The 50962-nt window shown below is 31.3% G+C and carries 50 protein-coding genes, 1 tRNA gene and 1 pseudogene (1 of these 52 running past the window's edge); 26 read left to right on the top strand and 26 right to left on the bottom strand.

Annotated elements, in window-relative coordinates:
• Positions 1 to 32: 32 nt before the first annotated feature.
• Positions 33 to 941, top strand: a pseudogene (locus tag B3J26_RS11280) (outer membrane beta-barrel family protein).
• 64 nt (positions 942 to 1005) lie between these two features.
• On the opposite strand, the gene B3J26_RS11275 reads toward B3J26_RS11280, so the two are convergent.
• A complete protein-coding gene (locus tag B3J26_RS11275; protein ID WP_291063355.1) occupies positions 1006 to 1887 on the bottom strand; it encodes a NifU family protein in 882 nt (293 codons plus the stop codon).
• Positions 1888 to 1946: 59 nt separating this feature from the next.
• On the opposite strand from B3J26_RS11275, the gene B3J26_RS11270 reads away from it, so the two are divergent.
• Positions 1947 to 2459, top strand: coding sequence for a gamma carbonic anhydrase family protein (locus B3J26_RS11270; RefSeq protein WP_291074605.1), 513 nt, complete (start codon positions 1947 to 1949; stop codon positions 2457 to 2459).
• 42 nt (positions 2460 to 2501) lie between these two features.
• On the opposite strand, the gene B3J26_RS11265 is transcribed toward B3J26_RS11270, so the two are convergent.
• Positions 2502 to 2957 (bottom strand): hypothetical protein, encoded by a 456-nt coding sequence (locus B3J26_RS11265; protein ID WP_291074603.1) that lies wholly within the window; start codon positions 2955 to 2957, stop codon positions 2502 to 2504.
• Between the two features lie 54 nt (positions 2958 to 3011).
• A complete protein-coding gene (locus tag B3J26_RS11260) occupies positions 3012 to 3638 on the bottom strand; it encodes an NADPH-dependent FMN reductase (protein WP_291074601.1) in 627 nt (208 codons plus the stop codon).
• A gap of 63 nt (positions 3639 to 3701) precedes the next feature.
• Between B3J26_RS11260 and B3J26_RS11255 the strand changes: the two genes are divergently transcribed.
• Positions 3702 to 4238 carry a GNAT family N-acetyltransferase gene (locus tag B3J26_RS11255; RefSeq protein ID WP_349679518.1) on the top strand — a complete coding sequence of 179 codons (537 nt, stop codon included), beginning with the start codon at positions 3702 to 3704 and terminating at the stop codon, positions 4236 to 4238.
• Positions 4239 to 4362: 124 nt separating this feature from the next.
• The gene (locus tag B3J26_RS11250) at positions 4363 to 5010 is read left to right on the top strand and encodes a 2OG-Fe(II) oxygenase (protein ID WP_291074600.1); all 648 of its coding nucleotides are present in this window, start codon (positions 4363 to 4365) and stop codon (positions 5008 to 5010) included.
• 139 nt (positions 5011 to 5149) lie between these two features.
• Here the strand turns inward: B3J26_RS11250 and trxB are convergent, their stop codons facing one another.
• Together trxB and holA are read right to left on the bottom strand one after the other, a co-directional pair.
• Entirely contained in the window at positions 5150 to 6097 is a 948-nt protein-coding gene (gene trxB, locus B3J26_RS11245; RefSeq protein WP_291074598.1) for a thioredoxin-disulfide reductase, read from the bottom strand.
• Between the two features lie 71 nt (positions 6098 to 6168).
• Entirely contained in the window at positions 6169 to 7179 is a 1011-nt protein-coding gene (holA, locus tag B3J26_RS11240; protein WP_291074596.1) for a DNA polymerase III subunit delta, read from the bottom strand.
• Positions 7180 to 7182: 3 nt separating this feature from the next.
• Between holA and B3J26_RS11235 the strand changes: the two genes are divergently transcribed.
• The 3 genes from B3J26_RS11235 (at position 7183) to B3J26_RS11225 (ending at position 8843) form a co-directional block, all read left to right on the top strand.
• On the top strand, positions 7183 to 7635 hold the full coding sequence (locus B3J26_RS11235) for a type I restriction enzyme HsdR N-terminal domain-containing protein (protein WP_291074595.1): 453 nt from the start codon (positions 7183 to 7185) through the stop codon (positions 7633 to 7635).
• Positions 7636 to 8121: 486 nt separating this feature from the next.
• A complete protein-coding gene (locus tag B3J26_RS11230; protein ID WP_280051757.1) occupies positions 8122 to 8382 on the top strand; it encodes a DUF3761 domain-containing protein in 261 nt (86 codons plus the stop codon).
• A gap of 17 nt (positions 8383 to 8399) precedes the next feature.
• Positions 8400 to 8843 (top strand): hypothetical protein, encoded by a 444-nt coding sequence (locus B3J26_RS11225; protein ID WP_280051756.1) that lies wholly within the window; start codon positions 8400 to 8402, stop codon positions 8841 to 8843.
• A 44-nt stretch (positions 8844 to 8887) separates the two neighbouring features.
• Here B3J26_RS11225 and B3J26_RS11220 read toward each other — a convergent pair whose 3' ends face one another.
• The 3 genes from B3J26_RS11220 to B3J26_RS11210 form a co-directional block, all read right to left on the bottom strand.
• A complete protein-coding gene (locus B3J26_RS11220) occupies positions 8888 to 9523 on the bottom strand; it encodes a carbonic anhydrase (RefSeq protein WP_286496275.1) in 636 nt (211 codons plus the stop codon).
• Positions 9524 to 9573: 50 nt separating this feature from the next.
• Positions 9574 to 11118, bottom strand: coding sequence for a SulP family inorganic anion transporter (locus B3J26_RS11215; RefSeq protein ID WP_038333625.1), 1545 nt, complete (start codon positions 11116 to 11118; stop codon positions 9574 to 9576).
• A 103-nt stretch (positions 11119 to 11221) separates the two neighbouring features.
• Positions 11222 to 11581 carry a hypothetical protein gene (locus tag B3J26_RS11210; RefSeq protein WP_180906316.1) on the bottom strand — a complete coding sequence of 120 codons (360 nt, stop codon included), beginning with the start codon at positions 11579 to 11581 and terminating at the stop codon, positions 11222 to 11224.
• Between the two features lie 189 nt (positions 11582 to 11770).
• On the opposite strand from B3J26_RS11210, the gene B3J26_RS11205 reads away from it, so the two are divergent.
• The 6 genes from B3J26_RS11205 (at position 11771) to B3J26_RS11180 (ending at position 19723) form a co-directional block, all read left to right on the top strand.
• Entirely contained in the window at positions 11771 to 12610 is an 840-nt protein-coding gene (locus B3J26_RS11205) for a hypothetical protein (RefSeq protein ID WP_236688191.1), read from the top strand.
• Positions 12611 to 12795: 185 nt separating this feature from the next.
• Positions 12796 to 14682 carry a S9 family peptidase gene (locus tag B3J26_RS11200; protein WP_221856838.1) on the top strand — a complete coding sequence of 629 codons (1887 nt, stop codon included), beginning with the start codon at positions 12796 to 12798 and terminating at the stop codon, positions 14680 to 14682.
• A gap of 177 nt (positions 14683 to 14859) precedes the next feature.
• Positions 14860 to 15561 carry a hypothetical protein gene (locus B3J26_RS11195; protein WP_291074592.1) on the top strand — a complete coding sequence of 234 codons (702 nt, stop codon included), beginning with the start codon at positions 14860 to 14862 and terminating at the stop codon, positions 15559 to 15561.
• A 47-nt stretch (positions 15562 to 15608) separates the two neighbouring features.
• Complete coding sequence (locus B3J26_RS11190) at positions 15609 to 17789, top strand: ATP-binding protein (RefSeq protein ID WP_291074591.1); 2181 nt, start codon at positions 15609 to 15611, stop codon at positions 17787 to 17789.
• A gap of 3 nt (positions 17790 to 17792) precedes the next feature.
• The gene (locus tag B3J26_RS11185; RefSeq protein WP_291074589.1) at positions 17793 to 18347 is read left to right on the top strand and encodes a biliverdin-producing heme oxygenase; all 555 of its coding nucleotides are present in this window, start codon (positions 17793 to 17795) and stop codon (positions 18345 to 18347) included.
• A 107-nt stretch (positions 18348 to 18454) separates the two neighbouring features.
• The gene (locus tag B3J26_RS11180; protein WP_291074587.1) at positions 18455 to 19723 is read left to right on the top strand and encodes an ectonucleotide pyrophosphatase/phosphodiesterase; all 1269 of its coding nucleotides are present in this window, start codon (positions 18455 to 18457) and stop codon (positions 19721 to 19723) included.
• Positions 19724 to 19821: 98 nt separating this feature from the next.
• On the opposite strand, the gene B3J26_RS11175 is transcribed toward B3J26_RS11180, so the two are convergent.
• The 13 genes from B3J26_RS11175 to B3J26_RS11115 form a co-directional block, all read right to left on the bottom strand.
• A complete protein-coding gene (locus tag B3J26_RS11175; RefSeq protein ID WP_291074585.1) occupies positions 19822 to 20775 on the bottom strand; it encodes an EamA family transporter in 954 nt (317 codons plus the stop codon).
• Positions 20776 to 20846: 71 nt separating this feature from the next.
• Positions 20847 to 21461 carry a deoxynucleoside kinase gene (locus B3J26_RS11170; protein ID WP_038333632.1) on the bottom strand — a complete coding sequence of 205 codons (615 nt, stop codon included), beginning with the start codon at positions 21459 to 21461 and terminating at the stop codon, positions 20847 to 20849.
• Positions 21462 to 21651: 190 nt separating this feature from the next.
• Entirely contained in the window at positions 21652 to 22443 is a 792-nt protein-coding gene (locus tag B3J26_RS11165) for a hypothetical protein (RefSeq protein WP_291074583.1), read from the bottom strand.
• Positions 22444 to 23211, bottom strand: a complete 768-nt coding sequence (locus B3J26_RS11160) for a sulfite exporter TauE/SafE family protein (RefSeq protein ID WP_291074582.1) — start codon at positions 23209 to 23211, stop codon at positions 22444 to 22446. It lies immediately after the preceding gene.
• 82 nt (positions 23212 to 23293) lie between these two features.
• Positions 23294 to 24610: a YCF48-related protein gene (locus B3J26_RS11155; RefSeq protein ID WP_180906324.1), complete on the bottom strand. Its 1317-nt coding sequence runs from the start codon at positions 24608 to 24610 to the stop codon at positions 23294 to 23296.
• Positions 24611 to 24681: 71 nt separating this feature from the next.
• A tRNA-Arg gene (locus B3J26_RS11150) sits at positions 24682 to 24753 on the bottom strand.
• Positions 24754 to 24781: 28 nt separating this feature from the next.
• Positions 24782 to 25807: a hypothetical protein gene (locus B3J26_RS11145; protein ID WP_291074580.1), complete on the bottom strand. Its 1026-nt coding sequence runs from the start codon at positions 25805 to 25807 to the stop codon at positions 24782 to 24784.
• Entirely contained in the window at positions 25791 to 26378 is a 588-nt protein-coding gene (pnuC, locus tag B3J26_RS11140; RefSeq protein ID WP_291074610.1) for a nicotinamide riboside transporter PnuC, read from the bottom strand. The genes B3J26_RS11145 and pnuC overlap by 17 nt, the downstream gene beginning before the upstream one ends.
• Positions 26379 to 26560: 182 nt before the next feature.
• The gene (locus tag B3J26_RS11135) at positions 26561 to 26914 is read right to left on the bottom strand and encodes an MmcQ/YjbR family DNA-binding protein (RefSeq protein ID WP_291074578.1); all 354 of its coding nucleotides are present in this window, start codon (positions 26912 to 26914) and stop codon (positions 26561 to 26563) included.
• 85 nt (positions 26915 to 26999) lie between these two features.
• Positions 27000 to 28451, bottom strand: a complete 1452-nt coding sequence (locus tag B3J26_RS11130; protein ID WP_286495618.1) for a SusD/RagB family nutrient-binding outer membrane lipoprotein — start codon at positions 28449 to 28451, stop codon at positions 27000 to 27002.
• Between the two features lie 23 nt (positions 28452 to 28474).
• Positions 28475 to 29491: a TonB-dependent receptor domain-containing protein gene (locus B3J26_RS11125; RefSeq protein WP_349679519.1), complete on the bottom strand. Its 1017-nt coding sequence runs from the start codon at positions 29489 to 29491 to the stop codon at positions 28475 to 28477.
• A gap of 510 nt (positions 29492 to 30001) precedes the next feature.
• Positions 30002 to 30874, bottom strand: coding sequence for a TonB-dependent receptor plug domain-containing protein (locus B3J26_RS11120; RefSeq protein ID WP_291074576.1), 873 nt, complete (start codon positions 30872 to 30874; stop codon positions 30002 to 30004).
• 244 nt (positions 30875 to 31118) lie between these two features.
• A complete protein-coding gene (locus tag B3J26_RS11115) occupies positions 31119 to 32672 on the bottom strand; it encodes a calcineurin-like phosphoesterase C-terminal domain-containing protein (RefSeq protein WP_221854778.1) in 1554 nt (517 codons plus the stop codon).
• 202 nt (positions 32673 to 32874) lie between these two features.
• Here B3J26_RS11115 and B3J26_RS11110 point away from each other — a divergent pair, with 202 nt between their 5' ends.
• Positions 32875 to 34065 (top strand): MFS transporter, encoded by a 1191-nt coding sequence (locus B3J26_RS11110; protein WP_291052708.1) that lies wholly within the window; start codon positions 32875 to 32877, stop codon positions 34063 to 34065.
• On the opposite strand, the gene B3J26_RS11105 is transcribed toward B3J26_RS11110, so the two are convergent.
• Together B3J26_RS11105 and B3J26_RS11100 are read right to left on the bottom strand one after the other, a co-directional pair.
• Positions 34046 to 34627, bottom strand: a complete 582-nt coding sequence (locus B3J26_RS11105) for a DUF5715 family protein (protein WP_291074574.1) — start codon at positions 34625 to 34627, stop codon at positions 34046 to 34048. The two genes, B3J26_RS11110 and B3J26_RS11105, sit on opposite strands and share 20 nt — an antisense overlap.
• A 43-nt stretch (positions 34628 to 34670) precedes the next feature.
• A complete protein-coding gene (locus B3J26_RS11100) occupies positions 34671 to 35315 on the bottom strand; it encodes a DUF5715 family protein (RefSeq protein ID WP_114999918.1) in 645 nt (214 codons plus the stop codon).
• A gap of 262 nt (positions 35316 to 35577) precedes the next feature.
• Here B3J26_RS11100 and B3J26_RS11095 point away from each other — a divergent pair, with 262 nt between their 5' ends.
• From B3J26_RS11095 to B3J26_RS11085, 3 genes are read left to right on the top strand one after another with little or no spacing between them, the layout of a single operon-like run.
• A complete protein-coding gene (locus tag B3J26_RS11095) occupies positions 35578 to 36453 on the top strand; it encodes a carbon-nitrogen hydrolase (protein WP_114999920.1) in 876 nt (291 codons plus the stop codon).
• A complete protein-coding gene (blaEBR, locus tag B3J26_RS11090; protein WP_291063394.1) occupies positions 36453 to 37160 on the top strand; it encodes an EBR family subclass B1 metallo-beta-lactamase in 708 nt (235 codons plus the stop codon). The genes B3J26_RS11095 and blaEBR overlap by 1 nt, the downstream gene beginning before the upstream one ends.
• A gap of 2 nt (positions 37161 to 37162) precedes the next feature.
• On the top strand, positions 37163 to 38224 hold the full coding sequence (locus B3J26_RS11085; RefSeq protein WP_291063396.1) for an agmatine deiminase family protein: 1062 nt from the start codon (positions 37163 to 37165) through the stop codon (positions 38222 to 38224).
• 57 nt (positions 38225 to 38281) lie between these two features.
• Here B3J26_RS11085 and B3J26_RS11080 read toward each other — a convergent pair whose 3' ends face one another.
• Together B3J26_RS11080 and B3J26_RS11075 are read right to left on the bottom strand one after the other, a co-directional pair.
• Positions 38282 to 39640, bottom strand: coding sequence for an acyl-CoA dehydrogenase family protein (locus tag B3J26_RS11080; protein WP_291074572.1), 1359 nt, complete (start codon positions 39638 to 39640; stop codon positions 38282 to 38284).
• Positions 39641 to 39706: 66 nt separating this feature from the next.
• Positions 39707 to 40663: an NAD-dependent epimerase/dehydratase family protein gene (locus tag B3J26_RS11075; protein ID WP_291071546.1), complete on the bottom strand. Its 957-nt coding sequence runs from the start codon at positions 40661 to 40663 to the stop codon at positions 39707 to 39709.
• Between the two features lie 338 nt (positions 40664 to 41001).
• Between B3J26_RS11075 and B3J26_RS11070 the strand changes: the two genes are divergently transcribed.
• The 8 genes from B3J26_RS11070 to B3J26_RS11035 all read left to right on the top strand — a co-directional run bounded on the left by B3J26_RS11070 (position 41002) and on the right by B3J26_RS11035 (position 48980).
• The gene (locus B3J26_RS11070; RefSeq protein ID WP_114999931.1) at positions 41002 to 43023 is read left to right on the top strand and encodes a M13 family metallopeptidase; all 2022 of its coding nucleotides are present in this window, start codon (positions 41002 to 41004) and stop codon (positions 43021 to 43023) included.
• A 1-nt stretch (position 43024) separates the two neighbouring features.
• Positions 43025 to 43360, top strand: a complete 336-nt coding sequence (locus tag B3J26_RS11065) for a rhodanese-like domain-containing protein (protein ID WP_244958029.1) — start codon at positions 43025 to 43027, stop codon at positions 43358 to 43360.
• A gap of 185 nt (positions 43361 to 43545) precedes the next feature.
• A complete protein-coding gene (locus B3J26_RS11060) occupies positions 43546 to 44112 on the top strand; it encodes an RNA polymerase sigma factor (RefSeq protein ID WP_038333651.1) in 567 nt (188 codons plus the stop codon).
• A gap of 1 nt (position 44113) precedes the next feature.
• The gene (locus B3J26_RS11055; protein ID WP_291074570.1) at positions 44114 to 44320 is read left to right on the top strand and encodes a hypothetical protein; all 207 of its coding nucleotides are present in this window, start codon (positions 44114 to 44116) and stop codon (positions 44318 to 44320) included.
• Positions 44321 to 44479: 159 nt separating this feature from the next.
• Positions 44480 to 45154 carry a mechanosensitive ion channel family protein gene (locus B3J26_RS11050; RefSeq protein ID WP_260392428.1) on the top strand — a complete coding sequence of 225 codons (675 nt, stop codon included), beginning with the start codon at positions 44480 to 44482 and terminating at the stop codon, positions 45152 to 45154.
• Positions 45155 to 45461: 307 nt separating this feature from the next.
• Entirely contained in the window at positions 45462 to 45731 is a 270-nt protein-coding gene (rpsO, locus tag B3J26_RS11045) for a 30S ribosomal protein S15 (RefSeq protein WP_038333654.1), read from the top strand.
• A 140-nt stretch (positions 45732 to 45871) separates the two neighbouring features.
• Complete coding sequence (locus B3J26_RS11040) at positions 45872 to 48058, top strand: polyribonucleotide nucleotidyltransferase (protein WP_280050083.1); 2187 nt, start codon at positions 45872 to 45874, stop codon at positions 48056 to 48058.
• A gap of 82 nt (positions 48059 to 48140) precedes the next feature.
• The gene (locus B3J26_RS11035; RefSeq protein WP_114999939.1) at positions 48141 to 48980 is read left to right on the top strand and encodes a tetratricopeptide repeat protein; all 840 of its coding nucleotides are present in this window, start codon (positions 48141 to 48143) and stop codon (positions 48978 to 48980) included.
• A gap of 62 nt (positions 48981 to 49042) precedes the next feature.
• Here the strand turns inward: B3J26_RS11035 and B3J26_RS11030 are convergent, their stop codons facing one another.
• Positions 49043 to 49573 (bottom strand): hypothetical protein, encoded by a 531-nt coding sequence (locus B3J26_RS11030; protein ID WP_291074566.1) that lies wholly within the window; start codon positions 49571 to 49573, stop codon positions 49043 to 49045.
• Between the two features lie 144 nt (positions 49574 to 49717).
• On the opposite strand from B3J26_RS11030, the gene B3J26_RS11025 reads away from it, so the two are divergent.
• Positions 49718 to 50962, top strand: the 5' portion of a protein-coding gene (locus B3J26_RS11025; RefSeq protein WP_038333656.1) for a S46 family peptidase. 918 nt of this gene lie beyond the right edge of the window; 1245 of the gene's 2163 nt are visible here — the first part of the coding sequence; it begins with the start codon at positions 49718 to 49720; its stop codon lies off the right edge, out of view.

The following is a 50962-nucleotide window of genomic DNA, read 5'->3' as shown; positions in this document are numbered from 1 at the left end:
TCACTTTTGAGACAGCTTCTTTTTTTCGTTTTATATCGATTGATAATTCTCTAAAAATTGTACAATTTTTTCTGCTAATTGATTTTTATGATAAGCACTTTTCAAAGTTTTATATTCAATATCAGCCAACAGAAGATTATTCGTTCAATTTTAATTTTGGTCGAAGAATTCAACGACCAGCTTTTTGGGAATTAAATCCAGATAAATGGTACAGTAATCCTATTTCTTACACAGAAGGAAATCCTTTTATGCAACCAGCTTTTGTGTATAATTTCGAGTTAAGTTATGGATTCAAAGATTATTTACAAGCAAAATTTTATTATCAAAATATACAAGATGGTTTTGGTCAAAATGTCTTTCATCAAGAATAAGAATTGGATGGAGAATTGATGCAAACACAAATATTTAAGCGATTAAATTATTATAAAATGTCTAATTACTGAATTAGTTTATCATCAACTCTAAAACCTTATAAATGGTGGGAATCTAATCTTGAATTTAATTTTGTATTTAATAAATCAATCAATGAAATTGATGTGTTAGATAAAGAATATACAGGAAATGGAGCTAATTTTTCGGTTTATAATAACCTGAATTTGAATACTAAAAAAACGTTCACGGCCCAAGCTAATTATACGTTTACACCAAAAGGAAAAAACAGAGAATTTAATTATAGTTCAAGTTCTTCGTTAGATATAGGTTTTAAATATTTGGCGATGGATAAGAAATTAACGTTGTCGTTGATGGCTTATGATATTTTCAAAACAGATCTTTCAACATTGTCGACAAATGTGCAAAATATTTCGCAATCGTTTAGACAATATTATGATTCGCAATCGATACGTTTTTCGGTTTCTTATAAATTTGGTAATTCAAAAATCAATGTGAGTAAACGTCAAACTTCTAATGCAGAAGAAGCAAATAGGAGTGGAGGAAAATAGAAAAAAAATAAAAAATCTCAGAGCATTTTGCTCTGAGATTTTTTAAATAAAAATATTTTTAATCTTATCCATTTACAGCTTCAACGTTGTCTACAACATCAGGCATCATTTGTTTTAAAATACCTTCGATACCATTTTTAAGCGTTGCTGTAGAAGACGGACAACCAGAACAAGCACCTTGTAATAACATTTTTGCTGTTCTCGTTTCTTCATCAAATTCAATTAATTCTATGTTTCCACCATCATTTGCAACTGCTGGTTGAACATATTCGTCTAAAATAGCTTTGATTTGTTGCTCAACAGAAGAAAACTCTTCAGCAGGTTTTACCACAACATGTTCAGGAGCTTCTGTTGTGAATTCATAAAATTCATCAAAAACAGGACCTCCAGCTTGTAAATAATTCGTAATAAACGAACGAACATCCATCGCCCAAAGTGACCAATCTTCTGTTTCGTTTTTCGTTAAAGAAACATAATTATCAACAATAAAAACTTCTTCAACAAAAGGATATTCTTTGTAAATCGCAACAGCTAATGGAACTCCAGCAGCTTTTTCTTTCGATTTTATTTCGATGATTTCTGGCGCTAACATAGAATTTGAAACGAATTTCATCGCAGCAGGATTAGGCGTCATTTCTGCATAAATAGAAATAGGAGCCTTTTTCATTGGTGCTAAAATTGCGTTTTCTTCTAAATGTTCATTGATAATTTCTTTCAAATCTTCTGTAACATCAGCCCAATCAACAGCATCTATTTTTTCTATCGCAACAAAATTCGCTGTGATAAATATTTTTTGAATAAATGGTATAGTCAATAAAACTTGCGCTAAAGGAGATTCGGTAGCTGTAGATTCTTTATCGAATTCCACGCCACCTTGTGTTAAAGTCTCGTCACAAACGAACTTCATCACATTATTATTAGGTGTAATTTCTTCGTATACTCTCATAGTTCTACAAAAATACGCTATAAAAATGTATCTTTATCATTAGAATTATAGATTTTGTTATGGCAATAGTTAAAGAATTAAATGGACACACACCAAAGTTCGGTGAAAACGGCTTTTTAGCGGATAATGCTGTGGTTGTAGGAGAGGTAGAAATGGGAGATAATTGCTCAATTTGGTTTTCAGCAGTTGTGCGTGGAGATGTACATTATATCAAAATGGGAAACAAAGTAAATATTCAGGATAACGCAACGATACATGCAACGTATCAAAAATCGCCAACAACAATTGGAAATAATGTTTCGATAGGGCATAATGCAATTGTACATGGTTGTACAATACACAATAATGTATTGGTTGGAATGGGCGCAATTGTGATGGATGACTGCATTATTGAATCTAATTCTTTGATTGCCGCTGGTGCGATTTTAACCAAAGGAACGCATGTAAAAGAAGGAGAATTATGGGCTGGAATTCCAGCGAAAAAAATTAAAGATGTTCCAAAAGAATTGAAAGAAGGTGAAATAGAAAGAATCGCCAATAATTATTTGATGTATAGTAGTTGGTATAAATAAAATAAAAGCTCAGTTTATAACTGAGCTTTTATTTTATCTGAATTACATCAAACCAAACTGTTTGAAATGATGTGTAAAATGTTTTTTATGAAATGTTTTCCAATCTTCGTATCCAATCTCATTTAAAACTGGATTGACAATTTTTGCATCAGGATTTTCTGTAAAATAATAATGGAATTTATCAATTTCTTGTTCCAACTTCTCGATTGAAGCTTCTAAAGAAGAGTATCGTAAATCCAGTAAACCTTCCATTCCGTTTGCTTTTATCCCTTTTTGCATTTCATAATCAGATTCTAATAAAAATGATTTGTATTGAGGAATTTGCTCTGCAGGAATTCGACAAGGTACTGTTAAACCTCCATTTGAAATTTTAGTGGTTACAATCAAATGTTCAACCATATGTTGAGGTGTCATAATTCCCCATTCTGGCTGTTGATCTACTTTTAAACTTTTTAGTTTAGAAATAAGATTAGCTTTATCTTCAAAATTTAAAAACATATTTTTTCTGTGAAGTTAGTTAGTCGTACAGTAATAATCAATAAAATTCTAGATTTATTTTGTTAGTTGTTGAAACCATTTTACATATGCATCTACAAAATTCTGAATGAAACTTGTTGTTTTTTCGTTATTAAAATATCCATTTTCATCAAACACATCTGGTTTTAGTTTTCCTAAATAAATTTCGGGTTGTTGCATAGTCGGAATATTCAAAAAAGTTAAGGATTGTCTTAAATGATGATTCGCTCCAAAACCACCTATAGTACCAGTAGAACTACTAATAATCGCACCTGGTTTATTATCCCAAACATTTTTTCCGAAAGGACGAGAAGCAACATCTAAAGCATTTTTTAGAACCGCTGGCATAGATCGATTATATTCTGGTGTGATAAAAATTAGGCCATCCAATTCAGAAACTTCTTTACGAAAAGTAGTGTAAGAATCAGGAACTTGATTACGGTCATCAAAATCTTGGTCATAAAATTCTAATTGTCCAATTTCAATTATCTTAAAGGTAAATCCCTCGGGCGTCATTTTTATTAAATTTTTAGCAATTTTTCTGGAATTAGCTTCCTTTCGTAAACTTCCTATAAAAAGTCCAATCGTTTTTTGAGTCATAATTTTATTGGTTTTTGTTTTTACTAAAGTTAATGATTTGATTTTATTTTGAGAAAATTTCATTCAATTAATGATTATTTTTTAATGGATATCGTACAAGAATAATGTAAATTAGTGTTGTATTAAATGAAACAAATGATAAATATTCAGCCCAATTTAGAGAATGATTTGGTAGAACTTCAACCACTCAACTATAATGATTTTGAAGTCTTATATTTAGCTGCTTCCGATCCGAAAGTTTGGGAACAACATCCAAATAAAAATCGTTGGAAAAGAGATGTTTTTATGAATTTTTTCGAAGGTGCAATTCAAAGTAAAGGCGCTTTCAAGATTATTGATAAACAGACAAATCAATTTGTTGGTAGTTCTCGTTTTTACGATTATAATGAGCAAGATTCGTCTATTTTGGTTGGATATACGTTTTATTCGACGAATTGTTGGGGAAAAGGCTTTAATCCGTCCGTTAAGAAGTTAATGTTTGATTATATTTTTCAGTTTGTTGACAAAATTTATTTACATGTTGGCGCTGATAATGTACGTTCGCAAATTGCAGTGGAGCGATTGGGTTGTAAAAAAGTGAAAGAAGAACAAATTGAATATTTTGGAGAAGAGCCAAAGTTAAATTTTATTTATCAGTTGAATAAAGTTGACTGGTTTAAGTAATTGATAATTAAAACTATTTTTTGAGGACAGATTTTTTTATGTCCTTTTTTTGAAAAAAAACTTAAAAATATGATTATGTTTTTCGTAATAAAATATACTTTTACTGAAGTTTTCATAATAATGAATGAGTAATATTACATTAAACCCAATTTATGAAAAGATTATTGATGACTTATCAAATCAAAAATACTCTATTTCAGACTTTTTTTTCTCAACAGAGGAAACAAAGCAACTTCGCGAAGCAATAATTCGAAAAGAAAATAAAAAAGATTTTCATCAAGCAGCCGTAGGAAGTTCGGTTAACGAACAAATTGTAAAATCAATCAGAGGAGATAAAATCAGATGGATTGATGAAGAAAATAAAACAGAAACGGAAGAAATTTTTTTCTCAAAAATCAATGATTTTATTGAGTATCTCAATCTAACATGTTACATGGGCATTGAAGAAAGTGAATTTCATTATGCCATTTATCCCGAAGGGACATTTTACCAAAAACATGTTGATGCTTTCAAGAATGATGATAGACGCACACTTTCTATTGTGTTGTATTTGAATGATGAAGAATGGAAAGATGAATTTGGCGGACAATTGACCTTGTATTTGGCAGATGAGAATAAGTCTGAAAAAGAATTAGATATTTTACCTCTTGCTGGTCGTTTGGCTGTTTTTGATAGTAAAAGTATTCCACACGAAGTAAAAACCGTTAATCGACCAAGATATAGTATTACAGGTTGGTTGAAAACCAGAGGGAATATTTTGACGTATCTGTAACAAAATCTGTAGTGCTTCGAGATTTCAATCTCTATTTACAATAGATAAATATTGGTATCAATTTGAAGGATTTAAACAATAAGAAGAAAGCTCAACCATTGGTTGAGCTTTTGTTTTTTCTTATATATGCTAAACGATATTATATTTCGTCAAAGAATTCTGCAACATAACGTTCTGCGTCTAATGCAGCAGCACAACCAGAACCAGCAGCAGTTATTGCTTGTCTGTAAACAGAATCTTGTACATCGCCAGCAGCAAAAACACCAGGTACATTTGTTTTGTACGAACGATCTTGAGTGATTAAGTATCCTGTTTCGTCCATATCCAATTTTCCTTGGAATAATTCTGTATTTGGTTTATGTCCAATCGCGATAAAAACTCCATCAACGATTAATTCTTTTTCTTCGTTTGTAACATTGTTGATGATTTTAGCTTTTTCAACAACATTGTTTCCTTCCAAACCAATTAATTCGTGGTTATATAAAACCTCTAAATTATGCGTATTTGCAACACGATCTTGCATCGCTTTAGACGCGCGCATTTCTTCTTTACGAACCAATAAATAAACCTTGTTACAAAGTTTAGATAAGTAAGTTGCTTCTTCAGCAGCTGTATCACCACCACCAACTACTGCAACATCTTTACCGCGGTAAAAGAAACCATCGCAAGTTGCACAAGCTGAAACTCCACTACCAGCGTATTTAGTTTCATCGTCTAATCCTAAATATTTCGCTGTTGCACCTGTCGAAATAATGATAGAACGCGCTTGGTAAGTTCCATTGTTTGATTTTACAATATGTACATCACCTTCTTTTTCTCCAAAAGTTACTTCCGTTACATATTCGTATTTTATTTCAGTTCCAAAGCGCTCAGCTTGTTTTTGTAAATCAGCCATCAATTCTGGTCCAGTAACTGCTTCTGGATAGCCTGGAAAATTCTCAACATCTGTAGTTGTTGTTAATTGTCCACCTGGCTCCATACCAGTTAAAATCAAAGGATTCATGTTCGCGCGTGCTGCATAAATTCCCGCTGTATAACCTGCAGGTCCAGATCCTATTATGATAACATCTCTTACGTTATTTTCCATTGTGTTGTTTTATTTTTTTACAAATTTAGTATTTCTTATTTAGTTTTCTCGATTCTATAAATAGATGAAAATTATAGATTCATAATTTTATACACTAATTCAATTAATAATTGGCTTGGCGTCACATTTCCAGTAGTTCCAACACCTTTTCCTTTCAAATCATATTCGCGTATGAATGAGATAATTCTCGTAGCTTTTTTTAGCGGATAATTACTCGCAGCTGTCATCATTCCTTGTACAAAGTAGGGATTAATTCCTAAGACTTTTGCCAAATTTTGTTTTGATTTATCTGGCGTAACATGTATTTGAATGATGTTTGTAAACAGATTAAAAATTGTTGTGATCGAAACGACGTACGGATTATCCTTCGGATTTTTTTCGAAATATTTAATGATTTTGAATGCTTTTTCGATGTTCTTCGTTTCGATTGCATTACGAAGTTCAAAAACATTATAATCTTTACTAATCCCAATATGTTCTTCAATATGATTTGGTGTGATGGTTTTATCCGCACCAACAATTGTAAAGAGTTTTTCTAATTCATTATTCAATCGAGATAAATCAGCTCCCACATATTCTGTCAACAAAAACTTTGCTTTTGGTTCAATCTTAAATTGATTAGCTGCAACTTTCTGTTCTATCCAAGCAGGTAACTCGTTTTCATAAATCTTTTTGAATTCGTGGTAATACCCTTTTTCATTCAGAATTTTATAGATTTTCTTGCGTTTATCAAGAGAATTTCCTTTGTAATTGATGATTAAAACCGTTGAATCTTGTACTTGATTCGCATACATTTCCAACTGATCTATCGAACGGCTAAGATGTTGTGCTTCTTTTACAATCACTACAGATTTTTCTGTACCCATCGGATATTGACGCGCCATTCCTATTAATTGTCCAACTTCTACATCTTGTCCATAAACTATTGTTTGGTTAAAACCTTTTTCTTCTTCTGGTAAAATATTCGCCTCCAATAAATCAGTTACCTGATCGATGAAAAAAGGCTCGTCGCCCGCCAAGAAGTAAATCGGTTTATAGTTTTTGTTTTTTATATCTTTGATCAAAGATTCTACAGGACTCATACAATGACTGAATTAGTACAATTAAATTTTTCCGAAAAATACCAAATAAGATTGAAACAAGCCAAAGATAAATTGTATATCTTTTGTTTGATTCGAAAAAAATGGTTGGTCTATACGCCCGAAGAATGGGTTAGGCAACACGTTCTGAATTATTTAATCAACGATTTGGGTTATTCAACTTCGGCGATTGCGTTGGAAGTTGCAATTGATATTACAGGAATGCGAAAACGTGCAGATATTGTCGTTTATCAGCAAGAAAAACCATTTATTATGGTGGAATGTAAAGCGCCGCATATTACAATTTCGCAAGCAACTTTTGATCAAATAGCGCGTTACAATATTGTGTTAGGTTCTCAGTTGTTGATGGTAACAAACGGGTTGAATCATTATTATTGTATGATGGATTTTGTCCAAAAAAGATATAACTTCATGAAAGAGTTGCCGAAGAAGGGATAATTTGAAAATGGGCTAATGTGTTGATGTGAAAATTTGTCAATTCGAGCGATTTTAATGGATCTTGATAACTGACCACGTCCCGAACGTAGTCGACGTGGTTCATAACCAAGCTGACTAGGTTCCGAAATAAGCTAGCTTAGTATTTTAGTAAGCTGACGGGGTTTTATACCTAGTTGATTACGTCCAGAACTTAGCTGACCATGTCAGGAACGTCAAATTTGGGGTTAGATAACCTCGTTTTCTTGGTTCACAACCAAGCCAGCTTGGTAAAAGACACTGTCAGCTTAGTTAATTTGGAGGCTAACGGGGTTTAGAAAGTCGTCAGCTTGGTTGTGGACGTTGTTGAGTAGGTTGTATATTTTAATTTGTTAGATAAATAAATTACTTACTTAAAAAGTTTATTGAATTTGTTTATATTTGAAAAATATGAAAGGTTGTTTTAATTTTTTAATTACTTGTATAATTTTATTGGCCTTTTGCGGCTTGATGTCAGGAATTACATCAATCTTTTTTAAATCAGATGTTAAGAAAGATAAAATAATCAAAAATGATTATTATGATTTACAAAAAAATAATTATAATAATGTAAGTGTTTGTGATACAGTAATTAATTATAAAAATTATAACCAAAATTATAATTATACACCTTCAAGATCTGGAGCGATTTGTAACGATGGTTCTTTTTCACAAGCAACAGGAAGTGGTGCATGTTCACATCATGGAGGGGTGAGTTATTGGGTGAATTAAATTTTAAAAAACTATATATGTCTATACTTGCTTATCAAATAATAATATTCTTCATTATTCAGCTATCATCATTTTTTGGAAAAAAAATAAGAAATATTGTTATTTTTTTGTCAATCATATATACAATTATTGAGGTGTTTACAACTTGGTTAACTTTATTACAATTTGTTACAATTTTTGTGTCGTATCAAGTCTCAAAAATATGGTTTAATGATAAAGTACATATTAAAAAAGAAGAAGATTTAGTAAGATTTGATGATTATGATGAAAAAGGAAGAAGATTTTATAGAGAAGTTGACTTGAATGACAGTAATATAGATGATGAATTAAGAGAGAAAGCTGTAAAAAGCAAAAGAATTGAAGAATTAGCTAGAGAAGGTTTAAAAAATAATCCGAAGCTAAATAAAATGATGAAAAATCATATGGATAATATGATTAATAGAAATAAGCCACTCAAATAGAGTGGCTTTTACATTACTAAAAAATATCTAAAGAATTAATTGTTTTATAACCAAGTTACAACGCCTGAATCTACACAGTAGTTTGCACCTATTATCTTGATTTTCCCTTCTTTTTCTAAGGTGTTCAAGGTTGTACTTTGGTTACGAATATCTTCTATGGTTTGTATAACGTTTTGGTGATTTAATCTTTCTAATAAATCTGCATTTTTAGAAGAACGTTCTTCACCGTCTTTTATAATTTCGTCGATAATTGGATTGAAATGATCAACCAAATGACACAAATTATTCATTCCGGTTTTGTGAATTGCTTCAGCGTCTAATCCGCCTTTCAAAGCGCCACATTTAGAGTGTCCTAAGACAACAATCAATTTAGAGCCAGCCACATTTGTTCCAAATTCCATCGAACCTAAAATATCTTGATTAACGAAATTACCAGCAATTCGTACACTGAAAATATCTCCTAAACCTTGATCGAAAATTAGTTCCGCAGAAGTACGGCTATCAATACAGCTCAAAACAACCGCAAACGGCCATTGTCCCTCTCTTGTATCATTCACTTGCGAAAGTAAATCTCTGTTTGCTTTTAAGTTTTGAACAAATCTTGCATTTCCTTCTTTTAAAAATTCTAACGCTTTCTCTGGAGTTGTTGTCGCTTGAGTTTCTGATGTATGTGCTTTCATTATATTTAATTTTATTGTGGGTGTTTTAATTTTTATATGTTTTTTACAGATTAATGAGCTCCAGCAACTAAGACGTAACCAAAAAACTCTCTGAATGATGGGGGATTATCGACTGTTCCACGTTCGGAAATTAGTCGAATATTAATGTTATTATTTTTTGCTTTGACTTTAAATTCATCTAAATATTCAATAATATCATAATCTAAAATTCGTGTTTTACGAACATCTAATTCAAGATTAGAACCAGGTTTCAAACCATCTAATTCTTTTACAATTGCACCGCGGTTTACAAACGTTACCTCCTCAGCAAAATTCATATGGAAAACATTTCCTTCTTTCACCAACATTACGTGCGAGTTGTTGTAAGATTTGATTAACGAAACCACTACACCAACAATAAGACCAATGATGATACCTTTTAATAAATCTGTTGCCAAAATTGCAATAACTGTTACTGCGAACGGAATTAACTGATCTTTTCCTAATTTTTTCATATCCAAGAATTGTTTCGGATTACCTAATTTGTATCCAATAACCAATAGAATAGAAGCTAAAACCGCATTTGGAATTAAATTTAAAAACATTGGAATAGAGATCACACTCACTAATAATAAAACACCGTGCGTAATTGTAGAAAGTTTTGTAAGCCCGCCACTCATTGCATTTGCAGATGAACGTACAATAACTTGCGTAACAGGTAAACCTCCAATTAAACCAGCTAAAGAGTTTCCGACACCTTGTGCAATCAATTCTCGATTTGTAGGTGTTTGACGCTTTAAAGGATCTAATTTATCAGTTGCTTCTACAGATAATAAAGTCTCTAATGACGCTACAATTGCGATGGTAAATGCAACTTGCCAAACCATAGGATTTGTTAATCCAGAGGCGAAATCGGGCATAGTAAATTGTCCTAAGAAATCTGAAACACTTTCAGGAACAGGAACTTTTACTAATAAATTGTGGTCGATAGAAAATACTTCGTGGTTGGTATCACCAATTGTAACTTGGTACAAAATACCTACTAATACAGCTACTAATGATCCTGGTAATAATTTGAAAAAGTTTGATTTTTTTCCTAAAATATTGTCCCAAACAATCAAGATAAATAAAGAGATTGCTGTAATAATAATGGCTCCTGGCGTGATAAAATCTAAACTAAAATTACTAAAACTAAATGTTTCTGTATATCCTAACGCTAACGGAATTTGTTTCAAGAAAATTGAAATACCAATCGCACACAACATTCCTTTAATCACCGAAGATGGAAAGTAATAACCAATAACTCCGGCTTTTAGAATACCTAGTAATATTTGAAAAATTCCGGCGATAACAACCGCGACTAAAAATAGTTCGTAAGCACCCAAATCTGTAATAGCAGTTAATACAATAACGACCAAACCAGCCGCAGGACCAGAAACACCAATTTGGGATTTAGAAATAAGACCAACAACAATTCCTCCTACAATTCCCGCAATAATTCCGGCAAATAAAGGCGCACCACTGGCCAACGCAACACCTAAACATAAAGGTAATGCAACGAAAAAGACAACAATACTCGCAGGTATGTCCTTTTTCCAATTTTGAAAAAGATTCATAATAATTTTAAAATGAATTATTTAATAATTTAAAATGATAAAAATAAATTTGCTATCCATTCAATAGATTTGAATAGGATGATGCAAAAAATCAATTAAAAAATTAAACTAATTCTGGAGGTGGAGTTGTCACACCATTGTCTAAAGACGCATATGCATTAGAATGATGAAAATCCGAATGTGTAGTTTGTTTCACATTAAAAAATGTAAACAATTTTATTTCGTGGAAATAATGTATTTTTTCTGTGATTTCGCTCGAAGAATTTTTCTGATTATTTTCTTCTTCAGTTGAAGTTTGAGAAAACAAAGCTTTTTGATCATTGTCAGAAGAATCTTTTTTGTCTTGTTGCTCCATTCTCATCTGATAATCTACATAACCCGCCAACCCTTGCATGTTCGTACTGAACACCAAAAGAAGCGTGAAAAAAATTCCGATGCTATGTTTTATCAGGTAGTCTTTCATTATGTCACAAAAATATATTTTAATTTTTAATTACAAAATAGAGGATATCATTTTTAATAAATATTTATCATTTTATTTTATGACGCTTAACAATGTTTATTGATTTTAAATATTGTCTAGATATAAAATTGATATCATAAATCATTTTTACACAATTTTTTTAAGAATAAATTTGCAAAAAGTTAAATTTTGAGAAAGTATATAAGTGTAATGTTTTTAGTTGCTTTAGTTGCAACTACTTTCGGGCAAGGGAAAAATAATAAAGGTAAATTTTATGTTTATTGGGGTTGGAATCACGCGCAGTATACAAAATCAGATATTCAGTTCAAAGGAGATGGATACGATTTTACGTTAGATAATGTAGCAGCTCATGACCGTCAAACTTCTTTTGGAATCAAGTATTTCAATCCAAGTTCTATGACGATTCCGCAATATAACTTCCGTTTAGGTTACTTTGTTTCGGATAATTGGAATATCTCTTTCGGGATTGACCACATGAAATATGTGATGGATCAAGACCAAGTTGTAAAAATGAATGGTCACATCAACACAGGTTCAGATTACGATGGAACATATAATAATGTTGATCAAAAATTAACAGAAGATTTCTTAACGTTTGAACATACAGATGGTTTGAACTATGCTAATTTAGAGGTTCGTCGTTTTGATAATATTCAACATTTCCCAATTACAAAAAATGGAAAAGGAATCGATGTTAACGTAACAGCTGGTTTGGGAGCAGGGATTTTATATCCACGTTCTAACGTAAAATTGATGGGTAATGAACGTTATGATGAGTTTCACTTAGCAGGTTTTGCTACAGCTGCAATGGTTGGGATCAACTTTACTTTTTGGGATTATTTCTTTGTACAGGCCGAATTAAAGGGTGGATATGCTAACTTGAGTGATATTCGTACAACTGCAAACAAAGCTGATAAAGCAAAACAGGATATTGTGTTCTCCCAACAAAACTTAGTTTTTGGAGCAATTATTCCAGTTTTTACTCATAAAAATAAGTTAAACTTTTAATTAAGTAGTTTAATATAAAATATATAGCCTAATTTTAAGAATCGATTAGACGATTTGAAAAAAATTATTAGCGGAGACATCATTTAAGTACAATTTGTACTGGATGATGTCTTTTTTTAATTATAAATTTTACCTTTCTCCATAAAGAATTGTTACTTTTACAATTATTTAGATTTGAAATTAACATGAATAGATTTTCTGTATTAGTCGCAAGTATCTTGATATCGACAACAGCAATGGGACAAAAAGTAATGACGCCAGAACTTCTTTGGCAAGTAAAAAAAGTAGCTCCAGTTGGAGTAACAAAAGATCAAAAAAATCTGATTTATAAAGTAACTTCTACTAACGTAAAAACACAAGAAGACACATCGAAAACATATATGATTTCGTTGGCAGGAGGAAAAGCTTCGGAAATCGAAGATTATAAAACGCTTTTGGCTGATGAATCGTTGAATAAATCTCAACAATATAAAGCAGAAACTGATAAAGTTAAATTACAAAAGGTTTTTGGTTCTGATTATTATCCAGAAATGGACAAATCGAATGTGCAGATTTATAATGAATTAAATTACAGACATTGGGATACTTGGAATGATGGAAATTACGATCATTTATTTGTGTCAGAAAATAAAGAAGGTTCAACTAAAATTGATGTTTTAAAAGACGAACCATATTCTGTTTCAGAATTTGTTTGGACGCCAGATGGAACAAAAGTTTTGTATGTTTCTAAGAAGAAATTCGGAACAGATTACGCATTAAGCACAAATACAGATATTTATCAATACGATTTAGCAACGAAAACGACGAAAAATATCACGGAAGGAAAAATGGGTTATGACAATACACCAAGTTTTTCTTCTCAAGGAGATTTTGCGTTTTTGAGCATGGAGCGCGATGGTTACGAGGCAGATAAAAATGACTTAATCGTTCGTCGTGGTGATATCGAAATGAATATTACAAAACATTGGGACGGAACCGTACAAGGTTATAAATGGAGCAATGATGGTAACAAAATTTATTTCAATGCACCAGTAGGAGGAACAATTCAATTATTTGAGGTTGATGTAAACTTCAAAATGAGAAAAATGCCTTTTATCAAACAAATTACAAAAGGTGATTTTGACATTGCAGACATCAAAGAAATTGTTGGTAATAAAGCAATTGTTACAAAAACAGATATCAATCACGCTGCAGAAATTTATGTAGTTGATTTGAAATCTGGAGCATTAACTCAATTAACAAACGAAAACAAAGATATCTTCGATAATATTGCGTTGAGTGATGTAAAAGCACGTAAAATTAAAACAACAGACGGAAAAGAAATGTTTGCATGGGTAATTTATCCGCCAAATTTCGATCCGAATAAAAAATACCCAACTTTATTGTATTGTCAAGGTGGACCACAATCTGCTTTAACTCAATTTTATTCTCCTCGTTGGAATTTCCAATTAATGGCAGCACAAGGGTATATTGTAATTGCGCCAAACCGTCGTGGAATGCCAGGTCATGGAGTAGAGTGGAATGAGCAAATTTCTAAAGATTGGGGAGGACAAGTAATGCAAGATTATTTGGCTGCGATTGATGATATCTCGAAGGAATCTTATGTAGATAAAGATCGTCGTGGTGCTGTTGGTGCATCTTACGGAGGATATTCTGTTTATTATTTAGCAGGTATTCACGAAGGTCGTTTCAAATCTTTTATTGCACATAATGGTGTTTTCGATTTGAAATCGATGTACGGAACTACAGAAGAAATTTTCTTTACAAACTGGGACGCTGGTGGCGCTTGGTGGGAAACAAATAACAAAGCTGCGCAAAAAACGTACTCTAAATTTGATCCAAGTAGTACAGAATTAGTAAATAAATGGAATACGCCAATGTTAATTTATGTTGGAGGTCATGATTATCGTGTGCCAATGGGACAAGGGCAAGAGGCTTATCAAATTTTACAATTGAAAGGAATCAAATCTCGTTTTATTTATTTCCCTGAAGAAAATCACTGGGTATTAAAACCACAAAATTCTGTGATTTGGCATACAGAATTTTTCAAATGGTTAAAAGAAACCTTGTAATTCAATTGATTTATAAATCATAACTATAATTTAAAAGTGCAATTTCTATAGAAATTGCACTTTTTTTATTTCTTTGAAAATCAATGACAATATCTAATAAACGAACCAATTATTTTTTAAAATTTTGTAGAGTAGAATAATCGTTGTAAATTCAAAACATAAGTCAAAACCCAATTTATGAGTAAGGATAATAACAAAATATATTTTTCGAATAGCCCATTTACAAACGGACACAAAGTAATAGATTTTGTTTGGAGTGCTCGCCTTGATGAAAATTTTGACCTTTGGATGGATCTTCATTTAGAGTCAGATAATTATGACGAAGAAGAAGAATATAAAGATGATTTGGATGAAATAGATGACATTTCTGAAGAGAATGCCGAAAAACAGCTTTGGATTAATTATGATCATGCTATCATCTCGAGTACATATTGGAACAACAAAGGGATAAAGATAGACAATGATGCGCAATTAGATTTTAATCAACTCAATAAAAAAACATTCGAAATTGATCCTCTTCCAGTAAATCTTGACGAGTCAGAAAACCTTGCTTTTGGTATTTCGATGTTAGGAAATGACACAGTTGCTCAGCACGAAATTACGTTTTTAGATACAGAAGAATTTGGTGTTTTTGACATTAAATGGAAAGGAAAAATTGCCAATACATATTTAGGAGAAACCGATTTTGATTACGATTTTTATGTCTATATGAAGAACATAAAATTTAACGGAATTAAAGTTCATCCATCGTTAGAAAAAGAAAAAGTTACAGCATTTTTTGAGAAAATTTTAACTCATTTTAATGATTTTGAATTAGTGGATACTGACGAATTAGAGTTAGAAAACTATATTCTGAAAATTAAAAGACAAGAAGATTAAAAATTAAATTTACCTTAGATTTATAATTACACTCCTAAACCATTTATATGATCAACCAAATCATCAAAAATTGTGAAGACGAAGAAATTCAGTTTTTCAATGAAATTCAACCTTTTGGATATTTGATAGGAATTCATAAAAATTCGCATCAAATTGAATTTTTTTCTCAAAATATTGATGAATTATTTGAAATTTCTACCGAAAAGATATTAAGCCAACATATTAATCAACTTCATGATTTTGAGCTTGATTTTGATGAGGTTTTGAATTTAGAACAAGGTGAATTTTACCGAACTAATACAAAAGTTAATTCAAAAACCTACCATTTAACAGTTTATCATTTTGATGAATTGATTTATTTGGAGTTAGAAGAATTAATTATTTTAGAAAACAGATTAGCTTATTATAATTTTTCTGAACAAATCCTGTACTCTAAGTCTATAAGCTCAACTTGGGATAGGTTGATTTCATCTATCAAGAGTTTGATTCATTACGAGAGAGTAATGTTGTATAAATTTTTGGAAGATGGTAGTGGCGTTGTTATAGCGGAAGAAAGTGATAAGGGATTAGATTCTTATATGGGGTTGCGTTTTCCAGAATTTGATATTCCTAAACAAGCACGTCAACTGTATTTAAAGAAAAAAAGCCGTTTGGTTGCAGATGTTGATAGTAAAAGAATCATTTTAATTAGTAATGAGAATTATCAAAAAATAAACTTGATGTACTCTTCTGTTAGAGCACTTTCTCCGATACATCTACAGTATTTACGCAATGCTAATTGTGAAGCAAGTTTCTCTATTTCTATTGTAATTAACGAAAAATTGTGGGGAATTGTAGCATGTCAGAATTCCAAGCCAAAATTTATTCCAAATCAAGTTCGTTTGCAAACTGAATTATTGACGCGTCAAGCAAGGTTGACTTATGTGAATTTTAAATCAACTGAACGATTAAAGTTCCAAAATCATTTTAACGAAACAGCGATTAAACTGAAAGAAAATCTTTTAACGGAAGAAAATCTTCAGCAATCAATGAACAATAATCTAAAAGAGGTTCTTAACCTTACAAAGGCAGATGGGATTGCGTTGGTTAATTTTGACGATGTTTTTGTAGAAGGCGAAACGCCAGATAAAGAAGAAATTTTGAGAATAAAAGAATGGGCATTTAAAAGAAACTCAGCACGTTTATTTACCTCGAATACTTTTTATCTAGATTATGGACAAGAGATTAGGCTTAGTCCAAGTTCGGCTGGTGTAATGTTTTGTTTTCTAAATCAAACTTACGAACATTTTATTATTTGGTTCAAAAAAGAACAAGTTCAAACCTTAGATTGGGCTGGAGAACCAAGTAAAATTAAAAATGTAGATGTTATAAATGGCGATGAAATACATAGTTTTTCTCCTCGAACTTCTTTCAAAATTTGGCAAGAGAATATTAAGAATAAATCGTTTATTTGGTTAGATAAGGAGAAATATGTTGCCAAAGAAGTAATAAAGTTAATTATAGAAACACTTCATTTACAATCATTCAAAATTCATAGTTTATATGAGCAATTAAAGGAAATAAATGACGAATTAGACTCGTTTACCTATACAGTTTCTCACGATTTACGTACACCTTTATCGGTGATGAAATTGAATTGTCAGATGCTTCAAAGAAGTTTGATAGATGATGAAATTAAAAATGATCGATTAAAAAGTGTTATTGAAGAAATTGATCGAATGACACAAATGATGCAGGATCTTTTGGCGTTGAGTAAAGCTAAAAAATCAGAAATTGTATTGTCTACAATCGAAACAAAACCAATCATAGAAAAGATTATACACGATGTTTTATTGTATTATAAAACTAATGATACACAAGTTGTTGTGGAAGAAATACATAATGTTTTGGGGGATAAAACGATGTTTTATGAGGTTTTTCTGAATATTATTGGTAATGCAATAAAATATTCTTCCCAAGCACAACATCCAATCATAAAAATATGGTCAGAATTGAATGAAGAGGAGGTTATTTTTAAAGTAAAAGATAACGGAATCGGAATAAAACAGGAAGATTACAACAAGATGTTTAAGCTATTTAGCAGAATGTCTAACACAGGAAATATCTCTGGAAATGGTGTAGGGCTTTCTATTGCGCACAGAATGATGGATAGAATGAATGGTGGTATATCTTTTGAAAGTAAAGTGGGAGAAGAAACAACTTTTATATTAACATTTAAAAAAATCTAACAAATGCTATCTGATTATTTAAAAGAAAAAACAGCGGTTTATCACAAAGAAATTGAAGATAAATTAGAATCGAATAAATTGTTTAACAGCACATTTACAGATAAAAATTATTATAAAATGTTGCAGGTTAATCATATTTTTCTAAAATCGTATGAAGATTCTATTAAAGAATTTTTGAATGAAAAAGACTTAGAAAATTTAGCCTTAACAAAACTCAATAAATTGTCTTTGATTCAACAAGATATTAACGAGTTGGGCTTAGAAGAATTGAATGTGCCAAAACAATTTGAATTACAAAATAGAGCCGAAGCAATTGGAGCTTTGTATGTGATAGAAGGTTCTATGCTTGGCGGAAATGTAATTGCAAAAACACTGAAAAAATATCCTTTTTTAGAGAATAAAGGTTTCAATTACTTTGGACATTATGGCGAAAACCTTGGTCAAATCTGGAAAACTTTTATTGGTTATATCAATCAAGAATTTACAACTGAAGAAGAACAACAACAAGTTTTTGAAGGTGCTAAAAAAGCCTACGAAGATTTGATAAGTTTTGCTTAACATATTATGAAACTGGTTTATTTATAAATAAGTTTTTTTATGGTTTTTCATGAAGATTTGACATTTTTTTAATTCATTCTAAGTATAAAACTTTTTAAATTTGAGGCATGAAAAAATCAATACTTAGTATATTTTCTGCAATTGTTTTAACGTTCTCAATTACAGCAAATGCACAAGAAATCGAAGAACAAATCGTAATTGAAAATCGTGTGAATGATGCTAAACAACAAGATAAACCTTATGTTATCTTGATTTCGGCAGATGGTTTTCGTTATGATTATGCTCAAAAACATGAAGCTAAAAATCTATTAGCTTTGACTAAAAAAGGAGTGAAAGCCGATGCTATGTATCCCTCTTTTCCATCGGTTACGTTTCCAAATCACTACACAATCGTAACAGGTTTAACACCTATTCATCATGGTTTGGTAGGTAATAATATGTTAGATATAGAAGTTGGTGATCGTTATTCATTGGGAAATAGGAATGCAGTTATCAATCCGAAATGGTACGGAGGAACGCCAATTTGGAATCTTGCAGAGCAGAACAAAATGTTAGCTGCTTGTTACTATTGGCCAGGTTCGGAAGCGCCTATTAATGGTATGTTTCCAACGTATTCGTACAAGTATTCGGAGAAATCACCAATTGATTATCGTATTCAGCAAGTGGTTAATTGGTTAGAATTACCAGCTGAAAAACGTCCACATTTGATTACGTTTTATTTTCCGGAAGTAGACCACGCAGGACATTCTTTTGGACCTGATGCGCCTGAAACAAAGGAAGCTGTACAGTTTGTAGATCAATCAATCAAGAAATTGAATGATGAGGTTGCAAAAACAGGTTTGAAAGTGAATTTTGTTTTTGTTTCTGATCACGGAATGACAAGAATTGATGATGAAAATCCGTTGAAATTGCCAATTAAAATTGATGAATCAAAAGTACAAGTTGCTTCAAATGGTTCTTATGTAAGTCTTTTTGTAAAAGATAAAAATGATATCGAATCAATTTACAAAGAAATAAAAGCAGTTCAGAATAATACGTTCGAAGTGTATAAAACAACAAATGTCTCATCTAAATATCATTTTGATAAAAAGAATGATCGATACAATCGTATTGGAGATATTATTTTGATTGCACATGCTCCAAACTATTTCTCAAACAAAAATGCACCGAAAGGTTCGCATGGTTTTTATGTAAAAGAAACGCCAGAAATGAAAGCGACTTTTATGGCTTGGGGACCAAATATTAAGTCTGGTAAAGAGATTAAAGTTTTTCCAAATACAGAAATCTATCCAATGCTTGCGAAGTTATTAGGTTTACCAATTCAAGAAAAAATTGATGGAACAAATCAATTAGCGAATAAAATTTTGGTGAAATAATTTAGATTTTACTCAAAATACAAAGCCAACTTATTACGAGTTGGCTTTTTTTGTGATTGAATTTTCATTGACTTATAAGAATATTCGTCATTTTGAATTTATTTTTTCTTGAAATTCAGATTTGATATAATAATAGCAAAAATAATAACGGCGATTCCTGTCCATTGTATTGCGAGAACTTGCTCGTGTAAAAGGACAAAAGCCATAGTTACGGAAACGGGTAATTCTAACGAAGAAACAATACTTCCCAAACCTAATCCTGTGTGCGGAAAACCTTTGTTTAAAAGAATAGGAGGTAACACAGTCCCGAAAATTGCCAATGGTAATCCCCAAGTATAAAAAATGCTAAAATTGAATGCATGAATTCCATTTACATCACTCGAAAAGTTGTTGTAAAAGCTCATTAAACCATCAAAATAATAAGGTCCGATTTGGCTAAAAAACAAAAATAACGACACAATAATAGCACCTCCAAAAAGCATCCACAAACTTTTTTTGTAAGCTGGTAAGTAATTGGCTAAACTATTAGATGTGAACATGGTAGCTGTAAAAGAACAAGCTGCTAAAAATCCCCAAAACAATCCTTTAGGATTTAATTCGACTTCTTGGTTGATTAAATTTGTAGCCAAAACAGTTCCAAATAATACCAAAACCATTGCAATTAATTTTTTGGCAGAAGGAAATTGTTTACCCAAAATACTCTCAACCAAAATACTAATCCAAACCGTTTGCATCAACAATACAATTGCGATTGACACGTTGATATATTGTACTGCTAGATAGTAAAATAAACTTGTGAAACCTAAGGAAGTTCCAGCAAGAACCAACCTTTTTTTATCTCTTTGTTCAATCTTTGGTAAATCTTTTTTACTCATCATAAATAAGTTGATAATTCCCAAAATCAAAATTCCTAATACAAACTGAGAAGTCGTTACCTCGGCAGTCGTATAGCCTTGATCGTATGCAATTTTTACAAATGTTGCTAACATTCCGTAGAAGCTAGCGCCCATTGCAACGAACAAAACTCCTTTCAAAATACTTTTATTTTCCATAATTTTTTACGCAAAAAAACGGCCTGATTAAATTTAAAATCAAGCCGTGCAAGTTACTTTATTTTTTCTGACTAAAAAAGTCCGTTAATTTCTCCTTCTATTTTATTGAAAATGAATCCTAAATCTTCTTTATTTTCAACAAAATCTAAATTATCCACGTCGATTACCAACACTTTTCCTTCTTTATAATTCGAAATCCACTTGTCGTATTTCTCGTTTAGACGATTTAAATAATCAATACTAATCGAGTTTTCGTAATCGCGACCACGTTTCTGAATTTGCGAAACCAATGTAGGAATTGAAGCTTTAAGATAAATCAATAAATCTGGTGCTTCTACAAAACTTGTCATCAAATTAAAAACACGCAAATAGTTGTTGTAATCTCTTGTAGACAATAATCCCATATCGTTTAAGTTACTCGCAAAAATATGCGCATCTTCGTAAATTGTACGATCCTGAATAATGTCTTTTCCGCTTTCTCTAATCTCTTTTACTTGATTAAAACGGCTTCCTAAGAAATAAATCTGAAGATTGAACGCCCATTTTTCCATGTCGTTGTAAAAATCATCCAAATACGGATTCATTTCTACATCTTCAAACTGAGCTGTCCAGTTGTATTGTTTTGCTAAAAGGTTTGTTAGAGTAGTTTTACCTGCTCCAATATTTCCGGCTATGGCGATATGCATTTTCCAATTATTTTAACGTTTGCAAATATACTAAAGCTTAATTTTCAAAACAAAATCTAAGCAAGTGACTCATAGAAAAATCTTTTTTTAGAAAAAAATTATTCCGATTGATTTATGAATTTTTATTCAATTATAAATTAAAAATAAATAAGGATTAGTAATTAGTTTTAATTGATTAAATAGCTTATTATTAATCGTTTGTACTTAAAATAGTATAAGTGTAAATTTTATTTTCGACCAAAGTATAAAGATTTTTTTCGCTAAGTGCAAAACTTTTTACATTTTCTAAATCAATAAAAGTCGTCAAATTTTGATTGATAATGTTTTTTGATATTAGCTTATTGTCATTTATATATAAAATAACATCTTTATAAAAATAAAAAGGTTGCTGATTAGTGTCAAATTCAAAATTAGATTTGAAATTTCCATAATCATCGTAAACATAAATCGTTTTATGACCTTTTAAATACACCAAATTTTTGTACACATGTATTTTATCGATTGATTGATCATTATGTTTTAAATAGATTTGTTTTGATGTCAGAATTGGTTTTTGCAATTGATAATTATAGTAAACAATTTTATTCCCGATTAAATCATAAAACCAACAAAATTGTGTGTCAACAACTTTTAATGCAGCAGGCATAAAATCGTTTGATTTAATCTTTACAATATCCTGAATAGGATTCAAATCTTCGTCTAAAATAGTGAGTTGATTAAAATTTGAATACACATAAGCTCGAAGTGGATTATTGACATCAACTGAAGTAATAATATTTTTGAGATCAATCCTTTTGTTCTTTTTTGACTGAAATATTTTTTCAATTCTAGTATTTGAAATCAAATAAATCGAATTATTTAGATCAGTATCAATTGATTTGATTGTTTTATTTTCAATCAAAACTGAATCTTTTAACTCAAACTTTTGAGAAAAAACAGTGATAAATGCAGAAACAAAAATAATTGAAAAAATGGTTTTCATTTACTTGAAAATTACTTCATAACCAAATCTACAAATTGAGAGTAGGATTACCAAAATAAATATGTATCGAATAAATTTATTCCCTTTGTTGATGGCTAATTTTGCTCCAATAAAACCTCCTAAAGCGTTGCAAATAGCCATTGGTAAAGCTATTTTCCAGATAATTTGCCCTTTGATTAAAAACAAACAAATCGAACCAAAATTAGTCGCTAAATTGATCAGTTTTGCATTAGTATTAGCTTTCAAAAAATCCATACCAAGAAGTGTTACGAATCCCAAAATAAAGAAAGTTCCAGTTGCAGGACCAATAAAGCCATCGTAAAAACCAACTGCAATACTCACAATACAACCATTGATAATCGCAATGTGGTAAGGAATTTTACGCTCGGTTGCTTGTCCAAAATCTTTCTTGAAAATAGTGTAAATGGCTAAAACAATCAAAATGATTAACAAAACAGGCTTCATAAAATCATTATTGATAACCGTTAACAATTGCGAACCTAAAAAAGCGGATACAAATGCACATATAGCCATAATAGCAAAAAGTTTCCAATCTATTTTTACCTTTTTTAGATATTGTGAAGTTGCTAAAGCTGTTCCACTAATTGCTGGAATTTTTAGCGTTCCGATTATTGTTGAAACAGGTAAATTAGGTAAAAAAGCAAGTGATAATGGCGTTTGTATTAATCCACCACCACCAACAATAGAGTCGATGAAGCCAGCGCAATAAGCTGCCATGCATAAATAGAATAAAATCTCGATTTCCAAAACTGAAAAATTTTGGCAAATGTAGAAATAGAAAAGGACAAAACCTTGGTTTTGCCCTTTCTAAAATTTTATAGGATGTAAATTATTTTACAATAAACTTCACTGTTCCATAAGCACCATCAGCATAAGCTACGCGAGCATAGTATACACCAGCTTTTAATGCAGAAATATTAACATCTTTAGATTGTACTTCTGAAAGTTTTCTTCCTGTTAAGTCTCCAACCAATACGCTTTTTATTTCTTTGTTTGAAATAACATTAAGTGTACCACCATTTACAACAGCTTTTAATTCAACTTTTGTTGCTGTTTGTTCTGTCGTCGCTAATGTACAGCCTGGAATATCATTCAATTTTAAAACTCCACCTGTTCCTTTTGTATCTGAAGTGTAATGACCAACCCAAACAGATTTACAATCGTAAGCTCCGATAAATAATCTTTGTTGACCATCATCAATCTTAGTCCAAGTTTTACCATTATCCTTAGAATAAGCAGATCCTACACCTAATTCTGAAGCTGAGCTAAATCCTGTTGAAAGGAAGATTCCATTAGATCCAGGGATATATGAAATATCTCCATCATAATAACTATTTGATGACATAACATCCCAGTTAGCTCCACTATCTTCAGTGAACCATAATACAGCTGTATTATCTACTAACAATCCATATTTAGATGAAGAAAAGGACATGCTAGCACTTGAGTCTTCACCTGAAAAATCATCGACTGGAGAAAAGTAAGATTTCCAAGTAGCTCCTCTATCATTTGTATGTAAAATTCTACCAGTATTTGAAGTTAACCATAAATCTTCTCCTAAAAATACTCTACCAGCTACGTATCCATATTCAGTACTAACTAAAGTTGAAGGAGCTGTGCCTAATGTACTCCAAGTATTACCTCCATCTGTCGTTTTGTACATTTCGTATTTACCATTAATAGGATCTCCAATAACCAAACCATTATTTGCATCAAAGAAATGAATGATATTTCCGAAAGAACTAGTTCCAAATACTCCTGAAACTTTAGCCCATGATGTTCCGCTATTTGTTGTTTTCCATAAACCATTTGCAGCTCCAGAACCTGAAGCAGGTGCTGTTACAATAAACGCTGTTGTACCATTTACAGCTCCGATATCTGATATTAATGCATTCGAAGGTAAACTAGATACTAAATTAGCTTTCCAAGTTGATCCTCCATTAGTTGTTACCCCTACATATTTAGGATATGTTTGAGTACCAGCTCCATCAAAATAAGTAATCCATGCTGTATTAGGATCTACAATAGAGTATTCTCTTGCTCCAAAGGATTGTAATGGAATACCACTATTTTGTGTTGTATAAGTTTGACCAAAAGATACAGCTACTGCTGCTATCGATAAAAGAGATAGTAATTTTTTTCTCATAATAACGTGTTAATTAATAATTAGTGATATGCTAAACTATGAAAAAAAAATTGCAAAAAAAAATAAAATAGTGACCACGAAGGGATTCGAACCCTTACTGTCAGAACCGGAATCTGATATTCTATCCATTAAATTACGCAGTCAAAAGTTTTGCAAATATAGATAAATAGACTATTTGAGTTGAATATTTTGTCTAAAATTTCGGTGTTGAGTTGCGGTAAAATAATCTCTGAAAATTTGATTGATTTCTTCATTGATTTTTGAAGCTTTAATTCCAAGTTGTGGATAAATTTCAATGATAAATTGAGTGATTTTTTCAACAGTTTCTATTCCAAATGAATGAATTTCAGTTTCGATTTCTTCTGAAATAGGAGAATTATTTACTAATAAGTTTTCTATTGTTTTAGCAAACTCAATAGTTTTCGAAGTTGATTTAATAACGAAATGTTCGAAATCTGTTTGTTTTTGGTAATGAATAATTTCTAAACTTTTTTCGATAAAATGTTCAGCCATTCCAAGATAATTTACCAATAAAGTTAAATCAGCAAAAATTCGGAAAGGTATTTTTTCGACCAAATCATCACTATAAAATTGATTATAAATAAAACTATAACCTTGATGAACGATTTCATTTTTTACTTCGAAACTATGAGAAGATGTTGCAACCATTCCCATTGATTTCCAAGTTGAAATTAATTTAACTTGAGATTTATTTAAAATAAATGACAAAAACTTTGGTTCACCATTTTCATCCAATATCTCTTTTCCATTTTCGATTATTTTCGCATTTAATGTAAAATGAGTGAGGTAAGGAGCGCCAGTTGCATAATGCCACAAACCGTTTATGATATATTTATTTCCAACTTTTTCAGCAGTTCCTCCAAGCATTCCGCTTCCTCCAAAACACGTTTTTTGTGAAGAAAATAAATTAGAAGCAACATCAGATTTTAGATTTCGAGAAAAATAATTTGCACCACTACAAAGCGTTACAAACCAACCTAAACTTCCGTCAATTTTAGCAACAGATTGTAAAACTTTTAATCCTTTAGAAAAATGTAAACCAAGTCCATTGTATTGCTTAGGAACCCAAATATTCAACCAATTTTGAGTATAAATATGATCGAGAACTACTTGATTAAACGATTCTTTATTCAATAATTCTTGTCGAAGTTTGGGAATATCAAGCATTATTTTCATTCAAAATTTTTCTCCAATTAAAATATCCAGAAATTGCTACGCAAAATAAAATCAACGATAAAATAGCGTATAAATACAAATCTTTGTGAATCATTAATGGAATTGAAATAATGTTACTAATATTCAATAAAATCCAATTTTCGAGTTTACGTTTTGCCATTAACCACATACCTGCCCATGCAAATGCGCTTACAACTGAATCCCAAATAGGAACGTCAGAATCGGTGAAATGTGTGAGTGCTAAATAAAAAATGGTAAAACTGCTTAAGACAATTCCTGTGACAATTCCCCATTCTTTTTTGTTGGCTGTTGAAATTTCAATTTCGTGTTTTTGTTGTCCAAATTTCCAATACAACCAGCCATAAATGCTCATTACTAAATAATAAATATTAAGTGTGAATTCGGCATATAGCTTAGAATTGAACATGACGAAAAGCGATAATGTAATTCCTGCAATTCCAAATAAATAATTTTTTGGATTGTTGAATCTCGCCAATACGACTTGAAAAATAGAAAAAGTGACACCCAGCCATTCGAGCCAAGTTGTTTGTAAAATAATTTCCTTCATCATAATTTGTTTTGATGAGGAGATAGAAGTTATTGCTAACATCAATTCCTCCGCCAGCATTATCTGGATCAGGTATAGAACAAAATTGTTCTTGGGTATATTCTCAGCTTTTTAGCACCCCATTGAAAGACAAAGATGATAATATCTATATAAATAACCTAAAAATATTAAGAATTAAGTTTAAATTATTCTTTAAGTAACTCAGGACGTTTAGATTTTGGTAAAGTTAAGATGACTAAATTATAAGAATCTTTTATCCATTCTTTGATTTGAATGTTTTTCACGTCTTGATGAATTTTAACAGTATTCCAATGTTTTTTGTTCATGTGATAACCAGGAATTACAGCTTCGAAAGTTGCGCGTAATTCGATTGCATTATCTGGATCACATTTGATATTTACAGAATCAAAATCGTCAATATTACAAAGGCAAAACATTTTTCCAGCGATATAAAAGACCAAAGTAGATTGATCAAAAGGAAATTTTTCTTCGACCAATGGAAGTCCTAAACTAAACTCTCTTAACTCTTCTATATGCATAAAAATATTTTTAGTGAAGATACAAATAAAACGAAAACGACCTTAATTACAAGGTCGTTTTCTATTAAATGTGGAATGTATGCAATTAATTTACATCCCACCAAACACGCGTATTGATGTTATCTGGTCCCATTTGTTGAAGTGCGTTCTGATAGCCTTCTGGGTTATAATTTCTAACACTTGTTGGATAAAGCATACGACGAGGCATTTTTTTATCATTCAACATGGTAGAAGTTGTCGGTAATTTTGGAAAACCAGTTCTTTTATATTCAAACCATTGTTGGTAATCTGTAAAGAATAAAGCAAAATATTTTTGATCGATGATACGTTCTAACGTATTGTTGTATTTAATTTTTTCTTGTGCCATAAATTCAGCAGTAGGCTCGATATTCGTCCATAATTGTACAGCAGCTTTTACAGCTTTATCATAATGAGTTTTTGCATCACCACCTAAACCTTTTTGAGCCATTTCAGCTTTTATAAACTCAACTTCAGCATAAGTCATTAATGGAATTTTCATCGGAGCGATAACAATTGCATTGTTAGGAGATGACGGATTGAATTTGTAATCAGAACTATTTCCTTCGTAAGCTGCAGGAACTCCTTTGTAACCTAATGAAGAACCATCCAAATTAGAAGCTTTATTGACTAAAATTGGTAAACGAGGATCATTAGTTTCATTCATTTTATCAATAAAAAATGTTGTGAATGTTCGGCTATCTCTATAATCTTGTGCTCTTGGCCAAGGAGATAAACTTGGTGCTAAACCAGAAATTTGTAAAATAGCAGATTCTGATTCACTTTCGAAAATAGGATAAGTTGTCGGATTATCAATTATTTTTTTAAGTTCTGTTAAGGCAGATGCATCACGATTCGAAATTCTTAATAATAATCTCATTTTAAGAGAATTTGTGAATTTTTTCCAACGTGTTATATTGATGTTTTTTTCACTACTTGGGAATAAAATATCGGTACCATATTTTAGACCTAAATTAGTTACATATAATTGATTTGCTTTCTCTAAATCATTTAATAATTGCTTATAAATATCTTGTTGTGTATCAAATTTTGGTTTTGTAATTCCTTCTTCTGCTTTGGCTGCTTGAGAAAAAGGAACATCGCCAAACATATCGGTTAAATTAGAAATAACTAAAGAACGAAGCGTTAATGCAATTGCTTGATAATTGACATCTCCAGCTTTTTGCGAAACTTTTAGCATTTCCTCCAAATTAACAAGATTTGTGTAGGCATTATTCCAAGTCGAATTTCCCGTTCCTGTTGTTACATCATAACGATGAAGTCCCATTGCATTGCTTGGATAAGGAATATGAACTTGCATCAATTGAGCTGTAATATCGTAGTTTTTTAAAACATTATTTTCAGCCAAATCATAAAGAACAGGATTTAAAACAGAACCTGAATTAATTTCTGTGATTAAGTTTGGATCTTCATTTGCTTTCTCAAAATCGTTTGTACAAGAGAAAACAGTTGAAATTATAGTGAAGGCAAAAAATAGTTGAATTGAAATCTTTTTCATTTTAATAAATTGAATGTTGTAAATTATAATGAAGCTTTTAAGGTTACTCCATACGTTGCTGTTGACGGCATTTGTCCCATTTCAACTCCAGGTACATAAGTATTTCCATTTAATGATGCTGTTTCTGGATCGTATAAAGGAAAATCACTAATCGTGAATAAATCGCGTCCGTAAACTGTTAATGACAATGCTTGTAAACCTGTTTTTGATAATAATCTTTTAGGAAAATCAAATGTTAAACTCACATCTCTTAATTTTAAATATGAAGCTTCGAATGAATTAGATTCTACATTTGCACGACGATTATATTCAGCATAATAAGTTGCCACATCAGCTTTTGTTGTATTTGGAGAATAAGTTCCGTCAGCATTCAATACAACACCATTTCCAATGATGTAACCATCTTCTCGACCAGGTAAAGAATCTGCCAATTTTCCTTGCTCCATCATTTTGTGATAAGTTTGTGAATAGACAATTCCACCATATTGTCCGTCTAATGTAAAACTGAAACGCAATGTTTTGAATTTGATTTCATTTGTGAAACCTGCTCTCCATTTAGGTGTTGCGTCTCCAACATATTCTATTAATCCATTTCTAATTGGAACACCTGTTTTTGCGTCATAAATGATTTGTCCAGCTTCGTTTCTTACAAATTTTTCACCATATAGAGCTGTAGAAGAACCTCCAACTTTTGCAATTTGATAAACTGTTCCAGATTGACCAAGAATCATTTGATTATCTTCTATTCCTTCGACTAAAGATTTTACTTTGTTTTCATTTTTAGACCAAGTTCCTGTCATTTTCCAATTGAAATCTTTGTTCTTAATTGGAGAATAAGAAGCTACAATTTCAATTCCACGGTTTTCAATTTCTCCTCCATTTACCACTCTTCTTGAATAGCCAGTTGTGATATCATTTGGTAATTCGAAGATTTGATTTTTTGTACTTTGTTGATAAACTGTAAAATCTAAGCTTAATCTTTTCTTGAATAATAAAGCTTCGAAACCAGTTTCCCATGATGTTGTAGATTCAGGTTTAATATCAGGATTAAATAATCTTCCAGGTACTACTGCAGATGCTGTAAAATCGCTTTGATCGTAATATCTATTTGTCCAACCTGTTGTACCTCCGTTACCAACTTTAGCAAATGATAAACGGTATTTTAAGTAATTAATTGGTCCTTTTATTTTGAATAAATCTGACAGAATAAAACTTGAAGAGACTGAAGGATAAAAGAATGAGCTATATTTTACTGCAACAGAAGAATTCCAGTCGTTACGACCTGTAAATGCATTACTGAAAGTAAAACCAGTTTGCCAAAATCCTTTTCTATTATCTTTATAAGCACGCCATAAAGTTCTTTCAGCCCCTTGTTTTTCTAAAGTTGGATCATATTGAAAAAATGATTGTCCGTCAAATTTTGGACCGAATGCAGAAGAAGTACTTCCTGTATTTGGTCCATCTGCTGAGGTTTGATATGAGTAATAAGGATTGCCGTTTTTATCGAAACTTTTTCCAGTTCCTTGACCATATTCATATTGAAAATCTGGCTAATTGTTAATAACGTCAATAGCTACAGTTGATTTATATTCTAAACCTAATTGTTTACCTTTTTTACCTGATTTTGTTGTTATAATTAAAGCTCCATTTGCAGCTTTATTTCCATAAAGCGCTGCTGCGGCAGGACCTTTTAAAACGGTTACACTTTCGATATCTGCTTGATTGATGTCAGAAATACCGTTACCAAAATCGATAGGTGAATCATCGCCCATGTAAGCAGTATTGTTTCCAGAAGAAGTCATTTCTGTACTCATTGGAACACCATCGATGACAATTAAAGCGTAATTTTTTGATTGGTCGATTGAATTTGCTCCGCGCAAAATAATTTGCTGAGAATTGATTGGTCCATTTCCTCCAGAAATAATATTAAGACCAGCTACTTTTCCTTTCAATCCCGAAGACCAGTTATTCGCTTCTGCTGTTGCAAGTTCTTCCGAACCTATATTTTGTTGAGCAAATCCTAATTTTTTCTGCTCTCGCTTTATCCCCAAAGCAGTTACAATTACCTCATTCAGTTGGTTAGATTCTTCTTGTAAAGTAATTTTTACTTGAGAAATATCTTTCGGTGTGTATTCAATAAATTTGTGTTGAGATGAATTTACCAATAATGTAGGATGAGCAACATTTACTGAAACAAATTCGAAAAAACCATCTCCGTCTGTAAATGTTTTAAAAGATGTTCCCTTGATGATGATTTCTACATCTGCAATTCCTAATCCGTTTTGATCAACGATTTGACCTTTGATTGGATTTTGATCTTGAGAAATCGATTGATGATAATCTGTTCCGGTGTAAGTTTTAGCATTGGCGTGTAAACTTAAAAATCCACCTAGTAGAAGTAGTGGTAATTTTAATTGTTTCATAGCTGTAAATGTGAAATGTTTATGTGTTAAAAATTTTAACAAAACTAAATCTTCCGTTTGTGAAGTTGTTTAACTTAGGATTAAGAGATTTTTAAGTAAACATTACTAAAATAAAGGTCTTGATATTAATTTTACATTTGAGTAAAGGTTTATTGACTTTTATTTAACATGGATAAATTGTAAAATATTTTATTAAAAAAAGCCACTTCTTTTGAAGTGGCTCATTGACGTGAATAAAATGCTTTTATTTGATAACTTCGAAAGAAGATTTTTCTGTAAAAGTGTTTCCGTACAAATCGGTTGCGCGAACTTCAATTGGATAAGTTCCAACTTTTAGTTTATTCGGTAAACGAACTGACCAAATATGTTTCGAAATTTCTGGAGCAGAAGGTCTGTTACCAATATTTGTAATTTCTGCATTATCAATTTTCATGATGGTTTCCATATAATTGTAATCAACTGTTGGATCCCAATTCATCTCTTTCCATTCACCATTATTTACACGATATTCAACTTTATTTGATTCATGTCCCATAAAGAAATTAGCATATAAAAAAGCACGATTGCGTTTACCTTCTTTTACTTTTTTTGTGTGGTACAGGTCGATTTGTTTTTCTTTTGGTGAATTTGCAACTTTATAATCAAATTTATATTGATTACCATCTACATGTAAAAAAGCATAACCTTTTGGTGTACCATCACGCATCGTAGAGGCCGGAACTCCTTTTGCATCTTTCGGTCCCGAATACCAATCACCAGAAGTTGTTCCAACATTGTACTCGTGATGAGGTTTTTGTTGTTGCCAACCATCTTGATTTGCATAAAAAATCTGTTCTTGGAAATGTGTATGAGCAGACATTGAAATTGTATTTGGGTAATCTTTTAACAATTCGAATAATTGATTTCTATCTTCTGGACGTGTGTCACGCAACGGAATATGAAATGCTAAAACAATTAAATGATCTTTTGGAACAAATTTTAAATCATTTTTAATGAATTCTAATTGATCAGGACGGAAACCTCCCCAATATCCTTTTCCATCACGAGGATCTGGATATAAAATATCATCTAAAACAATAAAATGTGCTTTACCGATATTATATGAATAATTATTTGGACCGAAATTTTTCTCGAACGTTTCATCCGAATATTGATCTTCTTTTGCATCATAATTCATATCGTGATTTCCCATAACATTGTACCAAGGTAAACCAACTTTCGAAACAGCTTTTATATAAGATGGATGCAAATTCAAATCATCACCAACCAAATCTCCTAAAGAAAGTCCGAATTCCATTCCTTTAATTCCTTTAACATCATCAATTACACCTTTAGAGAAATACTCGATTTCTTCTTCTGTATAAGCTTGAGGATCACCAAAAATTAAAGCCGAAAATTTTTCGTTTTCTTTTGTAGGAATTAAAGCAAAATCAATACTCTTTGGAGTATTTCCAGTCGGAGCAGAACCTGCATATTCTAATTTTGGAGAGCCATTAGGTTTGTTGATGTAGTAGAATTGTGGCTGATTGAATTCGTTTGTAGGAACTTTGTAATTTGTTGGTTTAATGACAAACAAAATAGTTTCGTTATCAATCTCGATTTGATATTCTCCTTTATCATTTGTCGAAACAACTTGTTTTCCGTTACTAATTTGCACGTTTGCCAAACGTTTTTCTGATTTATCGAATTTATTGTTTTGATTTTTATCTTCAAAAACAATTCCTTTAGCAAGTTGTTGAGCGTTGACAGAAGTATAAAAACTTCCAAATAATACCAGCGATAATACGATTTTTTTCATTGTGTGAATTTCTTGTTTTGTAGATGTTAAAATTCTATATTTTATGCGGTATTCGGATTAACACAACAATAAGTAAAGATTAAATTTAAGTAAATAAGAATAATATATTTTCAAATTTAATAATGGATGAATAATTGTCTTTGATTATTAAATATTCTAAATTTGCAACCGATTGCATTATGTTATGGAAGAGAAATTAAGCATGAGTTCACGACAAATTTTCATGCAAATTATAGGTTATGTAAGTTTTTCATTTATAGGTTATTTACTTATAGGTTTACCGTTGGCTATTTTACCTATTTTTATTACAAAAACATTAGGTTTTACTGAGCTTGTAGCGGGTATTGTAATTAGTTTGCAATATGTGATAACTTTTATATTGAGAGGTTATGCGGGAAAAATTGTAGATACAAAAGGTCCTAAACCAGCCGTTTTATTGAGTATGAGTTTGTTTATTTTAGCAGGAGTTTTATTATACTTTTGTTACTTCACAAGAAACAATCATTTTTTGTCAATAGCTATTCTTGTACTTGCGAGATTGGTTACTGGTGCAGCAGAAGGAATGGTAGGTGGAAGTCCAATAAACTGGGCAATTTTAAAAATTGGACAACAACATACAGCGAAAGCAATTTCTTATAATGGTGTTGCTAGTTATGGTGCATTGGCAATTGGAGCACCATTGGGAGTTATCTTAAATCAATATTTTGGACTTGGTTTTATTGGTTTGTTTAGTATTGTTTGTGCGATTATAGGTTATTTTTTAGCTAGAAATAAAGAGAATATATTAACTGCAGTTTCAAAAGTTCCGCAACCATTTATAAGTGTATTGAAAACAGTGGCTCCTTTTGGAATTTGTTTAGCACTTGCAGGTCTTGGATTTGGAGGAATTTCTAATTTTATAACACTTTACTACGACTTTTATAGTTGGTCGAATGCAGCTTTATGTTTAAGTGTTTTCAGTTTATTGTTTATTGTAGGACGATTATTTTTTAATAGTTCAATTAATACATTAGGAGGATTAAAAGTTGGAATTATTTGCATGATAGTCGAAACGATAGGTTTATTAATTCTTTTTAGTGCGCCAAATTCTTTTATAGCTCTTATTGGTGCAGGTATTACAGGAATTGGTTTTTCATTGGTTTTTCCTGCGATGGGAGTAGAGGCTGTTGCTTTGGTTTCAGATAATAGTAAAGGAGCTGCTTTAGCTGCGTATGGCTTGTTTATTGATATCTCATTGGGAATTACAGGTCCTCTAATTGGTGGTGTTATCAGTTTGTTTGGAATGTCAAACTTATTTGGTTTTTGTAGTTTGTTTGTGTTTATAGGATTATTGTATAGTTATTATTTACAAACAAAAAAAAATCGTTCAGAATTTAATAATTCCGAACGATAATATGAAAACATCTAATTTTAGATTCTTTGACGTAATATATTTTACCTAATTTGACATAGGTTTTTAGGATTTGTTCTAATTCTTTTTCAAGTTTAGCGTTTGAACTTATTTTATGATTAAATCTAACATAAGAAATGTCAAAAGCTGCACCAAAATTATGCGAACTGTCGTTGGATGATGCGTTTTTATTGATTCCTCTCAATCGATTTTGATCATGTAAAGTTCTTGTCATCGAAGTAACTACAAAAAAATTTTGTCCAGTTGTCTTTACAAAATCTCTTGCAATACTGCTCAAAATATCTCGACCTTTTGGAACAAGATAGGAATGACTATGCGTTAAATCACCAACTCGCCAACCATAACCACGTTGTTTTATTTTAACCAATTTACCTTGATTGATATATTTGTTCAACTTTTTATCACCATCAATTAGCTCAAGTTTATGAGATTTTGCGGCATTCAAATGCTGAACATATTCTTTAGAAGGTTCTATAATAACTCGAGATTGAGCGTAACCGAATAAAGAAGAGCAAATAAAAAAAGTTGTTAAAAATTGTTTCATGATTCAATTCTCTTCTGCAAAAATAGAAAAGAACTTTTATATATTACATTGTTGTTGATTTAAATTGATCGGGATTACGAACCGTTACATGAAAACAGTGTTGTCTATATTCTTTGATATAGTAAATTTTACCGTCTTCTTGCAATTGTTTTAAAATCGCTTCTAAATTATCACGATGAGTTTTGCTATACGTATATTTATTATTGAATTTTGTATACGACAAATCAAAAGAAGCACCATAGTTATGAGAACTTTCGCCTTTTGCTGCATTGCTATTTACTCGTCTTAAACTTGCTTGACTTTCTTCAGAACGGGTAAGCGAAGTTACAGTAATTGTAGCATTGTTTTCGTCCAGAAATTTTGAAGCAATTCGTTCCAACACAGTTTTTGCTCTGTTATTTAAAAAAGCTTTACTGTGTGTTAATTTCTCAATTGTGTACCCATTTCCTTCTTCAGGAATTGCAACTAATTTTTTTGTAGCAACTAAACCTTCAATATCATCAAAACTCTTCACGATTGGAATGTTGAATGATTCTGCTGCCATTAAATGATCGTCATAAGTTACTTTTTTTGTAGAGATAGAAGTGGATGAAGAGGCAGAATTTTCTGCTAAAATGTAACTTTCTTGACTTTGAGCTGAAATAAATATTCCGCTAAAAAGACAAGAAAGGGCAATTAATTTTTTCATGTTTTAAATTATTACGCGACAAAATTAGAAGTTACAATTTAATAAAGACTTGTTAAAAATTATAATATTTAGGTAAACTTTTTTTAAAATTTTCTTAAATCTGTTCTCAAAATAGCATTGCTAGATAGATTGATAGAAATTTAAATTTCATCACATTTGAAACATAAAATATTCTTAAATATAAATTCTAATAGATTAAATCCTACTAAATTCGCTATTTTTGTAATTATTATTCATTTTTATTTTTAGACCTATTTATAAAATGGCAAAAGTTAAAGTTGGAATGGTACAAATGACTTGTACTAATAACAAACAAGAAAATTTAAACAAAGCAATAGAGCAAGTAAAAGTAGCAGCTGCAAAAGGCGCTCAAATTGTGTGTTTGCAAGAATTGTTTACCTCATTATATTTCTGTGACGTAGAAGATTACGATAATTTCGACTTAGCAGAAGCAATTCCTGGACCATCAACAGATGCGTTATCAGTTGTAGCTAAAGAATTGGGAGTGGTAATTATCGCTTCATTATTCGAAAAACGTGCGCAAGGTTTATATCACAATACAACCGCTATTTTAGATGCTGATGGACAATATTTAGGAAAATATCGCAAAATGCATATCCCAGATGATCCTGCGTTTTATGAAAAATTCTATTTTACTCCAGGTGATTTAGGTTACAAAGTTTTTGATACTAAATTTGGAAAAATTGGAGTGTTAATTTGTTGGGATCAGTGGTATCCAGAAGCTTCTCGTATAACAGCATTGATGGGAGCAGAAATTTTATTTTATCCTACTGCGATTGGTTGGGATACGACGCAAGACGAAGAAACAAATCAAGATCAATACAATGCTTGGCAAACAATTCAGCGTTCACATGCGGTTGCGAATGGAGTTCCGGTTATTTCTGTAAATCGTGTTGGTTTTGAGCAAGATGGAGCAATGAAGTTCTGGGGAGGCTCTTTTGCGACAAATGCGCAGGGAAAATTGTTGTACTTAGCAACGCATGATAAAGAGGAAACAGAAGTGGTTGAATTGGATTTGAACGAATCTGATTTCTTCCGTAAACACTGGCCTTTCTTAAGAGATCGCCGCATCGATTCTTATCAACCAATTACAAAACGTTTTATAGACGAGGATTAATGAAGAAATTATTTTCACTTATAGCATTGATAGGAAGTTTTGCATTTGGTCAAATAAAACCAATTCAGATTGATCCGATTAATAACAATTTATTTGTTTATCAAACATTCAATTCGTTTAATGGTGTTGAGTATAATGCAAATGGAATGTATTTGGTAACGAATAAAGGAATCGTTTTGTTTGATGTTCCTTGGCAGAAATCGCAATATCAAGAATTAAATGATATGTTGCAAGAAAAGTATAATTTGCCAGTTATCGCTGTGTTTGCAACACATTCGCATGATGATAGAGCAGGAGATTTAAGTTTTTATAATGATTTGAATATTCCTACTTATGCAACTTCTTTAACCAATTCTAAATTAAAAAAAGAAGGAAAAGCAACTTCTAAATTTGAGATTGAATTAGGTAAAACATACAAATTTGGTAATGAAAAGTTTGTTGTTGAATATTTTGGAGAAGGACATACTTCTGATAATGTTGTGGTTTGGTTTCCGAAATATAAAGTGTTGAATGGAGGTTGTTTGATAAAAGGTGCTGACGCTATAAATTTAGGTTACACAGGCGAAGCTAATGTTATTGAATGGCCAAAAACAATACAGAAATTAGTTGTAAAACATCCAACGATTAAACAAGTTATTTCTGGTCATGATAATTGGAAAGCTACTGGACATATCGAAAATACGTTTAAACTTTTAGAAAAGAAATAAAATTGAACACTATAGATACATCAAAATTTCCAAAAGATTTAGGATATAGATTTCCTGCTGAATGGGAAGAACACGAAGCAACTTGGTTGTCTTGGCCGCACAAAGAAGAATCTTGGCCAGATCGTATTCATTTAATTTATCCAGCTTATGCTGAATTTATTGCTGAATTATCGAAAGGTGAAAAAGTTCGCATTAATGTAAAAGATGAAGAAATGAAAATTTTTGCTTTGTCTTTTATCGAAAAAACGGATGCAAATTTGTCACAAGTTGAGTTCTATTTTAACGAAACAAACGATGCTTGGTGTCGAGATCATGGTCCTGCATTTTTGTTGAATAAAAATAATCTTGATAACCCAAAAGTTATTGTAGATTGGGGATTCAATGCGTGGGGAGGAAAATATCCACCTTTCGAAAATGATGATGTTGTGCCAACAAGAATTGGTGCAGAATTTAATCTTCCTGTTTTTCATCCTGGAATTATTATGGAAGGAGGTTCAGTCGAATTCAATGGAAAAGATACGTTGATGACATCAAAATCTTGTTTATTGAATGAAAATCGTAATCCAGATTATTCGCAAGAACAAATCGAAGAATTTTTAAGAAATTATTACGGAGTTTCGCAAATTCTATGGGTAGAAGACGGAATTGTTGGTGATGATACGGATGGACACATTGATGATACAATTCGTTTTGTAAATGAAGATACAGTTTTGACGGTTGTTGAAACAGATGAATCGGATGATAACTACGAATTGTTGCAAGTGAATCTTCGCCAATTGCAAGAAATGAAATTACGAGATGGACGTCCATTAAACATTATCGAATTGCCAATGCCGGATGCGGTTTATTGCGAAGGTGAGCGTTTACCTGCTTCTTATGCGAATTTTTATATTGCGAATAAATCTGTCATTGTACCAACTTATCGTTGTGCAAAAGATGCAATTGCTTTGGATATTATTCAGAAATGTTTCCCCGATCGTAAAGTTGTAGGAATAGATTCTACAGATATTATTTGGGGACTAGGATCTTTCCATTGTTTGAGTCAACAAGAACCTAAGATATAGGTTTTGTCAAAATATAAAGAACAAAAAAGCTGAGTAGGTTGCTCAGCTTTTTTAATTTTAAACAAATGCGCTAAATCCTGTGATAGATCGACCTACAATAAGCGAATTGATTTCTTTTGTGCCTTCGTAGCTGTAAATGGCTTCGGAGTCGGCAACAAAACGAGCGACGTCATGCTCTAATAATATTCCATTTCCGCCCATTACTTCTCGTGCTCGTGAAACGACATCTCGTGTTCTCATTGTACAAAAAACTTTTGCTAAAGATGCGTGTTCGTCTAGTAAAATTCCCTCGTCTTGCATTTCAGATAAGCGAAAAACTAAAGTTTGCATTGCTGTTAAATTAGATAACATTTCTACTAAATGTCCTTGTATCATTTGAAAAGAAGCAATAGGTTTTCCAAATTGTTTTCGATTTCGAGTGTAATCTAAAGCGCTTTCATATGCTCCGCGCGCGCAGCCAGTTGCCATCCAAGCAACTCCAGCTCTTGTCATTCGCAATACTTTTGCTGTATCTTTAAATGAATTAGCATTTTGTAAACGATTTTCTTCTGTAATTAAACAATCTTTCAGAGTAATCAAGCCATTCTGAACAATTCGTAAAGCCATTTTTCCTTTGATTTTTTCTACAGAAAAACCAGGATTATCTTTCTCAACAATGAATCCTTTTACTTCTCCATCATCCAAATCTCTTGCCCAAATAATCACTAAATCTGCAAAAGTCGCATTACCAATCCATTTCTTTTGACCATTTAAAATCCAACCTTCTTCTGTTTTTTTACATGTTGTGGTCAAACCTCCTGCTGCACCAGAACCAACTTCGGGTTCAGTTAATCCAAAAGCGCCAATTTTATCAAATTTTTGCATTTGTGGTAACCATTTTGCTTTTTGTTCTTCCGATCCGCAAATATAAATTGATCCCATTGATAGACCTGATTGAACACCAAAAAAAGTAGCGATTGAAGCATCTACACGAGCCATTTCCATTGCCAAAACGCCTTCCATAATAAAAGGTAAATTTGGACAACCATAACCGTCGTAAGTGACGCCACAAATGTTAAGTTCTTTAAATTTTGGAATTAATTCGAAAGGAAATTGATCACGAAGCCAATAATCATTCACGATTGGTTTAACTTCTTTTTCCATAAAAGCTCTTACTTTTAACTGTAATTCGCGTTGTTCTGGAGTTAAAGTGTGAAAAACATCGTAGAAATCGCCATCAATTGGAGGAAGTTCTTTGTGTTTTTTATTTGGATTTAACATTTTCATCATTCCTTGAAGTTGTTTATCATCAAGTTTCGAAAAGTTTTCCATTAAAAGAGGTAAATCTACTTTTTGAGAAATTTTATTTAATTGCTCTAAATCAACAGATTTTAGTAGATGGATGATATTTTTTAAATTAGAAAATGCTCCTGACATATTTTGTGGTTTTTAACCAAAAAATTATCAAAGAGCATTCCTAAAATATTGTATTGTAAGAAAAAATTAAGCTTTACCTAATTTTATTTTCAAATTGTCTAACATTGTCGTTGTCATTTTATCGATATCAAATTTCGGTTGATATCCCCAATCTGCTTTTGCAACAGAATCATCGATAGATGAAGGCCAAGTATCAGCAATAGCTTGACGGAAATCTGGCGCATAATCGATTGTGAAATTTGGAATATGTTTTTTGATTTCTGCTGCTAAATGTTCTGGAGCAAAACTTAAACCTCCTAAATTATAAGATTTAAATTCGCCTAATTGTTTTGGATCAGCAGACATTAATTCAACAATTGCATTAATCGCATCATCCATATACAACATAGGCAAATAAGTTCCCTCTTTCAAGAAAGAAGTATATTTTCCATCCTCGATTGCTTTGTAATAAATATCAACAGCATAATCTGTAGTTCCACCTCCAGCAGGAGTTTTCCAAGAAATAAGACCAGGAAAACGAACAGAACGAACGTCTACATTATGATTTTGTTGGTACCATTTGCACCAATATTCTCCCGATAATTTAGAAATACCATAAACCGTAGAAGGAGTTTGAATTGTATTTTGAGGTGTATTGTCTTTTGGTGTATCTGGACCAAAAACGCCAATAGAAGAAGGCCAAAAGATTTTATCGATTACTTTATCTTTCGCTAATTCTAGGAAAGTAAGCAAAGTGTCCATGTTTAATTTCCAACCAAACATTGGATTTTTTTCAGCTGTACCAGAAAGCAGAGCTGCTAAATGATAAACTGTTTTAATATTATGTTTTGCAATGACTTCTTTTATTCGATCAACATCCATTACGTCAATTACTTCGTAAATACCATCGTAATCAACATCTTTAGGATCACGTATATCAGAAATAATTACATTATTTTTTCCATGAATGGTTTTTAATTTCTCAGCCAATTCAGAACCAATTTGTCCTAAAGCGCCGGTGATCAAAATCGTATCGGTTTCCATCTTAAAAAGTTACTTTTGTTTGACCCCAAATTTAAAGATTTTCTATTGAATATGGATATAACAAAATAATATTTAGATATTAATAAAGAAATCGATTGTTTTTTGTTAAATATATAAATATGGAATGATATATATAGAAATTTTTTCTGTTTAATAAGCTTTTTACAATATAAAATATCTTAAATGATAAAGAATTTTGTTTTGAAAGTTTTAAAAATGTTAATTTTTCCCCTCAAAAGTGTTGAAAATTGCACGAATAATTAAGACTTTATTTAGTAAATTTGTAACAAACGTCGTATTAATTTCGACATATCATATCAAAAATACTTAGTAGAAATATGAAAAAACAACTATTTGTTGCTGCATTTGCTTGTACATCTATGTTAGCAATGGCACAAGAATCATATCAGGCTTTTAATCCAAACTATATGGATAAGTCGGTTCGTCCACAAGATGATTTATATAATTATGTAAATGGTAATTGGATGAAAATTACAGAAATTCCTTCTGATAGAGCAAGATGGGGAAGTTTTGATGAGTTAAGAGAAAATACGGATAAGGTCACTTTGCAATTAGTGAAAGATCTTATTAAAACGAAACACGCTAAAGGAACAAGTGAGCAAAAAATTGCGGATTTGTATGATGCGTATATGAATGTTGATGCGCGTAACAAAACGGCTTTAGCACCATTACAAAAATATTTTAAGCAGATTGATGCGATCAAAGATATGAAAGGTTTACAAGATTATTTAATCGATGTAGCTGCTATCGGAGAGAATCCTTTTTATGGTGCTTATGTTTATACTGACCTTAAAAATAGTAAACAAAATGCTGTTTATTTAGGAGATATTGACTTGACTTTAGGTAAAACTTATTACCAAAAAGAAGATGCTAAAAATACTGAAACTTTAGCTAATTTGAACAAGTTTATTGATCAATTGATGCCTTATACAGGTTCTAAAACACGTGATTTGAAAGGTCCAAAAATTGTGGCTTTCGAAAAAATGATGGCGAAATACATCAAAACTGTTGAAGAAGATCGTGATCCAAATAAATCATACAATCCTGTAAAATTATCTGAAGTTAAGAATTTAACGAAAAATGTTGATATTGAGCGTTATGTAAAAGCTTTAGGAATTAATCCGGAAACGGTAATTATCGGTGAATTAGATTATTATAAAAATTTAGATAAAATCTTAAATCAAGAGAATTTACCTTTGATTAAGGATTATTTACGTTTTAAATTAATCAATTCTTATGCAAGTTATTCAACATCCGATTTAGATAAAATTAATTTCGAATTTTACGGAAAAACTTTATCAGGTCAGAAAGAACAACGTCCATTAGAAAAAAGAGGTTTAGCGTTTGTAAATGGCGCAACAGGAGAATTATTAGGACAAATTTATGTGAAAGATAATTTTCCACCAGAGGCAAAAGCAAAAGCTGAAGAATTAATCAGTTATTTATTCAAATCTTTTGACAAACACATCAAAGAATTAGATTGGATGTCTGATGCAACTAAAACGAAAGCGTTAGAAAAATTAAACAAGTTTACTGTAAAAATTGGTTACCCTGATAAATGGAAAGATTATTCTGGATTACAAGTAAAATCTTTGGCAGATGGAGGAAACTTAATTGAAGATGTAATGGCAATTAGCAAATGGCGTCAAGCAGAAAACTTGAAAGATTTTGGAAAACCAGTTGACAAAACTCGTTGGGGAATGTCGCCACAAACTGTAAATGCATATTTTAATCCAACTAATAACGAAATTGTTTTCCCAGCAGCAATTTTACAACCACCTTTCTATGATTATAGAGCGGATGCAGCTGTAAACTTTGGTGGAATTGGAGCAGTTATCGGTCACGAAATTTCTCACGGATTCGATGATTCGGGAGCTAAATTTGACGGTGATGGAAATTTAGTAAACTGGTGGACACCACAAGACGAAGAGAAATTTGCAAAAGCTACAAAAGCCTTGGCTACGCAATATGATGGTTATGAACCAGTAGCAGGAACACACGTTAATGGTACATTTACATCTGGGGAAAATATTGGAGATTTAGGAGGAGCTTCTGTTGCTTTTGATGCATTACAAATGTATTTGAAAGATAAAGGAACTTACGGAAATATAGATGGATATACTCCGCAACAACGTTTCTTCTTATCTTGGGCAACTATTTGGAGAACAAAAGCGACTGACGAAGCGTTAGTAAATCAAGTGAAAACAGATCCACATTCGCCTGGATATTACCGTTCTTTTGGACCAATCGTTAATATTGATGCGTTCCACGATGCGTTTAAAACAAAACCAGGAGATAAATTGTACAAAGCACCAAAAGACCGTATTAGAATTTGGTAAGATGCTTGGCAAAATTATTGATTGGATAAAAAATAGAAATAGAATTATTAAAATGACAACAGTTGAAGCAATAAACAATGCTAATGTAACATTAGTAGATGTTCGCGAGCCTTTTGAATTGGATACAGATGGATTTGTTCCAAATGCGATCAATATTCCATTAGGAGAAGTTCCTACGAGAGTAGAGGAGTTTAAAGAAATGTCAAGACCTATTGTGGTTTTTTGTAGAAGTGGTAACCGTTCTGGTCAAGCTGCACAATATTTACAAGCACAAGGTGTAGACGAAATTTTTAATGGAGGAGGTTTTCAGGATGTCTTAGATGTTTTGGAGAAATAATTCGTAACAATTATTATTTTATAAAAAAACCGATAAATTTTTATTTGTCGGTTTTTTTTATATATTATTGTATTTTAGATAGATATTCGTTTAAGTTAAAGCTATTTTAAAATAAATATAAAAAAATCAAAAAAAACAAGTGACCAAATAGGAATAGGTGTGTCATATAAATGTAAGCAGTTGAAATGTCAAAAGATTCTATAGAAAATATTGCAGATGACATTTTGGTGTATAAGATTGTCGAGACAAAAAATCAACATTTGTTCGGTATATTGTATGATAGGTATGCGCATACGGTATATAATAAATGTTTGAGCTTTGTAGAAGATCAAGCAGAGGCGCAGGATATGACGCATGATATATTTGTAAAGTTGTTTGTAAAACTGAAAACATATCAATCAAAATCTAAATTCTCTACTTGGTTATATTCTTTTACATATAATTTTTGTGTCAATCATGTGCAACGAAAGATAAAAGAAGAAAGAAAAAATTATTCGGTGACGGATGATTTGGTTGATAACTATAATGACGAAATTATTGATGACAAAGAAATTTTTGAATTAAAAATCGAAAAACTAACGCAGTCCCTAAAGGAGTTGGATGTAGAAGAGAAATCTATATTACTTATGAAATATCAAGATGAATTTTCAATCAAAGAAATTTCAGAAACTTTAGAGATTGGTGAAAGTGCAACTAAGATGAGATTGAATCGAGCAAAAAATCGTTTACTAAAAATTTATAACGCTTTGTAAAATGGAAAACCCTTTTAAGACTATGCTAGCCAATGAAAAGCTTCCAGAAAGAATAAAGCAAAAAGTTATGGATGATGTTGCTTTAATAAAATTATCGTTGGAAGTAGCCGATTTGGTTTCAGTAAAATATCCAAGTACAATTGGAAATTTTTTCGGAATCGGAAAAAAATCAATTAACAAACCGAACAAAAAAGATAAAGAAGGTTAACTATAAATAGATTATATGAATATAGGTTTAAATTTTAGCTTGTTAGAAAGTTTATATCAAGAAATGGTACTTATTTTTCCTAAAGTTGTAGGAGGTATCATATTCATTATCCTGTCGTATATCTTGCTAAAGTTGATTCTGATATTGACCAAGTACATATTGAAATTATCTAAAATAGATAATCTAAAAAAAGCATTAAATAATAACGAAGCATTAAAAAATTCGTCAATAGAAGTCGATCCATCTAAAATTATATTACAATTTGTAAGATTGTTTATCATCTTATTGATCATTATTATTGGCTCAGATATTTTTGGTTTAACAGTTGTTTCTAACCAAATAGGACGAATTGTAGATTATCTTCCACAATTTTTTAGTGCAGTATTGATATTTGCAGGAGGATTTTATTTAGCTAACTATATCAAAACTTTTTTGAGAAGTTTGATTAAATCAATTGATTTAAACGGAGCAAATATTATTAGTAATATCATTTTTTATATCATTTTGATATTTACAATTATTACTTCATTAAATCAAGCTGGAGTTAATACAGATTTAATTACGAATAATTTATCCTTAATCTTAGGATCGGTGTTCTTGACATTAGCCATCGCGTTTGGATTAGGATCAAAAGACGTTATTTACAGATTATTATTGTCCTTTTATACCAATAGAAATTTTGAAATTGGACAAAGAATTATCATCGAAGATGATGTACAAGGCGTGATAATTGCTATTAACAATATATGTATGACAATACAAACTGCGGACGAAAAAGTAGTTTATCCGATTAAAATAATAACAAATAAAAAAATACGAATTATAGAAGATTAATCTTACCTACCTAAACCTATTTTAATAATTATTAACTAACCTATGATTAATTATTGAAACAAGCCGACTTTTAACCTACCAACCAAAAATCGTGAAAGCAAGTCTTTTACAACTAACAAACTTATCCGATTTAGTAGAAAATTAAAATATCACTTTCTATTATCTATCTAAATCAAACTAAACCAAATTTTTAAAAAGTGACCGAATTAACCAATCGGTCACTTTTATTTTTGTACAAAGTTTATTATTTCATATAATAGTTGTACATTTGCACCTCATTACATAATAATTATTAAATAATATTGGCATGTACTTAACATCAGAAGTAAAAAGCGAATTATTCGCAAAGCATGGTAAATCTGCAACAGATACAGGATCTGCAGAAGGGCAAATCGCATTATTCACTTACAGAATTAACCACTTAACTGGTCACTTGAAAAAAAATCACAAAGATTTTAATACAGAAAGATCATTAGTTATGTTAGTTGGTAAGCGTAAAGCGTTATTAAACTACTTAAAGAAAAAAGATATCACAAGATACCGTGCGATTATCGCTGAATTAGGATTACGTAAGTAATTTTAAACACAATGTAAAAGGGCAATTACGTAGAAATTGCCTTTTTTTTTGTTATAAATTAAAATAAGATATATATCTTTATATAATGCGGTTAAAGCAAACGGCTTTAACTTTAGACGAATTAAATACTAAGAAGACGAATGATTCCACAGGCGATCACAGAAAAAATTACTCTTTCAGACGGAAGAGAAATTACAATCGAAACAGGGAAATTAGCAAAACAAGCTGACGGATCTGTGGTTGTACGCATGGGCGACACCATGTTATTAGCTACAGTTGTAGCAAACAAAGAAGCAAATCCAGGTGTAGATTTTTTACCTTTAACAGTAGATTATAGAGAAAAATTTTACGCTGCAGGACGCATCCCAGGGAATTTCTTCAGAAGAGAAGCAAAACCATCAGACGATGAAGTATTAACAATGCGTCTTGTAGACCGTGTTTTACGTCCAATGTTTCCAGAAGACTTCCATGCTGAGGTTCAGGTCATGATCTCACTTATTTCTTACGACAAAAATGTAATGCCAGAAGCTTTAGCTGGTTTAGCTGCATCAGCAGCCATTGCAATTACAGATATTCCTTTCACATTAATTTCAGAAGCTCGCGTTATTCGTTTGAATGGTGAGTTAATGATTAATCCTTCAAAAGAGCAATTAGATCAAGCTGATATCGACATTATGGTTGGTGCTTCTAAAGATTCTGTTGTTATGGTAGAAGGGGAGATGAGCGAAATTTCTGAGCGTGAAATGTTAGACGCAATTGAATTTGCTCACGCTGAAATTAAAAAACAAATTGAAGCACAAGAAAGTTTAGCAGCGAAAGTAGGTAAATCTTTACCAAAACGTGAATATAGCCACGAAACACACGATGAAGAAATTCGCGAAAAAGTGTGGGCTTATGGATATGATAAATTTTATGATATCGCTAAACATCCATCTGATAAACACGAAAGAGGTGATAAATTTGCTCAAGTTGAAGCAGATTTCTTAGCTCAATACGAAGGAGATGAGGAAGAGTTAGCTCGTGTAACTCCTTTTGCTCACATTTACTTCCACGATGTACAAAAAGAAGCTGTACGTCAATTAATCTTAAACGAAGGAATTCGTTTAGATGGTCGTGATCCAAAAACGATTCGTCCAATTTGGACAGAAGTTGATTATTTACCATCAACTCACGGTTCTGCAATTTTCACACGTGGGGAAACTCAAGCATTAGCTACAGTAACTTTAGGTTCTTCTAAAGATGCTAATATGGTTGATGGAGTAGTAACAAACTTCGACGAAAAATTCTTTTTACACTATAATTTCCCACCATTCTCAACAGGTGAAGCTCGTCCATTAAGAGGAACTTCTCGTCGTGAAGTTGGTCACGGAAACTTAGCACAACGTGCTTTAGCGCAAATGTTACCAGACGATTGTCCTTATACAGTTCGTATCGTTTCTGAAGTATTAGAATCTAACGGTTCTTCTTCTATGGCAACAGTTTGTGCAGGAACATTAGCAATTATGGACTCTGGTTTACAAATGAAAAAACCAGTTTCAGGTATTGCAATGGGATTAATCACAGATACTAAATCAGGGAAATTTACAGTATTGTCTGATATCTTAGGAGACGAAGATCACTTAGGAGATATGGACTTTAAAGTAACAGGAACTGCAGACGGTATCACAGCTTGTCAAATGGATATTAAAGTACAAGGTTTATCTATGGAAATCATGGAAACAGCTTTGTTACAAGCAAAAGAAGGTCGTGAGCACATTTTAGGTAAATTATTAGAAACTTTACCAGCGCCTCGTCCACAATTGAAACCAAATGCACCAAAAGTTGTTGTAATCGAAATTCCTAAAGAATTCATTGGAGCAGTAATCGGACCTGGAGGAAAAGTAATTCAAGAAATGCAAAAAGAAACTGAAACAGTTATTGCAATTACTGAGTTAGATACAACAGGACGTGTGGAAATCAATGGTGTGATTCAAGAAAACATCGATCGCGTTGTAGAAAGAATCAAACAAATTGCTTTCGTTCCAGAAGTTGGTGAAACATATCATTCAGTTGTAAAATCTATCAAACCATTTGGAGCGTTTGTAGAAATTGCTAAAGGTGTTGAAGGTTTAGTTCATATTTCTGAATTAGAGCACAGACGTCTTGAAAAAGTTGAGGATTCTGTAAACATCGGTGATAAAATTGATGTTAAATTCTTAGGTTACGATGATAAAAAGAAAATGAAATTATCTCGTAAAGCTTTATTGCCAAAACCAGAGAGAACAGAAAAACCTGCTAAACCAGCAGAGAAAAAAGAGGATAAACCTCAAGATAATAAAGAAGCTTAATTAAGTTTTGATATAATGTAAAAAGTCCGAGATTTTCTCGGACTTTTTTTGTTATATTTAAAATAACGATAATACTTTTTAAATGAAGACATTTTTTACATTTTGTTTGCTATTACAGACTTATCTACTTTCTGCACAATTAAAATTTGAAACAAAATTTTATGATGCTGTTAATAAATGGGTTTTGTTTGATTCTAATGATTCAGATAATGATCACATTTTAGGCTTTATATATATAGATCCAACAGCAGGTTATACGCTTCGATATTATGGGTTAGTTATCCAGGAACCGACAAGTTTGAAATTAAAAACGAAATCTGATGAATCTTTAATTATTCATAGATTAGCTAATAACACTTCAGACGTATATGTCCTTAACGATAAAGAATTAAATACATTGAACTTGAAGTCTGAACCAGATAATTTTGAGCATTATAAAATTAATAACCCTAATTTATTTTTACTCAAACAAGGTAGTTTTTTGAATGGATTACAATTAAGTAAAGCAGCATTAAAGCCACTTGAAGAATTATATTTAAAAGATAAAAATTTTAAAGGTTTGGCTTTTGAATTAGGTTTTGCATATAATGCTTTAGGTACACCAGAAAAGGGTATTGATTTACTTGAGAGTTATTTGAAAAATAATAACACAGATTATTGGGCAATGAAAGAATTGCTTCTAGCTTATGTAGAGACAAATGAACTTAAGAAGGCTGAAGATTTATACAATCAACTTATTAAAATTTCTCCAAGTGTTGCTTTTAAAGCAGAAATAACAGTATATATAGCAAAAGGTTACCTTGGTTTAAAAGATAAACAAAATTTTGATAAATGGATTTCTAGAGCAGAATCTTATGCCAATGGTAATAAACAAATAATGAATTATATAGAAGCATTAAAAAATACTTTACCTAAAGACTAGTTCTAAAATAGCTTAACAGTTATTAATAATATTTAAGTCCGAGATTTTCTCGGATTTTTTTGTTACATAAATTCTAAATCTGTTTTTTTAAGATGTTTGATTTTATCATTTTTGTCTAAAATGCTATTTAGTTCATTAATAAAATTGATTAATTCATTATAATCTTTTTTATTTGATAAATAATTATTTTCTTCAAAGGCAGAAGTTAGAACAAAATGTCTATTGATAGTTTTATCACTAATAATAATATTTTTTCTTAGATTAGGTAGTGTAACAATTATTCCATGACCTTTTTGATAAATAGAGTCTAATCTAAAAATATTTTTATCTCTAATTAAGGAAATTATCTTTTCTTTTTCTTTTTGATCAAGAACGTTTTTTATTACAATAGTATCTTCAATATAATATTGCTCGAATTGATTTTTTTCAAAATTATATTTTCTAATTTCATCTATATATTCAAATGATAAATTAGTTTCATCAAAAAAATATTCAGGTTTTGATTTAGTTTGATTATTCAAAATAATAATGAAACCAACCATTCCAATAAAACCAATTAGAAAGCAAAGTAGATTAATGATTTTAATTTTCATTATTCAAATTTTGTGTTAATTAAATAAAAGTAATCGTTTTTTTACAATAAAATCTCAATTAAACTTTATTAAATACTTAAAGATTAGGAGAACTTCAGATAATCAATTATTTTAGCAAATCGTAAAATTGAAGACAAACAAATAATGAAAAAATTTTTATTATCCACGCTTTTAGTGGTTATGCTTTTTCCTTTTAAAGTGAAAGCTGACGAAGGAATGTGGTTTTTGATGTTCATCGAACGTCTGAATCACCGTGATATGCAAAAACAAGGTTTACAATTAACTTCTGAAGAAATTTATAGTATCAACAATAACTCTTTAAAAGATGCTATTGTACAATTTGGTGGTGGATGTACTGCTGAAATGGTTTCTGGTCAAGGTTTAGTTTTGACGAATCACCACTGTGGTTATGGTGCGATTGCTGAATTATCTGCTCCTGAACATGACTATTTAAAAGATGGTTTTTGGGCAAAAGACAAAGCTGCTGAGTTAAAACCAAAAAGCTTAAAAGTACGTTTCTTCGTTCGTATGGATGATGTTTCTAAACGTATTTTAGGTGTTGTAAATGATAAAATGTCTGAGTTGGATCGCGAAAAAGCGATTAACCAAGAGATTGCAAAAATTGAGAAAGAAAACAGCGAAAACGGAAAATATGTAGTTTCTGTTCGTTCATTCTTCCAAGGAAATGAGTATTACTACTTCGTTTACCAAGATTATGAAGATGTACGTTTAGTAGGAACACCTCCAAGTTCTATCGGAAAATATGGTGGAGATACAGATAACTGGGAATGGCCACGTCATACAGGAGATTTCTCTATGTTCCGTGTTTATGGTGACAAAGATGGAAATCCTGCGGCTTATTCTACAAGCAATGTTCCGTTGCAACCAAAACATCATTTACCAGTTTCTTTAAAAGGATATCAACCAAATGATTTCGCTATGATTTTGGGTTATCCAGGTCGTACAAATCGTTGGATGCCAGCGCAAGGTGTTGCTCAAAATGTAGAGTACGCTTATCCTGCTTGGGTTGAAGCTTCTAAAGTGACAATGGATCAAATGAAAAAATATATGGAGCAAAATCAAAAAGTAAATATTGATTATGCTTCTAAATATGCTGGAGTTGCGAACTATTGGAAAAATCGTGATGGAATGATTGAAGCTTTAAAACTTCATGGAACTGTTGCGAAGAAAACAAAAGAAGAAGAAAAATTCAATAAATGGGCTCAAAAAGGAGCAAACAAAGCCGAATATGGTGATGTTGTTTCGAATTTGAATAATTATTATGCGAAAACAAATTTAGATGCTCGTCATAACAATTACATCAACATTTTATTGCGTTACTCAACTTTAGCAAGTGCGCCATATTCTATTGGAAAAGCATTAGAAAAC

Origin of the sequence: Empedobacter sp. UBA5987 (assembly GCF_002429865.1) — a bacterium.
Classification (GTDB): Bacteria; Bacteroidota; Bacteroidia; order Flavobacteriales; family Weeksellaceae; genus Empedobacter; species Empedobacter falsenii_B.
The sequence above is the reverse complement of the archived record's forward strand: the minus strand, read 5'-3'. Positions and strand labels throughout refer to the sequence as shown.

Coding starts and splice junctions, on each gene's coding strand:
- B3J26_RS11135 (WP_291074578.1), bottom strand. CDS start 26,914: ATGCATATAGAAGAGTTAAGAGAGTTTAGTTTAGGACTTCCATTGGTC.
- B3J26_RS11235 (WP_291074595.1), top strand. CDS start 7,183: ATGACTGAATTAGTACAATTAAATTTTTCCGAAAAATACCAAATAAGA.
- B3J26_RS11215 (WP_038333625.1), bottom strand. CDS start 11,118: ATGAATCTTTTTCAAAATTGGAAAAAGGACATACCTGCGAGTATTGTT.
- B3J26_RS11195 (WP_291074592.1), top strand. CDS start 14,860: ATGAGTAAGGATAATAACAAAATATATTTTTCGAATAGCCCATTTACA.
- B3J26_RS11040 (WP_280050083.1), top strand. CDS start 45,872: ATGATTCCACAGGCGATCACAGAAAAAATTACTCTTTCAGACGGAAGA.
- B3J26_RS11220 (WP_286496275.1), bottom strand. CDS start 9,523: ATGAAAGCACATACATCAGAAACTCAAGCGACAACAACTCCAGAGAAA.
- B3J26_RS11265 (WP_291074603.1), bottom strand. CDS start 2,957: ATGTTTTTAAATTTTGAAGATAAAGCTAATCTTATTTCTAAACTAAAA.
- B3J26_RS11105 (WP_291074574.1), bottom strand. CDS start 34,627: ATGAAACAATTTTTAACAACTTTTTTTATTTGCTCTTCTTTATTCGGT.
- B3J26_RS11055 (WP_291074570.1), top strand. CDS start 44,114: ATGGAAAACCCTTTTAAGACTATGCTAGCCAATGAAAAGCTTCCAGAA.
- B3J26_RS11175 (WP_291074585.1), bottom strand. CDS start 20,775: ATGGAAAATAAAAGTATTTTGAAAGGAGTTTTGTTCGTTGCAATGGGC.
- B3J26_RS11165 (WP_291074583.1), bottom strand. CDS start 22,443: ATGAAAACCATTTTTTCAATTATTTTTGTTTCTGCATTTATCACTGTT.
- B3J26_RS11260 (WP_291074601.1), bottom strand. CDS start 3,638: ATGAAATTTTCTCAAAATAAAATCAAATCATTAACTTTAGTAAAAACA.
- B3J26_RS11190 (WP_291074591.1), top strand. CDS start 15,609: ATGATCAACCAAATCATCAAAAATTGTGAAGACGAAGAAATTCAGTTT.
- B3J26_RS11065 (WP_244958029.1), top strand. CDS start 43,025: ATGCTTGGCAAAATTATTGATTGGATAAAAAATAGAAATAGAATTATT.
- B3J26_RS11130 (WP_286495618.1), bottom strand. CDS start 28,451: ATGAAAAAGATTTCAATTCAACTATTTTTTGCCTTCACTATAATTTCA.
- B3J26_RS11250 (WP_291074600.1), top strand. CDS start 4,363: ATGAGTAATATTACATTAAACCCAATTTATGAAAAGATTATTGATGAC.
- B3J26_RS11030 (WP_291074566.1), bottom strand. CDS start 49,573: ATGAAAATTAAAATCATTAATCTACTTTGCTTTCTAATTGGTTTTATT.
- B3J26_RS11180 (WP_291074587.1), top strand. CDS start 18,455: ATGAAAAAATCAATACTTAGTATATTTTCTGCAATTGTTTTAACGTTC.
- B3J26_RS11200 (WP_221856838.1), top strand. CDS start 12,796: ATGAATAGATTTTCTGTATTAGTCGCAAGTATCTTGATATCGACAACA.
- B3J26_RS11185 (WP_291074589.1), top strand. CDS start 17,793: ATGCTATCTGATTATTTAAAAGAAAAAACAGCGGTTTATCACAAAGAA.
- B3J26_RS11275 (WP_291063355.1), bottom strand. CDS start 1,887: ATGAGAGTATACGAAGAAATTACACCTAATAATAATGTGATGAAGTTC.
- pnuC (WP_291074610.1), bottom strand. CDS start 26,378: ATGATGAAGGAAATTATTTTACAAACAACTTGGCTCGAATGGCTGGGT.
- B3J26_RS11225 (WP_280051756.1), top strand. CDS start 8,400: ATGTCTATACTTGCTTATCAAATAATAATATTCTTCATTATTCAGCTA.
- B3J26_RS11230 (WP_280051757.1), top strand. CDS start 8,122: ATGTCAGGAATTACATCAATCTTTTTTAAATCAGATGTTAAGAAAGAT.
- B3J26_RS11210 (WP_180906316.1), bottom strand. CDS start 11,581: ATGAAAGACTACCTGATAAAACATAGCATCGGAATTTTTTTCACGCTT.
- B3J26_RS11060 (WP_038333651.1), top strand. CDS start 43,546: ATGTCAAAAGATTCTATAGAAAATATTGCAGATGACATTTTGGTGTAT.
- B3J26_RS11145 (WP_291074580.1), bottom strand. CDS start 25,807: ATGAAAATAATGCTTGATATTCCCAAACTTCGACAAGAATTATTGAAT.
- B3J26_RS11080 (WP_291074572.1), bottom strand. CDS start 39,640: ATGTCAGGAGCATTTTCTAATTTAAAAAATATCATCCATCTACTAAAA.
- rpsO (WP_038333654.1), top strand. CDS start 45,462: ATGTACTTAACATCAGAAGTAAAAAGCGAATTATTCGCAAAGCATGGT.
- trxB (WP_291074598.1), bottom strand. CDS start 6,097: ATGGAAAATAACGTAAGAGATGTTATCATAATAGGATCTGGACCTGCA.
- B3J26_RS11070 (WP_114999931.1), top strand. CDS start 41,002: ATGAAAAAACAACTATTTGTTGCTGCATTTGCTTGTACATCTATGTTA.
- B3J26_RS11095 (WP_114999920.1), top strand. CDS start 35,578: ATGGCAAAAGTTAAAGTTGGAATGGTACAAATGACTTGTACTAATAAC.
- B3J26_RS11100 (WP_114999918.1), bottom strand. CDS start 35,315: ATGAAAAAATTAATTGCCCTTTCTTGTCTTTTTAGCGGAATATTTATT.
- B3J26_RS11115 (WP_221854778.1), bottom strand. CDS start 32,672: ATGAAAAAAATCGTATTATCGCTGGTATTATTTGGAAGTTTTTATACT.
- holA (WP_291074596.1), bottom strand. CDS start 7,179: ATGAGTCCTGTAGAATCTTTGATCAAAGATATAAAAAACAAAAACTAT.
- B3J26_RS11110 (WP_291052708.1), top strand. CDS start 32,875: ATGAGTTCACGACAAATTTTCATGCAAATTATAGGTTATGTAAGTTTT.
- B3J26_RS11270 (WP_291074605.1), top strand. CDS start 1,947: ATGGCAATAGTTAAAGAATTAAATGGACACACACCAAAGTTCGGTGAA.
- B3J26_RS11075 (WP_291071546.1), bottom strand. CDS start 40,663: ATGGAAACCGATACGATTTTGATCACCGGCGCTTTAGGACAAATTGGT.
- B3J26_RS11255 (WP_349679518.1), top strand. CDS start 3,702: ATGAAACAAATGATAAATATTCAGCCCAATTTAGAGAATGATTTGGTA.
- blaEBR (WP_291063394.1), top strand. CDS start 36,453: ATGAAGAAATTATTTTCACTTATAGCATTGATAGGAAGTTTTGCATTT.
- B3J26_RS11155 (WP_180906324.1), bottom strand. CDS start 24,610: ATGAGAAAAAAATTACTATCTCTTTTATCGATAGCAGCAGTAGCTGTA.
- B3J26_RS11035 (WP_114999939.1), top strand. CDS start 48,141: ATGAAGACATTTTTTACATTTTGTTTGCTATTACAGACTTATCTACTT.
- B3J26_RS11120 (WP_291074576.1), bottom strand. CDS start 30,874: ATGAAACAATTAAAATTACCACTACTTCTACTAGGTGGATTTTTAAGT.
- B3J26_RS11170 (WP_038333632.1), bottom strand. CDS start 21,461: ATGCATATCGCCATAGCCGGAAATATTGGAGCAGGTAAAACTACTCTA.